At 45.8% G+C, this 57,671-nt stretch carries 54 protein-coding genes and 1 pseudogene (2 of these 55 only partly in view); 39 read left to right on the top strand and 16 right to left on the bottom strand.

Annotated features, from left to right (window positions below):
- The 10 genes from CEF13_RS25470 to CEF13_RS25425 form a co-directional block, all read left to right on the top strand.
- Window positions 1–146, top strand: partial view of a MarR family winged helix-turn-helix transcriptional regulator gene (locus CEF13_RS25470; protein WP_102715178.1) — the end only. Its footprint begins 289 nt before the window's first position; only the last 146 of its 435 coding nucleotides appear in the window; its start codon lies off the left edge, out of view; the stop codon is at window positions 144–146.
- A 36-nt stretch (window positions 147–182) separates the two neighbouring features.
- The gene (locus tag CEF13_RS25465) at window positions 183–992 is read left to right on the top strand and encodes an SDR family NAD(P)-dependent oxidoreductase (RefSeq protein WP_102715176.1); all 810 of its coding nucleotides are present in this window, start codon (window positions 183–185) and stop codon (window positions 990–992) included.
- 391 nt (window positions 993–1,383) lie between these two features.
- A complete protein-coding gene (locus CEF13_RS25460; RefSeq protein ID WP_243864769.1) occupies window positions 1,384–2,364 on the top strand; it encodes an ABC transporter permease in 981 nt (326 codons plus the stop codon).
- Between the two features lie 79 nt (window positions 2,365–2,443).
- The gene (locus CEF13_RS25455; protein ID WP_244917128.1) at window positions 2,444–3,271 is read left to right on the top strand and encodes a carbohydrate ABC transporter permease; all 828 of its coding nucleotides are present in this window, start codon (window positions 2,444–2,446) and stop codon (window positions 3,269–3,271) included.
- An 88-nt stretch (window positions 3,272–3,359) separates the two neighbouring features.
- On the top strand, window positions 3,360–4,973 hold the full coding sequence (locus CEF13_RS25450; protein ID WP_102715174.1) for an extracellular solute-binding protein: 1,614 nt from the start codon (window positions 3,360–3,362) through the stop codon (window positions 4,971–4,973).
- Window positions 4,974–5,018: 45 nt separating this feature from the next.
- Window positions 5,019–7,373, top strand: a complete 2,355-nt coding sequence (locus CEF13_RS25445) for a helix-turn-helix domain-containing protein (protein WP_102715172.1) — start codon at window positions 5,019–5,021, stop codon at window positions 7,371–7,373.
- Window positions 7,348–8,463, top strand: coding sequence for a TolB family protein (locus tag CEF13_RS25440; protein ID WP_102715170.1), 1,116 nt, complete (start codon window positions 7,348–7,350; stop codon window positions 8,461–8,463). Before CEF13_RS25445 ends, CEF13_RS25440 begins: the two co-directional genes overlap by 26 nt.
- Before the next feature lies 1 nt (window position 8,464).
- A complete protein-coding gene (locus tag CEF13_RS25435) occupies window positions 8,465–9,511 on the top strand; it encodes a glycoside hydrolase family 88/105 protein (protein WP_243864768.1) in 1,047 nt (348 codons plus the stop codon).
- A 7-nt stretch (window positions 9,512–9,518) separates the two neighbouring features.
- Entirely contained in the window at window positions 9,519–11,225 is a 1,707-nt protein-coding gene (locus CEF13_RS25430) for a hypothetical protein (protein WP_102715168.1), read from the top strand.
- A gap of 216 nt (window positions 11,226–11,441) precedes the next feature.
- Window positions 11,442–12,638: an MFS transporter gene (locus CEF13_RS25425; RefSeq protein ID WP_102715166.1), complete on the top strand. Its 1,197-nt coding sequence runs from the start codon at window positions 11,442–11,444 to the stop codon at window positions 12,636–12,638.
- Between the two features lie 49 nt (window positions 12,639–12,687).
- Here CEF13_RS25425 and CEF13_RS25420 read toward each other — a convergent pair whose 3' ends face one another.
- Entirely contained in the window at window positions 12,688–12,894 is a 207-nt protein-coding gene (locus CEF13_RS25420) for a DUF1657 domain-containing protein (protein ID WP_102715164.1), read from the bottom strand.
- 215 nt (window positions 12,895–13,109) lie between these two features.
- Here CEF13_RS25420 and CEF13_RS25415 point away from each other — a divergent pair, with 215 nt between their 5' ends.
- The 8 genes from CEF13_RS25415 (at window position 13,110) to CEF13_RS25380 (ending at window position 21,939) form a co-directional block, all read left to right on the top strand.
- Window positions 13,110–13,970, top strand: coding sequence for a DUF421 domain-containing protein (locus CEF13_RS25415; protein WP_102715162.1), 861 nt, complete (start codon window positions 13,110–13,112; stop codon window positions 13,968–13,970).
- Between the two features lie 15 nt (window positions 13,971–13,985).
- Window positions 13,986–14,468 (top strand): stage V sporulation protein AC, encoded by a 483-nt coding sequence (gene spoVAC, locus CEF13_RS25410; protein WP_102715160.1) that lies wholly within the window; start codon window positions 13,986–13,988, stop codon window positions 14,466–14,468.
- Between the two features lie 4 nt (window positions 14,469–14,472).
- Window positions 14,473–15,486 (top strand): stage V sporulation protein AD, encoded by a 1,014-nt coding sequence (gene spoVAD, locus CEF13_RS25405; RefSeq protein WP_102715158.1) that lies wholly within the window; start codon window positions 14,473–14,475, stop codon window positions 15,484–15,486.
- A 1-nt stretch (window position 15,487) separates the two neighbouring features.
- Window positions 15,488–15,838, top strand: coding sequence for a stage V sporulation protein AE (gene spoVAE / locus CEF13_RS25400; RefSeq protein ID WP_102715156.1), 351 nt, complete (start codon window positions 15,488–15,490; stop codon window positions 15,836–15,838).
- A gap of 282 nt (window positions 15,839–16,120) precedes the next feature.
- A complete protein-coding gene (locus CEF13_RS25395; protein ID WP_102715154.1) occupies window positions 16,121–17,821 on the top strand; it encodes an ATP-binding cassette domain-containing protein in 1,701 nt (566 codons plus the stop codon).
- Window positions 17,822–17,875: 54 nt separating this feature from the next.
- A complete protein-coding gene (locus tag CEF13_RS25390; protein ID WP_102715152.1) occupies window positions 17,876–19,732 on the top strand; it encodes an ABC transporter ATP-binding protein in 1,857 nt (618 codons plus the stop codon).
- Between the two features lie 12 nt (window positions 19,733–19,744).
- Window positions 19,745–20,566, top strand: a complete 822-nt coding sequence (gene pheA / locus CEF13_RS25385) for a prephenate dehydratase (protein WP_102715150.1) — start codon at window positions 19,745–19,747, stop codon at window positions 20,564–20,566.
- A gap of 185 nt (window positions 20,567–20,751) precedes the next feature.
- On the top strand, window positions 20,752–21,939 hold the full coding sequence (locus tag CEF13_RS25380) for an MFS transporter (RefSeq protein WP_243864767.1): 1,188 nt from the start codon (window positions 20,752–20,754) through the stop codon (window positions 21,937–21,939).
- A 61-nt stretch (window positions 21,940–22,000) separates the two neighbouring features.
- Here the strand turns inward: CEF13_RS25380 and CEF13_RS25375 are convergent, their stop codons facing one another.
- The 3 genes from CEF13_RS25375 to CEF13_RS25365 all read right to left on the bottom strand — a co-directional run bounded on the left by CEF13_RS25375 (window position 22,001) and on the right by CEF13_RS25365 (window position 24,097).
- On the bottom strand, window positions 22,001–22,927 hold the full coding sequence (locus CEF13_RS25375; protein WP_102715148.1) for a phosphotransferase family protein: 927 nt from the start codon (window positions 22,925–22,927) through the stop codon (window positions 22,001–22,003).
- 222 nt (window positions 22,928–23,149) lie between these two features.
- Complete coding sequence (locus CEF13_RS25370) at window positions 23,150–23,542, bottom strand: hypothetical protein (RefSeq protein ID WP_102715146.1); 393 nt, start codon at window positions 23,540–23,542, stop codon at window positions 23,150–23,152.
- A 3-nt stretch (window positions 23,543–23,545) separates the two neighbouring features.
- A complete protein-coding gene (locus tag CEF13_RS25365) occupies window positions 23,546–24,097 on the bottom strand; it encodes an NAD(P)H-dependent oxidoreductase (RefSeq protein ID WP_102715144.1) in 552 nt (183 codons plus the stop codon).
- A gap of 153 nt (window positions 24,098–24,250) precedes the next feature.
- Here CEF13_RS25365 and CEF13_RS25360 point away from each other — a divergent pair, with 153 nt between their 5' ends.
- Entirely contained in the window at window positions 24,251–24,889 is a 639-nt protein-coding gene (locus tag CEF13_RS25360; RefSeq protein ID WP_102715142.1) for an HlyD family secretion protein, read from the top strand.
- A gap of 10 nt (window positions 24,890–24,899) precedes the next feature.
- A complete protein-coding gene (locus CEF13_RS25355) occupies window positions 24,900–26,417 on the top strand; it encodes a DHA2 family efflux MFS transporter permease subunit (protein ID WP_102715140.1) in 1,518 nt (505 codons plus the stop codon).
- Between the two features lie 140 nt (window positions 26,418–26,557).
- Here CEF13_RS25355 and CEF13_RS25350 read toward each other — a convergent pair whose 3' ends face one another.
- Window positions 26,558–26,734: a DUF4083 family protein gene (locus CEF13_RS25350; RefSeq protein WP_243864786.1), complete on the bottom strand. Its 177-nt coding sequence runs from the start codon at window positions 26,732–26,734 to the stop codon at window positions 26,558–26,560.
- A gap of 164 nt (window positions 26,735–26,898) precedes the next feature.
- On the opposite strand from CEF13_RS25350, the gene CEF13_RS25345 reads away from it, so the two are divergent.
- The 5 genes from CEF13_RS25345 (at window position 26,899) to CEF13_RS25325 (ending at window position 29,750) form a co-directional block, all read left to right on the top strand.
- On the top strand, window positions 26,899–27,465 hold the full coding sequence (locus CEF13_RS25345) for a hypothetical protein (protein ID WP_102715135.1): 567 nt from the start codon (window positions 26,899–26,901) through the stop codon (window positions 27,463–27,465).
- A gap of 28 nt (window positions 27,466–27,493) precedes the next feature.
- Window positions 27,494–27,985, top strand: a complete 492-nt coding sequence (locus CEF13_RS25340; protein ID WP_102715133.1) for an SRPBCC family protein — start codon at window positions 27,494–27,496, stop codon at window positions 27,983–27,985.
- A 51-nt stretch (window positions 27,986–28,036) separates the two neighbouring features.
- On the top strand, window positions 28,037–28,270 hold the full coding sequence (locus CEF13_RS25335; RefSeq protein ID WP_102715131.1) for a helix-hairpin-helix domain-containing protein: 234 nt from the start codon (window positions 28,037–28,039) through the stop codon (window positions 28,268–28,270).
- Window positions 28,271–28,707: 437 nt separating this feature from the next.
- A complete protein-coding gene (locus CEF13_RS25330) occupies window positions 28,708–29,247 on the top strand; it encodes an RDD family protein (protein WP_102715129.1) in 540 nt (179 codons plus the stop codon).
- 35 nt (window positions 29,248–29,282) lie between these two features.
- Complete coding sequence (locus tag CEF13_RS25325; RefSeq protein WP_102715127.1) at window positions 29,283–29,750, top strand: GNAT family N-acetyltransferase; 468 nt, start codon at window positions 29,283–29,285, stop codon at window positions 29,748–29,750.
- 61 nt (window positions 29,751–29,811) lie between these two features.
- On the opposite strand, the gene CEF13_RS25320 is transcribed toward CEF13_RS25325, so the two are convergent.
- Complete coding sequence (locus CEF13_RS25320; protein WP_211297048.1) at window positions 29,812–30,660, bottom strand: helix-turn-helix domain-containing protein; 849 nt, start codon at window positions 30,658–30,660, stop codon at window positions 29,812–29,814.
- A gap of 242 nt (window positions 30,661–30,902) precedes the next feature.
- Here CEF13_RS25320 and CEF13_RS25315 point away from each other — a divergent pair, with 242 nt between their 5' ends.
- On the top strand, window positions 30,903–31,382 hold the full coding sequence (locus tag CEF13_RS25315) for a hypothetical protein (protein ID WP_102715125.1): 480 nt from the start codon (window positions 30,903–30,905) through the stop codon (window positions 31,380–31,382).
- A gap of 181 nt (window positions 31,383–31,563) precedes the next feature.
- On the opposite strand, the gene CEF13_RS25310 is transcribed toward CEF13_RS25315, so the two are convergent.
- On the bottom strand, window positions 31,564–31,860 hold the full coding sequence (locus CEF13_RS25310; RefSeq protein WP_102715123.1) for a YjzC family protein: 297 nt from the start codon (window positions 31,858–31,860) through the stop codon (window positions 31,564–31,566).
- A 182-nt stretch (window positions 31,861–32,042) separates the two neighbouring features.
- On the opposite strand from CEF13_RS25310, the gene CEF13_RS25305 reads away from it, so the two are divergent.
- A complete protein-coding gene (locus CEF13_RS25305) occupies window positions 32,043–33,035 on the top strand; it encodes a Gfo/Idh/MocA family protein (protein WP_244917127.1) in 993 nt (330 codons plus the stop codon).
- 320 nt (window positions 33,036–33,355) lie between these two features.
- On the opposite strand, the gene CEF13_RS25300 is transcribed toward CEF13_RS25305, so the two are convergent.
- On the bottom strand, window positions 33,356–33,535 hold the full coding sequence (locus CEF13_RS25300; RefSeq protein ID WP_102715121.1) for a hypothetical protein: 180 nt from the start codon (window positions 33,533–33,535) through the stop codon (window positions 33,356–33,358).
- Between the two features lie 39 nt (window positions 33,536–33,574).
- Window positions 33,575–33,925 (bottom strand): VOC family protein, encoded by a 351-nt coding sequence (locus tag CEF13_RS25295; protein WP_102715119.1) that lies wholly within the window; start codon window positions 33,923–33,925, stop codon window positions 33,575–33,577.
- Between the two features lie 378 nt (window positions 33,926–34,303).
- On the opposite strand from CEF13_RS25295, the gene CEF13_RS25290 reads away from it, so the two are divergent.
- Window positions 34,304–35,191: a copper amine oxidase N-terminal domain-containing protein gene (locus CEF13_RS25290; protein WP_102715117.1), complete on the top strand. Its 888-nt coding sequence runs from the start codon at window positions 34,304–34,306 to the stop codon at window positions 35,189–35,191.
- A 154-nt stretch (window positions 35,192–35,345) separates the two neighbouring features.
- Window positions 35,346–35,424 (top strand): annotated as a pseudogene (locus CEF13_RS29765) (DUF3934 family protein); the annotation flags it as partial.
- Between the two features lie 316 nt (window positions 35,425–35,740).
- Here CEF13_RS29765 and lplA read toward each other — a convergent pair.
- The 3 genes from lplA to CEF13_RS25270 form a co-directional block, all read right to left on the bottom strand.
- A complete protein-coding gene (gene lplA, locus CEF13_RS25280; protein WP_102715113.1) occupies window positions 35,741–36,733 on the bottom strand; it encodes a lipoate--protein ligase in 993 nt (330 codons plus the stop codon).
- A 120-nt stretch (window positions 36,734–36,853) separates the two neighbouring features.
- Window positions 36,854–37,261 (bottom strand): bactofilin family protein, encoded by a 408-nt coding sequence (locus CEF13_RS25275; protein ID WP_102715111.1) that lies wholly within the window; start codon window positions 37,259–37,261, stop codon window positions 36,854–36,856.
- Between the two features lies 1 nt (window position 37,262).
- Complete coding sequence (locus CEF13_RS25270; protein ID WP_102715109.1) at window positions 37,263–38,243, bottom strand: M23 family metallopeptidase; 981 nt, start codon at window positions 38,241–38,243, stop codon at window positions 37,263–37,265.
- Window positions 38,244–38,516: 273 nt separating this feature from the next.
- Here CEF13_RS25270 and CEF13_RS25265 point away from each other — a divergent pair, with 273 nt between their 5' ends.
- Window positions 38,517–39,074: an NUDIX hydrolase gene (locus CEF13_RS25265; RefSeq protein ID WP_102715108.1), complete on the top strand. Its 558-nt coding sequence runs from the start codon at window positions 38,517–38,519 to the stop codon at window positions 39,072–39,074.
- An 88-nt stretch (window positions 39,075–39,162) separates the two neighbouring features.
- Here CEF13_RS25265 and CEF13_RS25260 read toward each other — a convergent pair whose 3' ends face one another.
- A complete protein-coding gene (locus tag CEF13_RS25260; RefSeq protein ID WP_424991984.1) occupies window positions 39,163–40,494 on the bottom strand; it encodes an arsenic transporter in 1,332 nt (443 codons plus the stop codon).
- Between the two features lie 509 nt (window positions 40,495–41,003).
- On the opposite strand from CEF13_RS25260, the gene CEF13_RS25255 reads away from it, so the two are divergent.
- Window positions 41,004–42,395: an aldehyde dehydrogenase gene (locus CEF13_RS25255; RefSeq protein WP_102715106.1), complete on the top strand. Its 1,392-nt coding sequence runs from the start codon at window positions 41,004–41,006 to the stop codon at window positions 42,393–42,395.
- 76 nt (window positions 42,396–42,471) lie between these two features.
- On the opposite strand, the gene CEF13_RS25250 is transcribed toward CEF13_RS25255, so the two are convergent.
- Window positions 42,472–45,810, bottom strand: a complete 3,339-nt coding sequence (locus CEF13_RS25250; protein WP_102715104.1) for a DEAD/DEAH box helicase — start codon at window positions 45,808–45,810, stop codon at window positions 42,472–42,474.
- Window positions 45,811–45,959: 149 nt separating this feature from the next.
- On the opposite strand from CEF13_RS25250, the gene CEF13_RS25245 reads away from it, so the two are divergent.
- Complete coding sequence (locus CEF13_RS25245; protein ID WP_102716555.1) at window positions 45,960–46,934, top strand: aldo/keto reductase; 975 nt, start codon at window positions 45,960–45,962, stop codon at window positions 46,932–46,934.
- A gap of 45 nt (window positions 46,935–46,979) precedes the next feature.
- A complete protein-coding gene (locus CEF13_RS25240) occupies window positions 46,980–48,845 on the top strand; it encodes a DUF2264 domain-containing protein (RefSeq protein WP_102715102.1) in 1,866 nt (621 codons plus the stop codon).
- 63 nt (window positions 48,846–48,908) lie between these two features.
- On the opposite strand, the gene CEF13_RS28975 is transcribed toward CEF13_RS25240, so the two are convergent.
- Together CEF13_RS28975 and CEF13_RS25235 are read right to left on the bottom strand one after the other, a co-directional pair.
- Window positions 48,909–49,064: a hypothetical protein gene (locus CEF13_RS28975; protein WP_166742918.1), complete on the bottom strand. Its 156-nt coding sequence runs from the start codon at window positions 49,062–49,064 to the stop codon at window positions 48,909–48,911.
- 106 nt (window positions 49,065–49,170) lie between these two features.
- Window positions 49,171–50,961, bottom strand: a complete 1,791-nt coding sequence (locus tag CEF13_RS25235; RefSeq protein ID WP_102715100.1) for an ABC transporter substrate-binding protein — start codon at window positions 50,959–50,961, stop codon at window positions 49,171–49,173.
- A 124-nt stretch (window positions 50,962–51,085) separates the two neighbouring features.
- Between CEF13_RS25235 and CEF13_RS25230 the strand changes: the two genes are divergently transcribed.
- The 6 genes from CEF13_RS25230 to CEF13_RS25205 all read left to right on the top strand — a co-directional run.
- Complete coding sequence (locus CEF13_RS25230; RefSeq protein ID WP_102715098.1) at window positions 51,086–52,585, top strand: DUF4153 domain-containing protein; 1,500 nt, start codon at window positions 51,086–51,088, stop codon at window positions 52,583–52,585.
- 14 nt (window positions 52,586–52,599) lie between these two features.
- Window positions 52,600–53,538, top strand: a complete 939-nt coding sequence (locus tag CEF13_RS25225) for an alpha/beta fold hydrolase (RefSeq protein WP_244917126.1) — start codon at window positions 52,600–52,602, stop codon at window positions 53,536–53,538.
- Window positions 53,539–53,569: 31 nt separating this feature from the next.
- Complete coding sequence (locus CEF13_RS25220; protein ID WP_146022782.1) at window positions 53,570–54,430, top strand: metallophosphoesterase; 861 nt, start codon at window positions 53,570–53,572, stop codon at window positions 54,428–54,430.
- A 267-nt stretch (window positions 54,431–54,697) separates the two neighbouring features.
- Entirely contained in the window at window positions 54,698–55,846 is a 1,149-nt protein-coding gene (locus tag CEF13_RS25215; protein WP_102715096.1) for a type III polyketide synthase, read from the top strand.
- On the top strand, window positions 55,839–56,579 hold the full coding sequence (locus CEF13_RS25210; RefSeq protein WP_102716552.1) for a methyltransferase domain-containing protein: 741 nt from the start codon (window positions 55,839–55,841) through the stop codon (window positions 56,577–56,579). The genes CEF13_RS25215 and CEF13_RS25210 overlap by 8 nt, the downstream gene beginning before the upstream one ends.
- 1 nt (window position 56,580) lies before the next feature.
- Window positions 56,581–57,671 carry the 5' portion of an NAD(P)/FAD-dependent oxidoreductase gene (locus CEF13_RS25205; protein WP_102715094.1) on the top strand. 52 nt of this gene lie beyond the right edge of the window, so 1,091 of the gene's 1,143 nt are visible here — the first part of the coding sequence; it begins with the start codon at window positions 56,581–56,583; the stop codon falls past the right edge of the window.

Raw genomic sequence — 57,671 nt, 5'->3', positions numbered from 1 at the left:
AGGGCTTAGACGTGCTAAAGGAAGCCCAGCAGAGAGGGCGGGAACTGCGAGTCGAGCTGTTCCAAGTGTTAAGCGAGGAAGAGCAACAGCAATATTTAATCATTCATGAGAAGCTGCTCAAAAATCTTCGAAACCCTGAAGTATAAACAGATTTCAAAATGACATCCAAAGGGGATATTAAAATGGGAAGAGTACAAGGCAAGGTTGCGTTAATAACTGGAGGAGCTTCTGGCATTGGTTTGTCTTCAGCCACTTTATTGGCCAAAGAAGGCGCAAAAGTCGTTATTGCCGATTTCAATGTCGCTGCTGCTAAAGAAGCGGCAGCGCTGATTAATAACGAAGGCGGAGAAGCGGTTGGTGTTTTCTTGGATGCGGGGCAGGAGTCCTCGATCAAAGAAGCTGTTGATTTCACCGTTTCCCAGTACGGGACAATTACTACATTATTCAACAACGTTGGCCTAACCAATCTGCAGAAAGATCTCGATGTTGTAAATATAGATTTGGATGAGTGGGACCGCCTTATGAATGTGAATACGAAGAGTGTGCTGTTAGGCAGCCGCTTTGCTATTCCGCATATGATTAAGGCTGGGGGCGGATCGATCATTAATACAGCATCCATGTCAGCATTCGCAGGGGATTCACTTCGTTCCGCCTATGGTGCTTCCAAAGCTGCTGTCGTTAACCTGACCAGATACATTGCTGCACAATATGGCAAAGATCATATTCGCTGCAATGGTGTCGCTCCGGGACTTATCTTAACTCCAGCAGCCAAAAATAATATGCCGGCTGCCGTACTGGATATATTCCAGAAGTACAATGCGCTTCCTTATCATGGCGAGGCCGATGATATTGGGTACACGGTGCTTTTCCTAGCTTCCGACGAGTCCAAATTCATTACAGGACAAACCATTCAAGTTGAGGGCGGCCATTATATATCCAATCCAACCATTGCTGATTTCGAGCAATATATGAAGCAAGCACAAGCTAAATAAACTGTACTATCCATAAAAACGGGGCTATCCTTCAGGTCATTACAGACCTTACGGAATAGCCTGTTTTTGTATGGAGGGTAATTTAGAAATCTCCCCTCCCCGTTCAAGGCCTCACTTGCCTCCTCTAATATCCGGATTGAGCCTACTTATTTTGGGCGCAATAACTTCGTCTTTACACACTGAAAACCCCAAATCTCAAGCCATTACACGGTTTTCAGCGTACCCAGAATGGAAAAGGGATAGCGTCACAAAAATGGAAGGGTACACTTTCAGAGTGAAAGAGTAGCAGCACAAAAAGTGGAGATTTCGGCAAACGTATCGAACATGTTACTTTAGGTTAGCAAGGCATTGCTGAACTGAATTATAACTTGCATAAGAAAGGGGGATTACATTGAAACAGCATTCGCAGTCGGCGGCTCGGGCTCCAATGCCTGACATGCCGAAGACAGGAACAGGCTCGAGCTGGGTAACGTCCATGCGGAAGGAATTAACTCGGAATCGATTTCTTTATATGCTTCTAGTGCCTGTAGCCATTTATTTATTACTGTTCAAATACGCACCGATGGCTGGAGAAATCATTGCGTTCAAAAATTATCGATTGTCCGATGGGATTTGGGGAAGCTCGTGGGTAGGATTTCAACAGTTCGAGAAGCTGTTTGCAAGCCGTGAATTTTATATTGTATTAAAAAATACACTGCTGCTTAACCTTTATCATTTGCTCTTTGCTTTTCCTGCCCCAATTTTGCTCGCGATCATGCTTAATGAGGTAAGGGTCGAATGGTACAAACGGACTTTGCAAAACTTGCTGTACATTCCGCATTTTATTTCGTGGATTGTCCTTGGCAGCATCATTATTGCATTGTTATCGCCATCTACAGGAATAGTGAATTATTTACTGAAGGCGATTGGGATCGATCCGATTTATTTTATGGCCGATAAGCTGTGGTGGCCGGTGACGTTCATCGTATCCGGTATTTGGAAAGAAGCAGGATTTGGAACAATTCTTTATTTGGCAGCGATGGCATCCATTGATCCGACGTTGTATGAAGCAGCCAAAATTGACGGTGCCAATAAAATAAAACAAATCTGGCATGTTACACTGCCAGGCATTCGCAGTACAATTGCGATTCTTCTTATTTTGCAAGTCGGTAAAATGATGGATGTTGGTTTCGAACAGGTATATGCACTGCGGAATCCTGCTGTAACGAGCGTGGCCGAGGTTATCAGTACCTTCGTGTATACAAGGGGGATTGTGAACTTGCAATACAGCTACACTACCGCATTAGGTTTGTTCCAATCACTAATCGCCCTAATCCTCATCGTGTCAGTGAATCGAATTATAAAAGCGCTGGGAGAACGAGGATTATGGTAAGGGACGAAAGGAGTGATGCATTCTGAAGCTTGGAAAACAAACCGTTTCATCGATACTTTTTCGCTGGTTTAATTACATCTTGCTGGCACTGCTCGCTTACATGGCATTATTTCCGTTCATTAACGTTATTGCAGTATCATTTAGCAGCAGCAGGGCAATCAATGCTGCGGAAATCTTCATGTGGCCGGTTGAATTCAATATGGAAGCGTATGTAAAGCTGCTGAAAGACGGCCAATTAATAATAGCAATGAAGAACACCGTCGTAATTACGGTAATTGGAACGGCGTTGAATATGTTTTTTACGATCATTGCCGCATATCCACTCTCTAAAGCAAGATTGAAGGGCAGAAATTTCATGCTGATGGCTATTTTATTTACGATGCTGTTCAGCGGCGGATTGATTCCTAATTTTCTGCTTATCAATAGCATTGGACTGACAAATACGTATTGGTCACTTTGGCTTCCAGCTCTTATAAGCGCTTACAATATGTTCGTTATGAAAACATTCCTGGAAGGGCTGCCTGATGAGCTGGAAGAATCGGCTGCAATTGACGGTGCTGGTGATTTCACTGTTTTATGGCGAATTATTTTGCCGCTATCGAAACCGGTCATCGCGGCATTGACACTGTTTTATGCAGTGGGCTGGTGGAACTCCTATATGAATGTCCTAATCTATATTCGCAGTACAGATAAGGTGTCATTGATGGTGAAATTGTATCAGATGATTGATTTGGTAAGTCCAGAACTGCTGCGTGGAAGCGGGGAAGGTGTCTCGCAGATTTCGATTACGCCGGAAGGCATTCGGGCAGCAGCAGTTGTGTTCGCTATTGTGCCGATATTATGTGTGTATCCATTTCTGCAAAAGCATTTTATTAAAGGCGTGCTGCTAGGCTCCATTAAAGGTTAGCTGCCGAATGGAATGAAATGAACTGAATATCAAGTGCGCTTAACATGCGCGTTTCGATATAAAAATTAATTTTTTTAGGAGGTCAAGTATGAAGCGAAATAGAATACAAAAAGGGAAAATGCTATTTTTGTTGGTCATGATCATGGCGTTCTTGGCAACGGCGTGTTCCAACAGTGGTGGAAACAATGGCTCTGTGAAGAACACAAACGAGGCTACGAACAAGCCGACAAATGAGTCCCCAAGCGGAGAAAAGGACCCTTATGATGGATTACCGAAGAAAGTTAGTATTTCCACATTTGATAGGGGTCAAGTATCCAGCGATGAGGGCACCTATGAGGACAACCGCTGGGTGAAATGGATTCGCGAGCAATCGGGTATTGATGTATCGATCGTTCCAGTACCGCGCAACCAAGCGCAGGATACGCTTAACGTATTGATTGCATCGAAACAAGCTCCGGACCTGATATGGGAGTATGATCGAACCTATATTGGTAAATTGGTTACCCAAGGGGTTATCCAACCGATTGGGGAATATATAGAGAAATACAGCACGACTTACAAAAAATATTTGGAAGACAATCCGGATTTGCTGCCTTATATTACTTTCAATGGTGAAGTCTATGCAGCTGTGACGAAACGTGCGATTACAGGTATTGTAAATCACGGCATGTGGATAAGACAGGATTGGCTGGATGAATTGAAGCTTGAAAGGCCGACGACAGTGGAGGAGCTAGTTGCTGTTGCAAAAGCGATGAAAGAGCGTTATCCAGACAGCACGCCAATTGTTGGCCATACAACATTTGATATTTATTCTGCTCTCTATGCCGCAATGAACAATCAATGGTATGTGGAAGATGGGAAGATGGTGTATGGCGCGACGCTAGATCGTTTCGGTGAAGCGATTGCCCTAGAGAAGCAGCTGTACGATTTGGGACTGGTCGATCGTGAATATTTAACAGATAGCAACAATCAGCGTGCGACGCAGCTGTGGACAACCGGCAAGGCTGGCATTTATATGGGGCAATGGGGACTTGGTAATACTGATATTTTAACGAAAGATCTACTCATTAATGTGCCAAACGCCAAGCCTGAGCCACTGGAAGCAGTCGCTACTCCGCATGGTAAATATGGTACGTATCAGGAGGCTTCACCGCTCTTTTATGTCTCTTTCAACAAGGATATGAAAAATCCGAAGGCCGCAATGGAATATTTGGATTGGATTTTGGAGAAGGGCTGGTTCACGCTCGTGAATGGTGAGGCAGGTGTGCATCATGAAATGGTTGGTGACGTGGCGAAGCGTCTGGATCCGGATAAATTTACTAAAGAAGTGATTTTTGCAGGTGAATATGCTGTATTGCGTGATGAGAGCGGTTTTAAAGCTGAGAATTTGCTCGTTCAAGCGGCCAGTGATGATCTTTCACAGCGCGTTGCTAAGCTTGATATGGCATCGCTCGATATTGTACTGAAGAATGAGTTTCGACGTGATATTCCTTATCAACCAAGCTTCGATGAAATCAATGAAATTCGTTCAACACTGGATACCTTTATTAAGGAAACACGCGCTAATGCAGTCACACAAGGAGCGAAATATACAGGACAGTGGGCATTGGACGAAATTCGCAAGGAGTGGAAACGTCTGGGCGGTGAAAAAGCAGAAGAGATTGCACAGAAGTGGTATGAAGACAATAAATCCAGCTTTTAAACTTTAAGCGTTGGTTCTTGAAGAAGATACTGAGGAGGAACAGAAATGAAGCTCGTACAAAATCGGCGACTAACTAAAGCGGTTACAATCCTATCGACGCTGCTATTCTTCCTCGTATTTTCTTCTGCCTTTTTAACGTATTCCGTATTCAATCGACAATTGGAGGGGCAGTTAACCAGTACGAACATGGAGCTGCTCGGACAGATGGACCATAAGCTGGAATTGTCGCTTAAGCATATTGATAAATCAGCAATTCAACTGTTGAAGGCGTATGAGGTAGGGCGATTTTTCAATAATGAGCTGACCGAGCAGGAAGCGCAGAACAATTCTTTTCGCGTATCCACTCTCATTACGAATGCAATCAATAGTATCGATTATATATTCTCGATCGATCTATACGCGTACGACAAGCAGCGGCTCGTTTCAGGAAATGTGTTGACTGAACAGGACTATAAGATGGATTTCTCATGGATTCCTGAGTTTCAGCAGTATGAGGGGTATTTCAACTGGATGTCGACTCGCAAAGTACAGCTTAATCACTCGCAATATCCAGTATACCGCAATGTTATCACACTCGTACGCTCATATCCGCTTATTCATTCTCCTGGTACGCGTGAAGGTGCGATGGCTGTAAATATTAAGGAGGATCAGCTGTACGGCTTGATTCAAAATACGGCAGCTATGGATAAAGGCCAGACCTTCATTATCGATAGTGAAGGCGTCGTGGTGCTGCATGCAGACCAGACCAAGCTAGGCAAGGATATTAGCGAATTTCCGTACATTAACCAAATTTTAAATGCTCAGGGAGCGAGCGGTCATTTCTCCGAGGAGGTTGAACAGACGGCAAGCTCCGTTTTTTATGTGAAATCAGAATATACGGGCTGGAATATTGTGCGGGTTGTGCCAGAGGCACAATTTATGAAGCCGCTGTATGCCATTCGCAATGGACTGCTAATCCTTGCAATCGTATTGTTTGTGGTGGCGACAGCATCGGCAGCGATGGTAGGACGCTGGATTTTCAAGCCGGTCAATCGTTTTATACAAGTGATGACGCGGCATTTGACGATTCACTCGAAGGAAGCGGCAACACGCAAGTATACAGATGAATTCCAGTATTTTGAGTCTACGGTACAGCATATTTTGCAAGACCGGGAAGATCTGCATAAGCAGGTGCTTGAAAGCAAGCCGCTTATCAAATGGCAGCTGCTGACTGAATTGCTTTCTGAGAAACGTAAAAATATCGCGGTGCTACAGCCATATATGGACATGCTCGGCATTAGTTTGTATCCGGATCATTTTGTCGTGATGAGCATTGAATTTGACAATAAGCATGAAATTGCATCACCTCGGGATTTGCAGCTGTATGCTTATGCGCTCTGCAATGTTGCTGAGGAATTGATGAATGCAGAGAGCCGCGGAATCGCAGTGGAGCTGAGCATCGGCAAGTGTGCGGTCATTATGAGCTTTGGTGATGGCGATGAGTCGGAGCGCCTTATGATGCGGGCGATGGCCGTCGCGGATTTAATGAAGGATTTCGTTCAGGAATACTTTAACCGTACGATTACGATTGGTATTGGAGATATTGTTGAGACGGTCAACGATATTCATCACTCCTATAAGCAATCACTAGAGGCACTAAGCTATAAACTCGTAATGGGCAGCAATTCGATTATTACGAAAGAGGATGTATTCAGCGATCAATCCCCGCAATTTTATCGGTTATTCGCGATGACTGATGGGATCGTTGCTTCGGTCAAGGCATCAGATGCGGATAAAATGAAGCTGCAGGTGCACAGATGGTTCGATTCTTTCGCCGAGCATGTTGTGCCGCCGGAAATGATTATGCAGCTAATTGTGCAATGCCTGATGAAGGCGGCAACAGCAGCTGTAGAGATTGGCGTCGATCCGGAAGGGAGTTTTCCAGAGCAGTACATGGTTGAGATGCTGAACCAGTATGAGCAGTTGCACCATCTTGAGGCATTTACGATCCAATCACTTTCAAGCTTCATCGAACGGATTAAGGAAAAACGCAGCAGCAGGGAACGAAATGATGTCATTGACAACGTGATGGTTTATATTCAAAAGCATTATATGCGCAGCGACTTATCACTCAACCTGCTTGCAAGCGAGTTTCATCTGAGTGTGTCCCATCTCAGCAAGCTGTTCAAAGAACAGAAGGAATGCAATTTCATTGATTATTTGATGGAGACGCGCATGAACAAGGCCAAACAGCTGCTAAAGGATACGGAAGAGAAAATTCGCGATATTGCGGAGAGTGTGGGTTATACGAATGTGAATAGCTTTGTAAGGATTTTTAAGAAGATAACGGGATTAACACCTACGGAATTCAGAGAGCGGTCACGGGGAGAGCAAGATGAGGAAGTCAGTTCAGTCCTATAGAGGAGAGGAAGAGCGCAGCATGCTTATTCGCAAATTGAAGGACCCTTTAACGAATATGGAAATTCAGGCTGTTGGAAATCCCGGTGTGGATACCGGTCAGAACTATTTTACAGCTCAAACCTGGTTGGCAGACAGCCGCCATATTCTGCTTTGCACGGATATTGATGAGAACAAAATGGGACGTTATGTGCGCTTTGATACAGAGACTGGTGCGATGGAGACGTTGTTGGAAGACTTGAGCTGGGGATGCGGCATCATATCAGCAAATGATCTTTTCTATTATTATGTCGGATCAACCATTTATGAATATAACCTGCATACGCAGTTGTGTCGTACCGTTTGCAGCTTGGAGCCTGGGACTCAGCTGTATGGTCCGCTCTCCATCAATAACGACGGGAGAGTTCTTGGAGTTTATTGGAATCGCGGTGACGATTGGGTGATTGGGACTGTTCAGGTCGACACGGGGGCGGTCACGGAGGTAGCTGCACCGGGCTTTCAAGAGCCATATCCTATTGCGAATCATTCGATGATCAATCCTCAATATGATCACCTCGTATTTTTTGCTCATGAGGGCAATACGGAGCATATCGCAGATCGCATTTATGTCGCAGATACAACGACAAGTGAGATACGCAATGTGTTTCCCCAGCAGCGGCTGGACACGGGTGAGCATGTAGAGTATGTCGGGCATGAGATGTGGGCGGCAGACGGAGAGCATTTGTATTTTGTTAAATATCCGCAAAGCCCGCTTAAACCGACAGGAGTCTATCGGGTTGAGAAATGGGGAAAAGAGTGGGAGCTTATTAATGGCGACTACAGGTACTGGCATGTAGCACCTAGCCCAGATGGACGCTTTGCAGTTGCAGATACGTTTGAAGAGGGCATGCAAGTAAGCAAAATCGTCTTGATCGATTTGGAAACACGAGTCTCTAAGCTGCTGTGTGAGCAGCCTCTATGGCGAGATCATCCCGGACATCCGCACCCGATGTTTAGTCCTGACAGCAAAAAGCTGTCGTTTACTTTCGCAGATGAGGATCATCACTTATGGATTGGCGTAATTGACCTTGATCAAATTTCGGAGGAGGATTGATATGACGACACAAATGACAGATGCGATGAGCAGAATCTACAGCTGCATGACCGGCGATCATCGGGGCAATTGGGGCATGGATATTAATCATTGGGACTGGGTTCCTGGTGTTGGTGTCATTTCGATTCTAGATTACGGAGAGAAGACAGGGCAAGAGGAAGTCATTCATTACGTACAAACATGGGTAGAGCGGAATAAGCAGAAGGCCGACGACCAGAAAGTAATTAATGCAATGGCACCTTATGCCGTATTTCCTTCTTTGTATCGTCGTACAGGGCAGGAATGGTTGCTAGCCAAATCGCAGGAAATTGCAAAATGGATGCTGAATGAAGCGCCGCGCACTCGCGAGCGGGCATTCGAGCATACCGTTACGGAGGCTGTTGAATTCCGCGAACAGGTTTGGGCGGATACGGTGTTTATGGCGGTGCTTTTTCTAGCACGTCTGGCCAAATTGAAAGGCGACAAGCAATTGGCAGAAGAGGCTTTGGAGCAGACAATGCTGCACTTGCAGCTGCTGCAGGATACAAATACGGGGTTGTTATATCACGGCTGGAACTGTGAAGCAGGCAACCATTTGTCAGCGGTTCATTGGGCACGGGCAAATGCTTGGATCGTTATGAGCATACCTGAGATTATGACGGAAATCAGTGAATTATCTGCCATCCCAGCAGAGCTTAATGAACGCTATCGCACGCTTGCTGATGCACTTCGCTCTTGTCAGGCAGTAGATGGGCTGTGGCATACCGTGCTGGATCGCGTCGATACGTATAAAGAAACATCTGCAAGTGCCGGAATCGCATGCGGCTTTCTTAGAGGAATCGATGCGGGACTACTCGATACTTCGTTCATGGAGCCGGCTGAGCGAACACTGGCCGGAGTGCTTTCTTTAATCGATCCAGCTGGTGAAGTGGCTGGAGTATCAGGCGGAACACCAATTATGCCATCTGTGGATGCGTATAATCAAATTAAGATCTATCCGACGCTATATGGGCAAGGATTGACTCTACAGCTGTTGACACAATTCAAATTGAATACAAGCGAGGGATGAAATAAACATGGCGTACTATTCCGATAATCCTTTTAATAACAGACAAAAGCTGATTAAACAGATCGATTCACGAGAATCACAGTACAATTCGGAAAATCACCTCTTGAAGTCGCCGTTCAGCAGTCCCGGTTATCATACAACGATCAAACAAGCTGATTTTATTCACTCAACTCGCAATTCTCTCGTGTATGCACTTGGTTTGCTAGATACGGAGGAAGCGCACTATGAGCAGCGCGCCTTCGATATTATTGAGCAGGTTATTTCTCTACAGGATACGGATCGCAGCCGCAGTACGTTCGGTATCTGGTCTTGGTTTTATGAGGAGCCGCTCGATCAGATGTCGCCTCCCGATTGGAACTGGGCTGACTTTTGCGGCAAGCTTCTCGTACTGATCGTTTCAAGGCATTCTGCTAGATTGCCAGAGAAGCTGAGGCAGTCGGTACAGCAAGCAATCTACAATGCTTGTGATGCGATTATTATACGGAATGTAGGGCCCAATTACACGAATATTGCGATTATGGGCGCATTCGTTACACTCATCGCTGGTGAATTATTCGAGCGGGAGGATTATGCAAAATACGGATTTGAACGACTGGGAAAGCTGCACAACTATACACTGCCTAGACAGGCGTTTCTAGAATATAATAGTCCGACGTACACGCAGGTCGCTATTTTGGAGCTGTCCGCTATTGTAACAGAAACGAATAATGCTGAGGCGAAGCTGCTCGGGAACGACCTGCTGGATATTGCATGGAAAAGCGTAGCAGACCATTTTCATACGGGTACACGACAGTGGTCGGGTCCTCACAGCCGCTGTTACAAAACGCTGCTTACACCGCTAAGTGAAGCGTTCCTGCAATTCGCAACAGGAGGAAAGCTGGCCTTTTATCAGGAGGATGAGCTTCCTTATGATGAAGGTTGGTATAAGTGCGGTGTTGCCTGTCCAGAGCAATATATAGAACAGTTTCTTACCCCCGTTCAGCAGACGGTAAAAGAATGCTATGGGGTGAACGGCAGCGGAACTGAGAAATGGGCGACGACTTATATGACGCCGACCTATTCGCTCGGCAGCTTCAAAAAGGAGATCATGTGGAATCAGACACGGACTTTGCTTGCATATGTGGATAATGGCGGCAAGGCGACTTACCTACATCTGCGTGCTTTGCATGATGGTTATGATTACTGTTCGGCTGTTTTTCATGGGGAGCAGCGGGCGAACCACGTACTATTTGGTATGAATTTTGTTGTCAATGGCGGCGATACTCACCCGAATTTGGATATGATCGATGGATCTATCGAGGTGTCCGATTTCAGATTTCGTCTAGAAATAGGCGGTGCTTTGGAGCATGTTAGTCCGGTTGTGGAAAAGGACAGTGTAATCCTGCGAATTGGCGAGACGTTAGTGTCACTGCGCACTTGGTTTACTGCATTTGATGATCAAGCTGCTGGTACTGCATCAAGGGACTGGAGCTGGGAAGTTACTAAGGTAGATAACGTGCTTGGCATCGATCTTGTCCTTCATACTGGTGAGAAGAGGGTCATTGATTTTCAAAAGCTGAATGAAGCTGCATTTCTTTTCTCTCTTTGCATAGGAGAAGGGCTTGAGAGCTTCAAGCCGCAGATCGAATGGACAAAAGAGCTTGCAACGGTAAGTGGAAGCTGGAATAATGAGCAAATAGGGCTTGCTTTGCAGCTGAAGCCAGGTGTGCAGTGATCATCCGCTATCCTAAAACCCATCGAACTACCGATGGGTTTTTCTTATAGCCGCAGTCTATGAAAACAAAAAAAGAGAGGAAGAAACCGCATGATCACTCACCGCTGATACTGGATGTTATCGGGAAATACTACAAGAGTATTGATAACGGCTAATTCAGGCAAGATAGTGGAGCAACGATCATTCCGTATATTTGCAAATTAAGGAGCATTCATCATGTCATTACTACTTCGAAGAAGAGGCGCCATATTGCTCCTCATGCTCAACATATTTCTCGTTTTTACAGGTATAGGGCTTATTATTCCCATTATGCCCACGTATATGAATGAGCTTCATATTAACGGAAGCATTGTTGGTTTGTTGGTGGCCGCTTTTTCATTAACACAGCTTCTTTTCTCACCCGTAGCAGGCCGCTTAAGCGATTCCATTGGACGGAAAAAAATGATTGTTATAGGCATGATCATATTTGCTGTCTCGGAATTGTTATTCGGACTCGCTAGTGCGCCTATGCTTCTGTTCGCATCCAGGATGCTGGGCGGAATTGGCGCGGCATTCATTATGCCTTCCATAATGGCTTATACAGCCGATGTTACCTCCATTGAAGAACGAGCTACAGGGATGGGATATATTAATGCAGCAATCACGACCGGTTTTATTATAGGTCCAGGGATCGGAGGATTTATCGCAGAATACGGCATACGGGTGCCTTTCTATGCAGCGGCGACAGCTGGGGCTATTGCTGCCCTGATCACCTTACTTATTTTGCCTGAATCGCCAAAGACGGCAGCTCGCATTGGAAGCGAAGTTATTCCAGCCAAGAAACAAAGTATTATCGCTCAATTATTTCAGTCCTATCGAGAGCCTTATTTTTTGAGCTTGATCATTGTATTTGTCGCATCATTCGGATTAGCCAATTATGAGACGGTCTTTAGTCTATTTGTCGATCATAAATTCCAGTTTACACCTAAAGATATTGCCTTAATTATTACATTTGGCTCAATAGCCGGCGCTGTTGTGCAAGTAACCATATTCGGCTGGCTGTTAAACCGTTTTGGGGAGAAAAAGGTTATTTCTTATTGCTTGATTATTGCAGGGCTGTTCATATTAATAACCCTATTTGTTAATAAATATTGGATGATATTCGTCGTTACGTTTATTGTTTTTTTGGCAGTCGATATATTGCGTCCGGCACTGGGAACGCAGATGTCAAAGATGGCTGGGGGTCAGCAAGGCTATATCGCAGGCTTGAATTCGGCTTATACAAGTCTTGGCAATATTGTCGGACCGATTGTTGCGGGAGTTCTATTCGATCTTGATATTAATTTTCCATATATATCGGCTTTTGTCATATTAGTTCTATGCTTCCTTCTTTCGCTTCGAGGCGGAAGGGCCAGGTCAAAGTCTATTGTATAAAAAGTTAAAACAGCCATGCAGGGCTAAGCCCCGCATGGCTGTTTTATAATTAAAAGCCTTTATATTGAGGTTCTTCAGTTTCTAGCTCTTGAACCCGGCTTTCCACTTGTTGAAGCACTTGCATGGTTTGCTGTGCAGCATTTGTGAAAAGTGTTTTTGCTTCTTGGTTTTCTGTTTCTAATGCAAATTGCTCAAGACTTGCTTGCGCACCCTTCAATGAAGCGACACAGGTTTTAACTTGAGATGCAACTGTCATGTATTTCACCTCCTCCACTTATGTAGTACAAGAGGTAATTTATCACTAATCGGAAGTAAATATGCACAAACGCGATTAACTTCTCCAACAAGCAACCATATTTCCATGATCATCCCTTTTGAGGGAAACGATTATCAGGTTTAGCAGCTTGATTTTGACGCATAATCTTCATGTGCAGATTTGTTGAGAATTTCTTTTTGAAGGAGGGTGTCAATGTGCCCGAATGGCTTGAGGTTGTGTTACGAACCTTGTTCTCCGTGGTTGTTCTGTTTGGCATGACGAAACTGTTAGGGAAACGGCAAATTTCTCAACTTTCACTGTTCGAATACATTACGGGAATTACGATCGGTAGCTTAACCGCATATATTTCCTTGGAAATCGACACTAAATGGTATTTAGGTCTGATTTCCTTAATGGTGTGGGTAGCCATTTCTTTAGCTATTGAGTTTCTGCAACTGAAAAGCAAAAAAGCAAGAAATCTGATTGACGGCAGTGCAACTGTATTAATTAAAGATGGAAAAGTATTAGAAGACAATCTGAAGAAAGAACGATTAACGAATGAGGATTTAATGGAGGAGCTGCGAAGTAAAGATGTTTTTAGAGTAGCGGATGTTGAATTTGCGCTTATTGAACCGAACGGGCAAGTTAATGTATTGCTCAAGCGAGAGAATCAACCGATGACACCAAGTCATTATGGAATTAAAGTAGCACCCGAGCAAGAGCCGCAAGCCGTTATTTTAGATGGTGAAATAATGGATGAGCCTCTTGCGACGATAGGATTAAACCGGGATTGGCTAAATGTGGAGTTGGAAAAACTGGGTGTCGCCGTAGAAAATGTATATCTCGGTCAGGTCGATTCTTATAAACAATTATTCGTCGATCTATTCGATGACCAAATCATCGTGCCGACTCCTCAGAAAAAAGCTACTTTGTACACAACTTTAAAGAAATGTGAAGCAGATTTAGAGCTGTTTGGTTTAACCACCAAAAATAAACAAGCCAAACAAATGTATGAGCAATGTGCAAATCAGCTGCAAAACGTAGTTACAGACTTAAAGCCCATCTTACATCGTTAAAGGAGGTAAGTACTTATGGCAAATAACAAGAAGAAGAAATTAACACCTGTACAGCAGGAATATCAAGAGCTGGCGAAAAAAAGGGAACCGGGAAGAGCTGTTTTCAAAAATAGTGTTCGAGCCTTTATTTCTGGGGGCGCAATCTGTTTCATTGGTCAAATTATTCAAGAGATGTTCGTCCATTGGGCCGGCTTTACGGAGAAGAAAGCGGGAGACCCGACAGTTGCTGTATTAATCATCATTTCCGTCATTCTAACCAGTCTTGGCGTTTATGATAAAATCGCGCAGTGGGCCGGAGCAGGTACGGCTGTTCCCGTTACCGGTTTTGCTAATTCAATGGCCTCAGCGGCACTGGAGCATCGAAGTGAAGGTTTTGTTCTGGGCGTCGGGGGGCAAATGTTTAAGGTTGCAGGGCCTGTTATTGTTTTCGGCACGGTAGCCGCTTTTGTTGTCGGTATCCTTCATTGGATATTTAATCCTGCTGCAGTGGGAGGATAAACATATGCTGAAAGGTCATCAAAGCTGGATTTTTGAGAAACGGCCAACGCTTCTTGGAGCAGCCGCTGTCGTCGGACCGTTTGAAGGTCAAGGCCCCTTGGCTAATGATTTTAATATTATCCATGGTGATATTCAATTAGGTCAGGACAGCTGGGAGAAATCAGAAAGAGCTCTGCTGGAGGAAGCGACCAAGCTGGCTATAGAGAACGCTGGATTAACGAAAGAAAAGATAAATTTCTATCTCGGCGGCGATTTGATGAATCAGATCATCAGCACGAGTTTTGCTGCTCGGACCTTATCTATTCCGTATATTGGGATGTTCGGGGCTTGCTCTACTTCAATGGAAAGCTTAGCGCTGGCCGCCAATCTTGTTAATTCAGGTTCAGCTAAATATGTGCTTTCAAGTGCATCGAGCCACAACTCGTCTGTAGAGAAGCAGTTCCGTTATCCAACCGAGTACGGCTCCCAGAAGCCTCCCACCGCTCAATATACGGTAACGGGAGCAGGGGCCAGCGTCGTATCACAGAAAGGAAATGGACCTTACGTAACTTCTGCGACCATCGGCCGGGTTGTTGATATGGGCCTCACTGATCCTTTCAATATGGGGGCAGCCATGGCGCCTGCCGCAGTAGATACGATTCAAGCGCATCTTCGTGACCTTCAAATTGAGCCCGGCCATTATGATTTGATTGTTACTGGTGATCTGTCCAAAGTTGGTTATGAAATTGCCCGCGATTTATTCAAAAAACATAAAATTCCTATGCAGCAGACGGAATATAAGGATTGCGGCATGATGATTTATGATTATGACAAGCAGATGGTTCAATCAGGCGCAAGCGGCTGTGGCTGCTCTGCTGTCGTTACTTATGGGCATTTGTTGAAAAAAGTGCGAAATCATGAGCTCAACCGCATTCTGGTCGTTGCTACAGGAGCTTTATTGTCTCCACTGTCTTTCCAGCAAGGTGAAACCATTCCCTGCATCGCACATGCAGTTTCGATTGAAAGCGGAGGGAAGTAATATGATCTTTTTATGGGCCTTTATTATTGGCGGAGCCATTTGTTTATTCGGACAAATTTGCTTTGATGTATTTAAGCTAGATCCTGCTCATACGATGGTACTGCTTGTTGTTGCCGGAGCAGTGGCAGACGGGTTAGGCCTATATGAGCCCTTGATCGAATTCGCAGGTGCAGGAGCATCTGTGCCGATCACTAGCTTTGGCAATGCGCTCGTTCATGGCGCTTTAACAGAATTGAACAAAGACGGCTGGATTGGAATCATTACGGGTATTTTTAAAGTAACGAGTGCCGGTATATCCGCAGCCATCATTTTCTCCTTCTTGGCAAGTCTAATGATAAAGCCAAAAGGCTGATTGGACATACGAAAACAAAAAGGCGTGTCAGACTAATTCCAGTCTGCACGCCTTTTTTATATATACATATATGTATTTTTGAGTGACTTTAAGCAGAGGGTCTCGTTACCGATTACCTATACTATTACTATAAATCATGGATCATTATAAGTCTATAATTTTTACAATATTTTCTGTATTATGGGTTAGGCTGATCAGCGGAACCGAATAATCATGTCATACCATCTGGGGTGAGGAGCCATAGAAAATTATAGCAAGAGCTTCTATAATGCCGCGAAAATATTGTTTAAGATCGAGCGGCGGCCTGTCATCGTATTGGCAGCGGCGCTGCTTTTGTCTGCACCCCTTCTGCCGGCAGAGCTGTGGCTGGTCAAGCTGCTAGTAGACCGCATTGGAATTTGGAGCGCATCCGATTCAATCGCGTCTATTCTAGCCGCTGCGGCTTGGTTATCCTTATTATTGTTTATTCAAAATATTGGGCTTGGTGTTCAGATTCCTATGGCAATGACGCGCCTAAGTGAGATCGGAACGCTTGAGGAGCAGCTGCTCCTATTGCAGAAAACAGCCCGCCTTCCGTTAGCTTCGATCGAAGCGCCAAGCGTCAAGGACCTTCGTGAACGAGCTATGCAATTTTCTCTATATGATACGTATCAATCCGGCATTCAACTGCTGCAGGCTGCCGTTCAATCTGCTTTGTTGATCGCAATTATGTTCGCTTACGGACAGTTTCTCCCGGTAATCGCCGCATGTTCGGCAGCAGCGCTGTTGGCATTCGTCTCAGTCAAATCAGCGGCAAAGCTGGAGGTTCTTTCTCGGAAGCAGACCTCCAATCGCAGGCTGATTCGCCATTATGCTGAGCTCATGACCAAGCGGCAAGCTGCCAAAGAAATACGCTTGTTCGGATTAGGTCATTTGTTCGCGAAACGATGGAACTCCTTATATGAGGAACAAACGCAAGAAGCATGGCACGCTGCCCGTTCCACCGAGATTCGCAAGATCGGGCCGGAGCTGCTGCTGGCATTCGTTAGCGGGTTGCTTATTGCGTTGCTAGTGCTGCTGCCGGGAGCAAGTAAGCTAAGCGCAGGTGAATTTTCTTTATTATTTATGGCCTTAACCTTGCTGCTCTCTCAGCTGCCCGGCTTAATAGGGCAGGGAGTGTCGCTCAAGAGACAACATATGCGATGGGAAGACTTTAATGCCTATATGCTGCTCGATGAAATTTCAGATGAGATTCCTTCCATTTCTACAGGAGGTGTGGTCCTGCAAGTCCGAAATATGAGCTTCCGATATCCGCAAACCAATCACGACACACTCAAAAAAGTATGCTTCACGATTCCTCGCGGCTGCCGAGCTGCATTGGTTGGTGATAATGGCTCGGGCAAATCAACGCTAATTAAAGTGCTTACGGGCTTATATGCACCTGATGAAGGAGAACTGATTTGGAGTAATAGCGAAGGAGAGCAGCTTAGTGGAGCAGAAGCAATTGCGAATATGTCTGCAGTGTTTCAGGATTTCACTCGGTTTCAATTAACGCTGCGGGAGAACGTGGCTCTTGGAAAACGGTCGGAGATTCAGAACGATCCACTCCTGCAGTCTAAGCTGAAGCTTACTGGCAGTAAGCTTCAGCAATTAAACCAGCAGCTAGGCGGCGCTTTCGGCGGCATCGAGCCCTCTGGCGGTGAATGGCAAAAAATAGCGACCGCTCGAGCTTTGCTTCGTGAAGCAGGGTTTGTATTTTATGATGAGCCAACTGCTGCGCTTGATCCTCAAGCTGAGAAGGAAGCGTTCGATTTATTTCTGCAGGTAACGGAAGGACGATCGGCTTTGCTCGTAACTCATAGGCTGGGAGCTGCGAGGCTGGCAGACATGATTTTGGTTCTTAAGGACGGCAGACTAATTGAACAAGGTACCCATAATGAGTTGATGAGCCAGCAGGGTGAATACAGCCGAATGTTCGAGCTGCAAGCGTCTTGGTATAGGTGAAAAAATGGCATGGATAAAGCATGCCGTTATTCCTTTACTAATGGAGGTGATCGGATGTACAAAAAAACTCGTCGCCTTGCGCTGGGACGGAGTATTTTTCTATTACTATATAAAATTTGGCGCGGTATGCCTGTGTTAACATCGGTATGGCTGTGCATTCCTTTATTGGCTGGATTGTTGATCATCCCAAGCTATTCGGCTCAAAAAAATCTGGTTGACCTTTTCGTCGGAGGGATGACAGGGAAGGATTGGGCAAATATGCTGCCGCTAGCTCTTCCCGCCTTAATCATGTTTACAGGTGCAGCCATCATTCGTGCAGTGCTTTCCGCCTTACAGAGCATGACCGATTCCAGACTTCGTGATCGTGCATCGATGCATGTACAGGCTCAGATACATGAACGTGCGGTGAGTGTTTCGTTGGAGCGGATCAATGATTCCTCGTATTATGATCGACTCCAACGAGCAGAGACAGCAGCTGCTACGAATTTATTCGGATTTCTGCAAAATATAATGGCTATCATTAGTATGCTATTTGAATTATTGGGACTGCTTATTGTTGCATCGTCTTCACATATTGTAATTGGACTTCTGCTAGCAGTCGTATTTCTCGTATCCTTCGCAATTAGGCTGGAATCAGATATCGTGGTCCGAAGGCTGAACCGGGATTTGACGAGCTCTGGAAGACAGTCTGACTACTTGCGAAAATTGATTACGGAGCCTGCGACGATTAGGGATATGCGAATATCAGGATCGATCGATTATCTAATAGGCAAGTGGAGGGACGTGACAAGCAGCGCGCTCTCTCTTCGGATGAATGCGAGACGAAGAGAGATACGCCGAGGTATGCTGGTATCCGCTCTTCAGATCGCAGGGCTGTTCGGAGCCATCGTATGGATGGCGCTTCATCTGAAATCAGGAATTATAACAGCCGGAGTATTCATTATTGTATTTCAATCCATGCGGCGAGCTTATGGGATATCCTCTGCGATGGCATTTCCGATCGGTAAAATTTACATTCAAGGTGCAAGCCTATTCGATTTAGTGGAATTTTTGAGAGAGCCCTCGGAGGCGGATAGGGATGGTGCGTCGGAGCTTAGAGATCGATCTGGTGAAGGCTCATTGGAGGCTTCCCTTCTAAAACCTGGAGGTACAGGGCGAATTGCTTTTGAGAAGGTTACTTACAAATATGCAGGCAGCGATAATCCCGTATTGCAGAATATACAGCTTACGCTGAACCCGGGTGAAGTGGTTGCATTAGTCGGAGAGAATGGAGCAGGCAAAAGCACGCTTGCGCAAATTTTGCTTGGCTTAATACCGCCATCAAGCGGCCGAATTACTTGGGATGATACAGACTACAAACATCTGCAGCCGAAGGAGCTTAGAAAATCGATGTCTGCTGTATTCCAAGATTTTGTTCGTTACGAAACGACTGTGCGGGATAATGTAGCATTCGGACTCGTGGATGAGCTGCATAATGAAGAATTACTACGCCGTAATCTGCGGTTAGGAGGAGCAGATGAGCTGGAGCGTATGATAGGAGGACTAGATGCGGGGGTTGGCATGCTGATGGAAGGCGATCGAGAGTTGAGCGGCGGCCAGTGGCAGCGGCTCGCCATCGCAAGGGCAGCGATGCGTGACGCTAAGCTGCTTGTTCTCGATGAGCCGACGGCTGCTCTCGATCCGCAGCATGAGAGCGAGCTGTACCACTCTTTCCGCGAATTGGCGAAAGGACGGACGGTACTATTTGTGTCCCATCGGCTTGGCTGGGCTCGCTATGCAGATCGTATTATTGTATTGCGTAACGGACGGATAGTAGAGGACGGTTCACATGATAAGCTGCTTGCCGCTGGCAAGGAATATGCGTCGATGTTCCGCGCACAGGCGGAATGGTATAATAGTTCAAAAAAGTAAGGGGCTTTGTGTATGATTAAAGTTGCCTATTTAGGGCCTAAAGGGACATTTTCAGAGGAAGCAGCTCATCAGTTTTTTTCGGATCAAACAAGCTGGCATATGTATGATTCCATATCGGATGTATTAGAAGCCGTCAGCAACGAAGATGTCGATAAATGCATTGTGCCTATTGAGAATTCAATCGCAGGCAACATTCACATGACAGTGGATGGTTTGTTAATGTACAACCTATTTATTGAGGCGGATCTTATATTTAAAGTGTCGCTTCATTTAATGGGCAATGAGGAGTGCAGCATAGAAGAGGTTCAGACAGTAAGATCTATAGGCCCAGCCATTAATCAATGCAGACAATTCATTAAGAGACATGGATTCAAGATTGAATATACAGACAGCACCGCGAGAGCCGGAGAATTGATCAAAGCAACAAAAAACAATGAAGCAGCAGTAATTGCCTCCAGGCAGGTAGCTGAGCAATATGGGTTGAAAATACTGGATAGCGACATTCAAGACCACTCCGCGAACCATACCCGTTTTGTGGTCGTTAGCAAGAACATATCGGAAAATGTTGAGCAAAAGAAAACAATGATGTTAATAACGCCAAGCGATGAATTTCCTGGTGTACTCTCCTCCATTCTGAACGTGTTCTCGGCGCTGGCTATTAACCTTTCATGGATTGAATCCAGACCAACAGGCAAAAAATTAGGGAATTATCGTTTTTTAATCGAAACGGAGGCTGCACAAACGGATCAACGTATGGCTAAAGCTATGAAAATTTTAGAAACATTCGGACATGAAGTGCATCTACTCGGCAGTTATTCGACTACTATACTTTAAAATCCAAGCTCTTTGCGGAAATATAAAAACTCGTTGGAATTATCCAGCGTATAAATAGACTTATTGATAGGGGAGCCGCCCAAGCAAGCTGGCAATGAAAGAGCGGTTGTCAGGTCTCGCTGGGGGGTATACAATGTGAAAGGAGAAAATCAGAATAATAGTATTGCAAGGAGAGTGTAACTGGTTTGTCATCAGATGTTATTGCTTCAGCTTCGCTTTCTTTCCGCTATCGTTTAATTACTTTGCTTCTAGTTGTCGTTGTGGCGGGCATGAGCCAAGGACTACTGCTGCCGCTGTTGTCCATTATGCTGGAGAGCTCCGGTGTATCCTCGGATATGAATGGCATTAACTCGGCGGCCATGTATATTGGAATCTTCTGCACCATGTTTTTCGTGGAGAGGCCGGTCAAGCGTTTTGGTTACAAAAAAGTCATTCTAGCAGGCATCATACTAGTCACCTGTTCCAGCCTGCTCTTTCCGTTCACTCATTCGCTAGCAATCTGGTTCGTCTTGCGGCTGCTGGTCGGCGTGGGTGACAGCGCACTCCATTATTCGACTCAGCTATGGATTGTAAGCTCCAGCCCTGCAGATCGCCGCGGGAAATTTATCAGCTTGTACGGCATGTCATATGGACTTGGCTTCAGCATAGGACCGCTTGGCATTAATTTGCTGCCGCTCGGCAGGGCGGTTCCATTCTTTGTAACCTGTTCGTTTTTCGTCATCGTGCTGCTGCTCGTGCTAAGAATGAAGAATGAGATGCCTGAACAGATGGCGAAGGGAGCTGCGACTGAGAATCGGTTCGTGACTACCTACCGTGTCGCGTGGTTTGTGCTCATACCAGGCTTCCTGTACGGATTGATGGAGGCTTCCATGAACAGCAACTTCCCGCTGTACGGCTTGCGCATTCATCTGAGCCAGCATTGGATATCCCTTCTGCTATTGGCATTTGGGGTAGGCGGACTCATTCTGCAGCTGCCGCTTGGCATTTGGAGCGACCGGATTGGGCGTAAGCCGATCTTGATAACGTGCGGAATAATAGGCTCGCTTGTTTTCTTCGCGATCCCTGCCGCTGGTGACAATATCGTATTGCTGTTCGTGCTATTCGCAATAGCTGGCGGTGTGGTCGGATCATTCTATTCCTTAGGACTTGCATATGCAGCGGATATTTTGCCGCGATCCATACTGCCGGCGGCTAATGTCATTGCCTCGATCCACTTCAGCATTGGGAGCATCATGGGTCCGACGCTAGGCGGTTTCGGTATTCGTTATGTATCTGTGCACAGTATATTTCTGTTCTTGGGCGCTGCTTTCCTAGCCTTCGCGCTGCTAGGCTTCAGATTTCGTCCGAAAGGGCAAGCGGGTGCAGTGATTTAAAATTATGGCATAAGCAAAGAGGACGCCGGGGAATGCGGCGTCCTCTTTGCAATGCAGCTTGTCACTTAGTCAAAGACAAAAGTTTATCACGGAGCTCTCTGTAAGCATGATCCCAGCCCATCTTCGCGAAGTAGCGTAAGCCGTCCAGTCCTTTATAATACCGTGCGCCTATTAATCGTTCTTTGAAATTAATAATTTCTTTGCCTATTTCCTCGTAATGGAGCCGGAAAGCTTCCGCCACATCTTTGCCGGGAACCGCGGTTTCTATCGTCGCTATATCAATTAGGAAGTCGCCATAAATGCAGTTGCTGTCCATAATACCGGTAATCGATTGTCCATCCGATAGTATATTCCATTCATGGCAGTCGTGATGGACGAAATGCCGATGCGGCTCATTGTATTTGCTGAACGCAAGCAAGCGTGCATAACATTCGTTGAACACATCGCGCTCCAAGCAGGATGTGTTGAAGAGGCTGTACCAATTTTCCCAGAATGCTCCCTTATGATCCTCACCAAAGCTGGCTTTAATGTATGAATCCCATGAATGATGCAGCCCATTATATTTAGCATCCAGTGAGCCGTACCCTATTAGTGGTCCTAATTCAACCTGATTCATAGTCGTCATATTTTTCACAAGATCCGGAAGTACGGCGATTTTCTGTTCTGGCTGTAAATCTGCAAATCTGATTCCTCTAACACGTTCTGAGATACAATAATCAAAATCTTCTTCCCGTCCTATGCCGAACACCTTAGGGTAGGGAACATTTTGTAAAGAAAGCAGATTCGCAATAAATGGCTCGTTTATATAAGAGTCTTCAGCAGGAGCAAATCGGATGACATACTCTTGCTCATTCAGGTTAAAGGAATGAACGCTGCTGAAATTACCGCCTTTGACATTGGTGATTGCATCGGTTGCGCTGCCCAAATGACGGTTCATTATGGTTTGAATAGTTTCTATGGGTATAATTGCTTTTTCTTTATTTGTCATTTTCTCCCCCCCTATTTCCTTCCAATATAATGCTGGACACTGGCGAGTACAAGGGGGAGAACAATTTAAATCAATTAATAATATATAGATTCGGTTGAGTCAAGTCATACAATCCCCATATTAATTCCATGCCAAAAAGTAAGGACACCCGCTGGGTCCCCTTACTCAAACTACCTGTTCCTGGAGAGTTGATGCTATTAGTTGTTTTTTTTGCTTTTCGGTTCAATCTTTATCCTTATCCTCGTTGGATTTATGCAAATTCCGCATAGCATTCCGGTAGTCAGAGTCTTTCATTTTTGCAGAATCATCCCTACGATCCGGTTCCTTCGTTGGCTGTTCCGGTGTCATCCTCAAATTGCGAAGTCCGCTTCGGAAGCTTTGATCGTTCTTCCCGGAACGAGCGGGGATTATTGCACCTCGATTGTTGTTAGCAGAAACTTCGCTCTCACTAACCTCCTCCGAGCTCTTTGTGTCAGGAAACGCGGCTTCCACCACTGATATAATCGGTTCATCTTCTATCACTTCTTTAGGACGCTTTGAGACCGTCCGCATATTGAACACAACCAAGAGCACAATGACGATGATTGCCGCTATCCCGTACCCGATAACCAGCATTCATTATTCACCTCGCTCACCGATAAATTTAGCGGTCAGAAGGGCTACCCGCTTGCCTAATGCCCGGCCTAGAGCAAGATCTTCCTCGGAAGGCATATTCGGTGGATCTTCCGGTGAATCTTCTAAGCGGCAAGTAATTCCTACACCATAGTAAGAGCCGTAAAGCACGTTCTCGGGTACGTTGGCAGGCAAACCTGCGATGATCATCCCCTGATGAAGCATAGGAGTAATCAGATTCAGCATAGTTGTTTCTATGCCGCCATGCTCTGTTGCAATTGTTGCGAAGACAGCACCAATTTTGTCCACCAATTTACCATTTGCCCACAAATAACCTAGTTTGTCGATCCATATTTTGAGTCCAGAACTAATGCTTCCGAAATGACCGGGGCATCCCCATATGATTGCATCCATCTTATCCAGATCTTTCGGATCGGCCCGTTCCACATGATGCAGATGCACTCTTGCGCCTTGCACCCCCCGAGCACCTTGAGCAATGGAATGTGCAAGAGCTTCCGTATGGCCATCTTCGCTGTCATAAACTATATAGATGTTCATTTTTAACCCCCTACGGTGTTTGGTTATTCCATTATCCCTCCATCTGTTGCTTAATATTCTGCTTCATAATCCTTTTGAATAATAAGATGGAATGCGTGAGAACCTATTCCAAATCCCAAAAGTATTGGCATGTCCAGGAAGGAAATAACACCCATGAAAAGTTCAAATCTTGTAATAATCAATGTGATTGTTATTCTGCTGATCGTGGCAGGAGGTGGGGCAGCAATTTATTATTACAACCAATCCATCAACTACATCACCACGGACAACGCGAAAGTGGATGGCCAAGCTGTAGCTATAGCTGCTTCAGAATCGGGCGCACTTTCCAGCTGGAACGGCAGCGTAGGTCAAACTTTCCGTTCCGGACAAACCATAGGCACCGTGCGTTCCGACAGAGGTACAGTGAACATTAATACACCAGCAACAGGAACGATTGTCCAGCAGAACGTTGTCGTCAATTCCATCGTAGGAGCTGGTGTAACATTAGCTCGTGCCTATGATTTGGATAACCTTTGGGTGACCGCTAATATTAAAGAAACACAGATTAACGATATAAAAGTGAATCAATCCGTAGATGTGTATGTGGATGCCTATTCTGGAACTACACTCACTGGAAAGATCTCAGAAATTGGTCTCGCAACAGCTGGGACGTTCTCTCTTCTGCCGACCTCCAACACAACGGGCAACTACACTAAAGTAACGCAAGTTATCCCGATCAGCATTAAACTCGATGGGTACAAAGGGCTTACCCTTGCCCCCGGCATGAGCGCCACAGTCCGAATTCACAAATAGGGGGTGTACCATGGAAGAACAGCGGAGTATAGCCCCCACCATTACGGTTCTCATCTGCGGCATGTTCATCGCCATCTTGAACCAGACAATGGTCAACGTCGCAATTCCTCACATGATGAACGACTTGAATGTGTCCACTACGACGATCCAATGGCTCTCAACTGGGTTCATGTTGGCTAATGCTATCATGATCCCAATCAGCGCCTTTTTGATGGAGACAATCTCCACCCGATTATTGTTCGCAGCTGCTATGTCCTTATTTACGATAGGGTCATTAATCTGCGGAATCGGCAACATTTTCTCGATCATTCTCTTTGGACGCATCGTTCAGGCAATCGGGGCTGGCATTATGATGCCGCTTGTAACCAATATCTTTTTGCGAATTTTCCCACCGGAAAAAATGGGGAGAGCCATGGGCATGATGGGCATTGCCATGATGTTCGCTCCAGCCGTTGGTCCTACATTTGCAGGTTATATGGTGGAGCATTACTCATGGCGAATCCTTTTTTTCGTCATGGTTCCTCTTGGCGTTGTTGAAGTGTTATTAACCTTTAAATATTTGTCGAACGTACTAAAGCTGACTTATCCCAAACTAGATTGGCTGGGTGCTGTTTTTTCAACTATTGGATTCGGAGGGCTATTGTATGGACTTAGTGAAGCGGGAAGCAAGGGATGGGGAGATGTCATTGTTTTAGTAACCATCATAATTGGTCTGGTTGCATTAATCTTCTTCGTCTTTAGGCAAATTACGATAAGCTCGCCTTTGCTTAACTTAAGGGTGTTCTCGAATTTCACCTTTACAATGTCCACTCTCGTTAGTATGGTCGTGAACATGGCTATGTTCGGGGCTATGCTGCTGCTTCCGATATATATCCAGAACATACGCGGGTATACGGCTCTGGAATCCGGCTTGCTTTTGCTTCCGGGCGCTTTGCTCATGGGAATCATGTCCCCAATCTCCGGTATGTTGTTCGATCGGTTCGGCGTTCGTCCCTTAGCCCTTGTCGGACTCACGATAACGGCAATAACCACTTATCAATTTACGAAATTGACTGATTCGTCCGCCTACATGCATGTGATGCTGCTCTATGCGCTAAGAAGCTTCGGCGTATCTTTCATCATGATGACGATCATGACGGAAGGCCTGAATGCATTGTCGCCAAAGCTGAAGGGTCATGGAACCGCCGTGTCGAATACGATGCGACAAGTAGCCAGCTCATTTGGAACCGCCTTGCTCGTTACAGTCATGTCGACCCGTACGACCGAGCATCTCGTTAACTACTCGAACAATTTGACATTGAATAATGCGATTGCAACTGAAACGATTGGCAGCTTTAATGCAGGCATAACGGCAATGGCTGGACTTCCAACGGAGGTCGGTGGCGCCTATGCCATGTCGATCCTTGGAGGGCTCGCTGCCAAGGAGTCCACTATCGGAGGTATTAACGATGCGTTCTTAGTGGCGACGTACATCACCATAATCGGGATCGTATTCTCCTTGTTCTTGAACCGACCGAAGAAGCAGTGATTGGCTGATTGGCGAAACACTACTTACAAAGCTGAAACGGAGCTGTTCCTCCGAATCGATTATAGGGCGAATTATAACGGGTACCCAATTTTGGGTACCCTTAAATGTTTAGTGCAGACGCTTAAAGATGACGCGTCATTTCAAGTCGATTTAATCTTTTCTAGTATAAAGTCCAATTTATTCTCTATTCTCTCAAGCCTATTTTCTAGGTCTACGTAACTACTACCCTTCTGAGAAGAGTTATTTAGTAGTTTCTTTATAAATAGAGTAAATGATATCACAAATAAAATAATCAAACCCAAAACGACAATTAGCATAATTACACCCAAAATCCCTACGTTATTCATAGATATAGCATCCCCCTTAATAAGTAATTACCTAATTATACCACTATTACCCATTTCATATGATCTCACAGGATAAACAATGGAAGACGCGAATACATATAAGATTGATAAATTAAAGCTGGAAAGGGGCAATCATGAAAAACAAAGTACTACTCATTATTTTTTTAACAAGCATCTTAATATATCTGGGTTATGATCAATATACAGCTATTTATTCGGATAAAGGGATATTAAATCATGTTATTCAAAGAGACGGCTATTCGCTGGCTCTAAAATCCGAGCGGCTGCCTATTGAAATTTTCATTAAACCGGAATGGATTGCATTTGGTCCCGACGAACGGAAAGAACTAAAAATAAAAGTTTTTGAAACAAATCATACTAGAATTTATCTCGATCAAGTGTGGAACAGAGGGAATGATATTTATTTTAGCTTGCATACTACTTTTAAGATGAACGCAGCAGGCGGAGATTTTTTATATAACGGTATTTTTAATGAAGATGGTACATTCACTACAATAAGTTCATTTGACGATATTGTTTTGTATGATATAAATATGGATAATATCGGTGTTGGCCAAACGGGAAACGGTCCGAATGCTGACTTTTCATTCGGAATTGAGCCTCAGAATCAGAAGCTCATCCAAGAAGGGATTTATGTAAAATATTCGGGTTTTAACTTGTATGAATACGCTAAGCATTAGACTCAAATTACTTGAAGGAGGAATAAAAATGATTGCATCGCTACAAAAAACGAATGATGGTTACCTTGCTCAATTTGATCGAACATTACAGTATTCTATAGAAAGCGTATGGGCTGCCTTAACTGAAAATGATAAATTGGCCATTTGGATGCCAAATCTCCAAGTTGAGCAACTCCGAAAGGGCGGAGTAATCAAATTTGATATGAAGGATGGTACGGGGAAATATATTGATATTGAGATTACGGACTGTCAGCCGAATTCAGTCCTCGAGTTCACATGGGGAAATGATCATGTTCGCTTCGAATTAACTCCCAAGCCAGAAGGCTCTCTATTGGTGTTGAAGGAATACATCAGCTCAATAAATGATCATACATCAAAAGACTTGGCAGGATGGCATATTTGCCTCGATCTATTGTCCGCTTTGCTGGATGGCCATGTGATGGAATTTCCCAAAGATGAATGGCAGCAATGGTACGAGCAGTACGCTGTTGTTGTGAAACAATTGCAAGGGCAGGCGTAAAGTGAATTTTGGTAAGTGTATAGATCAATTATTTGGAAAGGTGATTCTAATATGGCAAAGGAAACAAGTAAGGAAGCAACCACCAATGATTTAGAAGCGGATCTTTCGGCAGGTCTATCCAAGCCGGCACAACGAGCGCTTATAAATGCTGGATACTTGCGTCTTGACCAGATCAGCAAACTCACCGAGGCCGAGGTATTGCAGCTGCATGGTATGGGACCAAAAGCGATAGATACAATCCGTCGCGCACTCGCTGCAAAAGGTCTTTCATTTGGGGATGGATAAAGAAGGATAATAGCTATTTATGTAGAATCTTTCCAGAATAATAGTAACAAGTTGAGCAGGCTTCCCGATAGCTTGCTTATTTTTTTGTTTTACGGACACTGGAGCCGTTATTGGTAAGTTTTAATGGGTTGTGGTTAGGCTTACGGACATGAGTTCAGCTATTTCCCTTGGCAGGGCTATATTTGATACTTTTCCGTACATGTAACGAATCTGATGTCCGTAAGCACTTTGAAATAGGGGTTATTGAAGCAAATAAGGTCTCCTGTGTCCGCTAACTTTACTTACCCCAGCCCTCTGCCTTCTACCTGCATGATCGATTCGTTAAGAACTGGTCTGGTCTCTGAATGAACGCGGCTAATTACGATATGGAATGAATAGAATGAGAAGGTTCCGAACGAGGGAGAAGGCTCCAGAATAACTATTAGGAGATGGAAATTATGGGGGAGCAAATAAATACACATCCCAAACGTGTATCGTTTGGGACTCGTGTCATCGCTTTTTTGTGGGATTATCTGATCATTTCAGGTTATCTCATTCTGTTGGTCTTAGTATCTTATGTAGCAAGACCGCTGCTAGCTCCCCTCTTCGAGGCAGATCCCATTTCGGCGGAGATTACGGGGTTTGTATTGATCACTCTTCCTGTATATCTTTATTTTGCTTTATGTGAGGGCTCGAAATCGCACGCGACTTGGGGAAAACGAAAAATGGGAATTAGGGTAGCAGGCATAAATGGAAAACCCATCGGATACGGGCCCGCTCTGTTCCGTTCAGTCATTAAATTTATTCCTTGGGAACTGGCTCACTTTACGATTTGGCATATGGTTATTCCTTCTTGCTATCCTGATTATGTACTTAATATATTGCTGGTAGCAGTTTACGGGCTTGTATTCTTCTATTTGATAAGCCCCATATGGAACAAAAATAATCAAACGATTTATGATGTTATCTCACGTACCGTTATACGACACAAGGGGTAAGAATATACGTCCGAAGTTGGGGAGCTGGTTGGGATATGAACAATGAAGCTGTTATTAGACCTATCCATCGAAATGAACTGGCGCAATTATTAGATTTGTACAAACATTTACACACGAATGACCCTGAGCTTTGCGTAGATGATTTAGAATCCTTATGGGAGCGAATATATAAAGATCCTAATATGCATTATTTGGTGGCTGAAAGAGAAGGCAGCTTAGTAGCATCTTGTGTTTTGGTTATCGTTCCAAACTTAACAAGAAATGCACGTCCGTATGGGTGGATTGAAAATGTGGTTACGCATCAGAATTACAGAAGAATGGGTTACGGATCAGAAGTATTGAAACGAGCATTACAAATCGCTTGGGAGCAAAATTGTTATAAGGTAATGCTTCTTACAGGCTCAGCAGAAGAAGGAACGTTATTATTTTATGAAAACATAGGGTTTAAGAAAGGTGTCAAAACGGGGTTTATAGCTGCTCCTGCTCCAGAGATGCCTTTTTAAAATAACAGACCAATTGCAGGCGGCGGTGCAAGAACATCTTGCACCGCCATCTGTTTGCATTCTATTCGGCGTTTATTTTGAAGCTCAGAATAAGGCTATTCAACAGCTGAGCGGGCAAAAAAGGGGCCAAGGCTGATAAATGGGATGGCAGCAGCCGAGCTTTATCTACCTGTTCGATGAGAATTACCAAATCAGATTGGTCGAGAAAAGGGGCTAATCCGATTAGATTTGCAGCATCGGGCACGGCGTTGCTGTTTGCTTTATGGGCCAATTGAGATAACGCAGTACCTCCTAAGAAGGGAGACAATGCTTGAATGACCTCCCAGTCTATACTTTCTTCAGCAGTTAGATCCACTAATTGTTCCAGTACATCCTCTCCCAGAAATGGAGCAAGACCGGTTACTTGCCGCATATCAATGGAGTCTTTTGACATCTGACCAACTAAACGCTCCAATGTTTTTCGTCCAATAAAAGGAGCTAATCCGTTCAATGCATGCCCGTTAACCCCGCCGTCCATTCCTTCTACCATCGTTTCCAAGGTTTCTTTAGCCAAAAAAGGCGCTAGGCTCACAATATGTTCTAACGTAATAGGCTGCTGGCTGGTTTGTTCGGAGGAAGGAGCAGTTGCGTTCGCTTCCCAAGCAAAGGAGAAATCGGCTGCTGCCTCTTCTAATATTGAAGTAGAATGAACGGGCATTAGAGCCGGTTGACCGTTCAACAGCTCATCAACCGTAATGTCTAAATGATTTGCCAGAATCGGTAGAAGTCCAATATCCGGCAGTGATTCTCCACGTTCCCATTTGGAAACAGCTTGATGGCTTACATTAAGATTGCTCGCTAATTCAGCCTGAGTAAAATCTTTATTCTTTCTTAATACGGATATAAATGCTCCAATTTTTTGCATATTCATTATTAGGCTTCCTCCTAGAAAATGGTCTGTAAAGCGCGCGATTTGCTCTCTCTAACGTAACACAGCGCATAGTCTAAGCCAATCAGTTATTGGTTGAATGGTTATCAATAGCCACTATAAATACATTCAACCGCTGGTTGAAAAAAATATTTAGGGCTCACCATCATTCGATTCAAAGCATCCTCTAGCGGGTATACAGGTTGTAAGCTCGTATAAGGGTAAGAATAAGAGGAGGGCTCACAATGACGGTAACCATTGGTATATTCCAGAATGAAGAGAAGGTTCTAGAAGCAATCAAACTCTTTCAAGCTGTTCATGCACATAATAGTCTTCGAATCGTCGTAAAAAATCAGGAATCAGCTCCAATTCTGACCGCGCAAACGGATATTCCTGTGGAGGAAATGTATGAAATACTAGATGCTCAGGGAAGAGGCGGCGTTATAGGAGTTGCTCCGATTGGAGCAGGCGGATACTCTGCAACAGGTGCAACGGGAGCAGGGCCTGCCCCCGGAGGCATTATAGTGGGCGGTTTGAAGCGGGATGACGAGCGGGCCACTAAAGGCGTAATGCGTGATATCGGCATTCCTGGCGATTATGCGAAGGAATGTGGAGAAGCTGTGGAAGCAGGGCGTTATTTGCTTATAACGGAATCCGAAGAAAACACCGAGGTTGAGGCAGAAGCATTATTTATTCAAGCTGGAGCATCAGATATATTTCATTAAATCATTATTGGCGCTAGATAAAAAGGCTGCAGCTTGAATAAGCGGGCAGCCTCTTTATCATTTCCTATAATGTATTCCTCGCCGTAACCAAACCGTCTCCCGTATGAACGCCAAATAGTCCCCCGTTACACATGAAGGGGACTATCTATCATTATATGATGATTAAACTAGCGAAATACGCTCAGGCATGCTTCCATGAGGTGCTATTCCCGGTTTTCGGGCACGCCGGAAAAGTATCGCCGTGCTTAAGCTCGATGCGTTCTCCGTCTCCGTCAACGTAATTCCCTGACTCAGTTACCTTGTCTCCCGTTTTATGCTCATGATCGGCATGTCTCCATGTTGTTGGTTTATGCGATACCGGACACGCTGGGAATTTGTCGCCTTCTTGGAGTTCTTTTTTTTCTCCGACGGCACAGATGTATTTTCCGGTTTCAGGAACCGTCTCATTTGTTTGGTGAAGATCCATATGCTTGTTCATTTTGATCATCCTTTCAATAACATACTCCCAAAACTATTTGCTGGGGTTAATATAACAGTACCCAAGAATAGAGGGGATTAAACGTTAATGACATAAAGCAGCAGCTGGAAAAACTATACTGTTTAGGATAAGTTCTTTATAATGAAGATAGGAATCATTCTATTAAAAGGAGTGGATAATGAGTGGCGCTGCAAACGATTAAGTGGGGAATTATGGGTCCAGGCTGGATTTCCTCCAAATTTACGAAGGATTTGGCTTTTGCTGAAGGTGCAGAATTGGTCGCAGTAGGTGGAAGGAGCCTAGAGAAGGCGGAACGTTTCGCGAAGGAATACAAAATTCCGCGCGCTTATGGCAGCATCGAAGAGCTGGCCGCTGATCCCGAGGTTGATATTGTTTATATCGGTACGCTGCATCCAGCGCACAAAGAGAATACGCTTACTTTATTGCGTGCGGGAAAAGCGGTCCTTTGCGAGAAGCCGTTCACGATGAATGCGGCGGAAGCGAATGAAATGATTTCGTATGCCAAAGAAAACCGAGTGTTCCTAATGGAAGCGATGTGGACGCGTTACTTGCCTCCTATTCGCAAGGTAAGAGAATGGCTCGCAGAAGGCAAGATCGGCGAAGTGCGCATGCTGAAGGCAGATTTTGGTTTCAATATGGGCTGGGCGCCAGAAAGCCGTTTGCTCGATCCTGCACTTGGCGGTGGAGCGCTGCTTGATGCCGGTATTTATCCTGTTTCATTCGCTTCCATGGTATTTGGCACACAGCCTGCCAAAATTATGAGCAGTGCTAAGATTGGCGAGACAGGCGTAGATGAGCAATTTTCCTTATTGTTTGAATATGAAGGTGGACGAACAGCAGCTCTGAATGGAGCGGTTCAGCTCGATATGGTTAACGATGCCTATATCTATGGTACAAAAGGGCATATTCATATTCCGAACTTTCTATTTGGCCAATCGGCTTCTCTTCATGCTGCGAATGAAGAGCCTGAGAGCTTTGTATGCGATCGCGAAGCTGAAGGCTATGCCTATGAAGCGGAAGAAGCGATGAACTGCTTGAGAGAAGGCAGAATGGAAAGCGAGACAATGACTCTGGAGGAAACACTTGCTATTATGACCACTTTAGACACGATTAGAAAGCAGTGGGGATTAAAGTATCCTTCTGATCAGAACTAGACATTCCGTTCAATGAATAAAGAAGGCTGTCGATGCACATCGGCAGCCTTCTGCTGATTATAGTGTTGATAGAATTACAGTAGATGTTGGATTAACGGACACAGGAGCCGTTATTTACTCCAAAACTGCCTTTTTCGGGAAGCTTGCGGACATCAGGGACGTTATTTGTGTGAAAAACATCAATTATTACCCCAGCCGAGGGAAATAGCGGATCTCATGTCCGTAACTCACCCAAATGCTACGAAAACCTACGAATAACGGCTCTCATGTCCGTAACCAACATAGAAAAGCAATATTAGTTCAATACGGCTGAAATACTCCTAAGACGAAGAGGCTGCTATAAATTGAATAACGCCAATCGTGATTAGGAGAAGTATAAAAACAATAATAAATCCGATAACAAACTTTAAAGCATTGGATGATTTCGGTTTATGCTGCAGTAGACTCTCTATTGTATCCAATCGCTCTTTAAGCTTCTGTATTTCTACTTCATGCTCCATTGTTCGAATCTCCTTTGTTCCTCATCACGGCGAGAATCATTAACAATCCTTGATGAGGATGAGATAACCTTCCGTATCTGTTACATGAAAACTGGTTGTTTTTTCATACGGACAGTAGTAAATATCATCTACCTCAGCGCCTTTTGACTTTAATAATTCGTGTGAACGATTAATATCTGGCGAAAATAAACTAAATACAGCATGTGTTGTCGGGTTCTTCTTATCGGATTCAATAAGCAGTATTCGTGCTCCATCCATTTCTAAAGCACCATGCTCATTTCTAGCGATCCCTAGCACATTCATATACCAGTCCATCGCATTCTCATAATTACTCACATGTACATAGATTTCTGTAACCAGATTAGTAACTGGATCCATTATTTTTTCCATGTTTTATCCCTCATTATTGTATTTTATTTTAAATAATTCCAATCGAGGTTCATTGATCATTTACAATCGTCTATTTCTCTTTTCATCCAGATGAATATCCAGAGCCTGTATAGCTCGAAGCGCGAGTTTTATGAACAAGTAGAGGCTGGTAATAACAAGTAAAATAATAACACCATAAAGAATGAACAAAATCATAGGCAATAACCCGGCAAACGAAAAGCCCATTGCATTAGCGATCCTATACACATCCTTTTCTATAGGACAGTCATTCCCTAATATTTATAAATTTAATAAATAGTACCACGTAATTGAAACAAAAACGAATAGCATATCGTTTAAAAATAGATGTTATAAATCAGAATAAAGGAGTGGCCTTTGATGAGATGGTTAAAAGGAGCTTTATCTTTACTTAGCATTATGGGGATGCTGGTGTCAGGAGCTACAGTAGCAGCTGCGCCGCAAACGTCATTAAAGGTATATATCGACGGAAAAAGGCAAGAGAATGTATTGCAAGTAAACGGAAGAACAATGGTACAGTTGAAAGCCTATAATGACCCGGAAAAGCTGACCTATACCTATGAAGCATCGTCAAAGTCGGTAGTCATTCAATATACCGAAAAAAATAGGATTGTTCGACTTAAAGAGGGGGCTAGTACGGCTGAAGTCAATGGGAAGAGCGTTAAGCTGGATGCACCTGCGATCATAAAGGAAGGACGAACTTATTTGCCTTTGCGTTTCCTGGCTGAAACATTAGGCGGCGCCGTTACTTATAACAAGGATACGAACCAAGTCATTGTTCGGACCCCTTCAGGGCAAGAAAACTACAAAGTGTTGATGAGCGGGGATTTGGATAAGGCGAGAGAGGCTGCGCTCCGTATTCCGAACATTTTTAATGACAAGGAGATTGCCGCAAGCGGAGAAGGCTTCACTTTTACTTATGTATTTCCGAAGGGAGAGGCTCTGCGTTATCAGATACAATATAAGCAATTAGTCAGGTATGTAGAAATCAATGGAGATGGACTTTCTATTGTGAAGTGGCAAAGGGACAATACGGGGAAGAATGGAGAGAGTGGCAAGGAGCCCGCGAAGCTGAATGAAGCTGTTTTTTATGAAGATAATTTGATGCTGGAAAAATACTCTTACGGAACAATCGACAGTAAGGGAGTGCGAACAGAGATGGGGGTTGTCGATTATAATGTCTACAAAGAGTATAAGGGAACCCTTATAGTGGCGATCGATGGTGAACAGAGGATTGACAGAAAATAGATGAATATGAGCTCTCACTAACGTAGAGCCCATAATAATGGTATAATGATAAGTATTGATAACGAGGAACAGGGATCTGAATAGATGCTGCGGCTACATTTCATGTAAACGTATAACGGGTAACTCGACATAGAAAGCATGATGGAGTGATGAGATGAGCAACGCTAAGGGCAAAGGCGGAACGGGACGAGGAACAGGCAAGAAGGGCTGGAATCGTTGGCAGGCAGGCGAGAAGAAAAAATTAGCGAAAAAAGTTTTTGGCAGAAATCAAGGTGCTAAAAGTGCCGAAGGCAAAGGTGCCGAAGGCGAGAAAAGCAGCAGCGGACCAAAAAGTGCGAATATGTCTAGAGGCAGCATCGCATTTAAAGGCGGTAACGCACCTAAAGGCAAAAATCCAGTGAAATAAGTATGGTCAATCGCCTGAAGTATAAATAATGACGGACCGAGAAGCTCACGTATAGTGAAGCATCCGGTCTTTTTTATTATATAAGGATGTATAACGACAACACCCCCGAGCAGATTTGCTCGGGGGTGTTGTCGCAGCTCGGGCTAAATGAATAATTCGAGCCATTGCTCCTTCGTAACGGGACCGAAATAGTAGGGCAAGTCAATACCGTCGAACAGCTGCTTTAGTGAGGCGGTATCATAACGAGTTCCTATAAGCTGTTCAGCAACTTCGTTGCTGTCGCCGCGACCGAAGAAATCGCCGTAGATGACGGCGCTATTGATAAGGCCGTCTTCGACCTGCAAGCGGATATCAAAGGTACCGGCGCCCTCAATCCGTTTTTTCTGCTGAACATTAAAGGCTGGCGAAAGTCCGTAGTTCCAATCCCAGCTGCGGTAACGCTCGTCCGCCAGCTTTTTCACATTAGCCCAGTCCTGCTCGCTTAGCTCATAATACGGAATTTCATCCACACCCTCGAAAATAGATGTCAGCAAATTTTGTTTAAACTGCTCTACAGTCATTGGTTCTTTTAAAAACTCTGTAATATTGGCTACACGGCTGCGAATCGATTTGGTTGATTTCGATACATATTTCTCCGCATTCACTTTGAGTGCAGACACGACATTGTCAATCTCAGAATGGAATAGCAGCGTTCCATGGCTGAACATTTTACCCTTTGTGGAAAACTGCGCATTGCCGGAAATTTTTCGTTCCCCAACCTGCAGATCATTTCGTCCTGTCATTTCGGCGTCTACACCAAGAGCTTGAAGTGCGCGAACGACGGGTTCGGTAAATTTCTTGAAGTTGTGGAAGGACTGTCCGTCATCCTTCATAATAAAGCTGAAGTTCAAATTGCCAAGGTCGTGGTAGACGGCCCCGCCTCCAGAGAGTCTGCGAACAATGTGAATCCCGTGCTGCTCCACATATTCAGCATTAATTTCTTCAACCGTGTTCTGGTTTTTGCCGATAATAATAGATGGTTCATTGACATAAAACAATAGGTAATCATCCGTGTCCGGCAGTGAACGCAATATATATTCCTCTAACGCTAAATTTAGCGCAGGATCGTTAATACCCCTATTACTAACAAAACGCATCGTTTCTCTCCTCCATTAGGTAGCTCATACAGGCATTATACGCGTATGAGGGGCTGATTTTCAAACCAACTCAAAAAATCGCCTAGAGAGACTCCAAGCGAAAGCTTCTTGTAATATCTATTAAGGCGATACCGCTGCCTCAGCCCCATTTTTTTTAGAAGCAGCAGGGGTGAGCTCTTTACTTTCCATTGTACTATTTCCATGAAATACGCCGCCAGCTTCAATGAGAAGATTACCTACCGACATATTGCCTATGAGTGATCCTGTCGAGCGGATGGTTAATGTCCCCTTCACGCTAACGTTACCGGTTAGTTTGCCAGCTAGAATAAGATCCCGAGTGACAATATTAGAAGAGGCGGAACCATTCTCTCCAATGGTAACCACGCCGCTCGATTCAATATCGCCTATGACGTGACCATCGACACGAATGCTGGCCTCGGATTTCATTTTCCCTTCGAAGGATGAGCCTTCTCCCACCAGTGTGTCCGTTGTGTCTGGATTAAGTTTCACAGCTTTGCCTTTAAACATGTTAAGGCTCCTCTCTATCCCCTTTAATATAGGGCTCGGGATCGACATTTTCACCATTTACGAATACCTCGTAATGCAGATGAGGTCCGGTACTCCGTCCTGTATTTCCGAGCTGGCCTATGATTTGGCCTTTTACAACTTTATCGCCAACCTCGACGTTCCTTGCATTCATATGCATATATCTAGTGCTGATACCGCGTCCATGGTCAATCATGACGTTGTTGCCGTGAATGCGGTCTCGCTCTGAGCGGGTAACCGTTCCGTCAGCGGCCGCATAGATGGGGTCTCCGACAGCACCCCCAATATCGAGACCGGCATGATAAGTAGCCCGCCTTGTAAACGGATCTTTGCGAACACCAAACAGAGAAGTTACCTTGCGAGAATCGGTCGGCCAAATAGTAGGGGTAATGCGCAGCATTTGCTGAACCTTCATGACCTCTTTCTTTGTTTCCTCCAGCTGCGGGATGAGTTCATCCATCTGATGGGTAATGTCTGAATAGTGCTGGCTTGTCTCCTTAGCGAATGAAGCGGAGCCAGCGACTGGAAGCGGTAGCTCCTCACCGCCCTGACCGCCCTCCTCCGTTATGAGTTTGGAGGCTGCTGCAGTGGAGCTATACGTCTCAATTCCAGCCAACTGCTTGAGCTGCAGTTCAAGCTCATTGATTTGGGCCATCTTTTGTTCCATTGCTTGAGCCTGCTCGGATAATTGAACAAGATCAGTTTGTAAGAGATTAATATTTTCTTCTTTAACATTCAATTGAAGCTGGTACTGCGCTGCTGATGAAGTCAACTGGTTTTGCAGCTTGCTTGTAATTAAAGCATTTCTTGAAAATAAGAGAAAGAATAAGAGTGCAAGTATGCCGAGAAGCAGAATAACGACCGGCACTAGTATAAGAATGAGTCTGGATATACGATATTGCATGACGGACTGATTCGCATCCGGGATAATGACGAGTGTGAATCGTTTTGAGAGCCACTTCATGACGTTCCTCCTAAAGGGAATAAGCGCTTACCGACAACACTTATTCGACGTACCCCTACAAAAGTCCTTTAAATCCCATAGTTTTCTGGAATTATTTCGCATTATAGGTGAATAGGCATGCATTTTTGTCGAATGGAGTCGATTAATATATGGCTACACAAAAAACCAACCTCAGCGGAAATAAAAGAGGTTGGTTTTGGTATTAGCTATGCAGCCGATTAATTTGCCTATATAATTTTAATTAGTCGTGAGTTTAATGCAGAGGTGAAGAGAATGACAGCGAAATTTTGTATGGAATGCGGTCATGAGCTGGAAACTCGTGATATTGATGGTACAACGAGAAGTGCATGCACCAGCTGCAGCTTTGTCCATTGGGGCAGCTATAGTATTGGAGTAGGAGCACTTGTTCTCAAGGAGGATAAGCTGCTGCTCGTGCGCAGAGCGCAAGAGCCCGGCAAAGGGAAATGGACGAATCCAGGCGGATATATTGAGCAGCATGAGCCTATTCAACAAACAATTGAAAGAGAAGTAATGGAAGAGAGCGGTGTAGAAGCAATCGTAAAGAGCGTCGTGGCGCTGCGCGATCAGCCTAGAAGCATACACAATGTCTACATTGCTTTCGAAATGGAGTACATTGGCGGAGAACCGACACCGGATAATGTGGAGGTTGATGCAGCAGGCTTCTTCAGTTTGCAAGAAATGGAAACAATGAATGTGGCTGATTTTACGCGCTGGCTCGTTGATGTTGCGTTCCGCCAACGCGTGCAAGGCTTGACGATCGATACGAATCCCATCATTCCGCTCCATGGATACGGGCTGTTTCGGGTTTAAATACCCGTACATTTTCATCTTTCTCACATAAAATACAAAGTGCATATTCTCTTTTCAGGGACCTTCTCCATGGAGGTCTTTTTTTTTGTTAAAATAACCACGAAACCCAATAAGACAAAATGATTAAAGTGAAGATGACCGTGATTGGAATGACAAAGGAGGTCACCTTTAAATATTGGCCCCAGCTGATTTTAACACCGCCTTTTCGAATGATGTGCATCCACATCAAGGTTGCGAGCGTTCCGATGGGCAATAGCAACGAGCCAATGTCGCTGCCGATTACACTTGCCAGATAAGCTATTTTCAGCGTAAGCGGATCAAGGCCCATGCTCATTAAGGTTAGTGTTCCGACCATAAGTGCGGGATGATTATTAAAGAGATTAGATAGTACGCTTAGAAGGGTACCCATGAGAACACTTGCATTCAGAAGACTTCCTGAGACGATAGGCTGCAGGAGCTGAATTAGCCATTCTGTTAAACCGATATTGTTCAAGCCATAAATGATGACGTACATACTAAAAGCAAATAGTAGTATATACCATGGCGTTTTCTTAATCATATCGGTTGGAGGGATTTTTAAAAATATCCAGCGCCATGCCAGAAGAAGAGAAGAACCGATAACGGCCATTAGAGAAACTGGAAAGTGAATATAGGAAGCTGCAAATAAGCTAAGGCGTACGCTTAATACAAAAATAAGAATGTTGCGCATAAACGCCGTACGGTTCTCTGTGGTTACGATCTCCTTCAGCGGATGGCTGCCCGGCAAGAGATTCCATCTAGCCGCTGGAGGCAATTTTTTGGGCAAAACACGATAAAAGGTTGCAAATAGAAGAAGCGACAGCAGGGCAAGCCCAAGTGAAGCAGGGATGAACATCATAGCAGTATGCATATACAGATCCATATGAACAATTTTTAGTGCTATTAAATTAACAATATTGCTGACCCCGATTGGGGCGCTGGAGGCGGTGGCAATTAACGCTCCGGATAGAAGATAGGGGATCTTCTGATGGTTTTTGAGTCCCATGTTCTGCAGCAGAATCAGCAGGATGGGAGTCGTAATTAAGATGCTGCCGTCATTATTTACAAACAGGGTCATAAGAAAACAGAATAGATTCGTTAGCCAAAACAATCGAATTCCTGAGCCTTTGGCTTTTCTAGTTAGAAGCTCGGCAGCCCAGTAGAAGAAACCAAAGCTTTCTAACACAATTGCCATAACTATAGTTGCTATAATCGTTACTGCCGCTCCGCTAATTGTTTCCGTTATTTGACCGAGGTCAGCGAGTGATACGCTTCCGCATAGAATAACAATAATAGCTCCGACAGTAGCTGGAATAGCTTCATTGACATTGGGCTTCCAGAAAATGAATCCAATCGTCAGAAAAAAAGTGCAGATGGTCATTAAAACTGTTAAATCATGCATAATTCAGCCTCTTTTCAAGGATAGAAGTTATCTCTTTCTAACTAGCATCTCTCCTTTTGGAATATTGGATTTAGGATAATCTAGCTTATCATTCTATTGATTTACATAGAAGATCTCCTCCTTCTTTTGATAGTGTAAGAATTGGTTTGTACTGTATATATACGTGCAAGACAGATTGTTCGTACTGGTCAATATCCCTATCTCTATTAAAATCTGCTAGTATCGCTTCATGATGGACGTCATGGAAGGATAGATATATAGAGAGGGGAGGAGCCTGCTGCCCAGCTGTAATTGACGCATGAATAGCACGGCAGTATGATTATTCAATTGAATGTTTAAATGTTTAAACCAATTAAAAATGGATATATAAGAGGTTTAAGGAGGCGGAATGATGGGGCAACAGGCAGCGTTATTATTCCACAACGCTTACCGATTCCGTCGAACGATTGATGCGAGTATTAGCTGCGTTAGAACGTGATTGCTTATAGACAAGAGGGGAGGATGTCCGTATGGAAGCCTGGACAAACGAGCGTGCAGAGCAGATTATTGACCGGCATAAGCAATTTTATGCGAGCGGTCAGACAAGGGGCGTCAGCTTTCGGCTACAGCAATTGAAAAAGTTGCAGGAAGCTATCAAGCGTTATGAGCAGCAGCTCATGACTGCCTTGTATCAGGATTTGCGGAAAAGTGAATTTGAGTCGTATGCAACAGAAATAGGTCTCGTACTAGGAAGTATTCGTCATATGATGAAGCATCTTAAGCGCTGGATGAGGCCGCTTCGGGTGAAATCGCCTATTCATGTATTCCCTTCTAGAAGCTATATAAGGAAAGAAGCCTATGGAACGGTACTCATTATCGGTCCTTTTAATTATCCGGTACAGCTTGTGCTAGAACCGCTTATTGGAGCCATTGCAGCTGGCAATTGCGCGGTAATCAAGCCCTCGGAGAGCTGCCCGAATGTGTCTGCTGTTATCAGGCAAATGATTGGAGATATATTCGAGGAGTCCTATATTGAAGTTATCGAAGGCGAGAAGGAAGCGACCACCTATCTCATTAATGCCCCATTTGACTATATTTTCTTTACTGGCAGCGTAGCCGTCGGGAAAATCGTCATGGAGGCTGCCGCCAAAAATCTGGTGCCTGTGACGCTGGAGCTTGGCGGCAAGAGTCCGGTTATTGTAGATCAAACGGCTAATCTGGACATTGCAGCCAAACGTATTATTTGGGGTAAGCTTCTGAATGCTGGCCAAACCTGCATAGCACCAGATTATTTGCTCGTGCATGAGGATATTAAAGCCGCGCTTATGTTAAGGATGAAGGAAGCAATTGATAGCTTCTACGGATACGATGCCAGCAAAAGCAACGATTACGGACGGATTGTAAATAAGCGGCAATTCAGTCGGCTTCAATCCATACTGGAGCAAGACCGAGCGAAAATTTCGGCAGGCGGAGCCTCAAAAATAGATGATTTATTTATCGAACCGACGCTCATAGATAACGTATCCTGGGAAGATGCCTCCATGTCAGAGGAAATATTCGGCCCTATTCTGCCTATCATGTCGTATAAAGAATTAAACCATGCGATACAAATGATAAATAATCGTCCAAAGCCGCTGGCGCTGTATATTTTTACTGAAAACAAGGCTGCCGAGAAGGAAGTGCTTGAACGTGTTTCTTTCGGAGGAGGCTGTGTGAATGATACGCTCTCGCATGTCGCAAGCGTGCACCTGCCATTTGGCGGGGTGGGCAGTTCGGGGATAGGCGCGTATCATGGCAAGAGCAGCTTTGACGTTTTTTCCCATCAGAAAAGCATCGTCAAACGAAGCACAAAGCTTGACTTGGGTTTTGCGTATCCGCCTTACACAGCCGATATGAAATGGCTGAAGAAATGGATGAAGTAAATAGATAAATGAAAGAAAGAGGCTGTTTCACAAGATTTACCTTGTGAGACAGCCTCTTGTTATGGAAGCATAAGTATTACTGAAGCATTAGAATTTCACGGATCTCCTGCTCGGATAGAGCGGAAAGCTTATCCTGGCCGGGCTGAATGATTTCGTCGATTAGATTTTTCTTGCGCTGTTGAAGCTCGTACATCTTGTCCTCGACGGTCCCCTGTGCAACCATGCGAATAATTTGTACGACATTTTTTTGTCCAATGCGATGCGCACGGTCAGCTGCCTGCTGCTCAACAGCAGGATTCCACCAAAGGTCATACAATATAACCGTGTCTGCTCCGGTCAAGTTAAGCCCGGTGCCTCCGGCCTTAAGGGAGAGAAGAAACAGATCCCTTTCGCCATTGTTGAATCGATTACACAGCTCAACCCGTTCGGAAGAGGGCGTTTGTCCGTCCAAATAGAAATAGGGGACGCCTTGAAGGCCAAGCTCACGGCCGATCAAGCCAAGCATTTCTGTGAACTGCGAGAAGACAAGCAGACGTTTGCCTGCATTTTGGCATTCCTCAATAATGTCGAGGAGCTGTTCGAATTTGGCTGAGCTGCCCTTATAATCTTCGACGAAAAGAGCAGGGTGACAGCATAGCTGGCGCAGCCTCGTAATGCCTGCTAATATTTTAATCCGGTTTTTATGAAAACTCTCTTCATTCAGATGCTTGACCGTTTCCTGCTGCAGCTTAGCTAGAAATCCAACATACAGCTTTTTCTGTTCCGGCAGCAGCTCGGATGCTTGAATCGATTCGATCTTCTCTGGCAGCTCCTTCAGCACATCGCTCTTCAGCCTGCGCAGCAGAAACGGTCGAACGCGCTTAGCAACCGTTTCACGGGAAAGCTCGTTAAAGGCTTGGCGGCTTGGGAACAGCTCGGGGAATACAGCGCCAAATATCGACCATAGCTCCTCAAGCGTGTTTTCCACGGGCGTACCCGTAAGCGCGAAACGATACTGAGCCTCAATGGCTTTAACGGCTTGTGCCGTTTGAGTAGTGTGATTTTTGAAAAACTGTGCTTCATCGAGAATGAGCGTATGGAAGGATTGCTTCGCATATTGCTCAATGTCTCTTCGGAGCAGCGGGTAGGATGTAATAACGACGTCGGCTCCGTTGGCATTTCTCAGTAAGCCGAGTCGCTCGGATTTACTTCCGTCAGCAATCACGGCTTTTATTTCCGGCGCAAATTTCTTCAGTTCATTCAGCCAGTTGTAGACGAGCGATGCTGGCGAGACGATAAGTGCCGGCTGCTGCCGCTCCCTGATTTCAGGCAGGACGGAGACAAGGAAAGCGATCGCTTGCACCGTTTTCCCGAGCCCCATATCGTCTGCAAGAATGCCGCCAAAATGATAATGAGCAAGTGTTTTCAACCACTGATAGCCATACTTTTGGTAATCGCGCAGCACGGGAGCTAAGCTCTCCGGGACAGGGAAATCCAGATTGTCCGGATTGCGCATATTCTCAAGCAATCGGCGGAAAGCCTTGCCGAGCTTCACTGATTTTCCTTGCTGATCCCTGTCCATCAGATGCAATGCACGGACTGCAGGAATACGGAATGTTGTGCCTTGCAGATCCCCATTTCGAAGGCCAACCTCGTTAATAAAAGTAATGATTTCTTGAAAAGCTGCGCCCTCAAGCGGAAGCAGTGAACCATCCGGCAGCCGGTGGTATTTGCGCTGAATCTCCAGCGACTTCAGCAGCTTGCGAATTTCTGAATCGGGAATACCGTCCATTTCAAATTTGAATTCAAGCCAATCGGTTCGTTCATCCCTGTCGACCATTATGGTTGGAGGGGCATGCTTCGTTACAATTCGTACTTTGACAGCAGATGTGGCATATACCTTAAGCAGCTTCTCCAATTGTGGAACAACATGGTGAAGAAACTCGAATTCCGCTTCCTCATCCTCCATGAAATAGCCGCTCTCTGTTTTGGCGAAAGGGCTTCGCTCCATCAGCTCAAGAATGGCTCTTTCCTGCTCGCCGTCGCGCATTAGAATACGGTCAGTGCCGCGCTTCTGATCGCTGCCTTCCAACGGATTTATGACAATATCGCCATACTGAAACTCCAATCCCGCAACGAGCCGGTCTCTGACACGGTCGAGATAGAGCTTCGCTTGAAGCTTAGTTTGCAGGATGCGATTAGAGATTGTTTCTGCAATAACGACGCTGCCCAGCTTCATCAAGCCGGGAATAACTCTTTCCATAAAGGGCTCCATCTGTTCCGGCGCAATATGAATGCTTGGCTTGCGTGAAGTGTCGAGCAGCTGCTTCAGCTCAGCGAGGCGTTTGCTTTGATGTTGCTGCAGACGAATAAGCTTGCCCTCGTTAAGGACGAGCCCATAGTCTTCCATGATCGTCATTTGCTCCAGCCCTTGTATATTCAATTGATAGCCATCGCTTTCCGCTTGATCAAATGAGAAATGAAGCGGTATCGTTTCTTCCGAAAGCCGAATACCTTCAAATGTTTGATTGCCATAAGCAAGCTGAGCGGAAGGCGCCGCTGTCAGCAAAGGGAGAAGTGAATTCCAAGAGAAGGAAGGCACAAGCAGCATCCGATCATCGCTCGCCGGAGCTTCCTTAAAGAAGGATCGTGTCATTGCATCCCTGTACATCATCTCATTGCGGTAAATGTGAATAAGCTGCCTTAAGACGGCGTCATTCTTTGGCTGAAAGTAATGAATGGCTGGATCATAGGTGAAATGCTTCGAGAACGTAAACGCTTGACTGCGATCAACACTTGCAAGAAATTCCCTGATTCTCTGCACGATGTACAGCCGCTTCGGCCCAACCTTGAGCTCGATACCGAACATATGCTTATGATAACCGTAAGAGTACAGCCGGCATGTAATTTCTATATCAAGCAGTGCTCTTGTATCTGTGATGAATCGGTTGCCGCTGGAACGAGCGGCTTTGCTGCTGAACAGACCGAGAATGTCGCGAGCAAGACGTGTATCCGTGCTGGCTGAAGCAGCCTTACCGGCAAATCTAGGAGTGAGAAGCCCTTCATCATCCTCATCATCAGACGGTCTATCCTCTGGGTGCAAGAGCGAGGGGTAGGCGCGAGGCGGCTTGTCCTCCCCCGCTCCTTGCTCAGCAATTTGGAGAAGAGCGGCTGCGACATGATTGCAATATTTATCGTAGGAACTGAACGCAAGACAGCTGCACACCGCATCTATGTCTCCAATAGGGTCTATGTCTATCGTCACGTCGTATCGCCTTGTTCCTTGAACAATCGCTTCATAGCTGGAAGTGCCGGAAGGATTGGGATTGGAAACGGTGATCATCACCTTTCCGTCTCTATAATAGGCTTCACCACGTTCATAGAAGCTATCGCCGCATAATAATTTAATAATCCGCTTAGATAATTGAAAGCTCATAGCAGGGGTCCTTTCCAGAAACAGCAGCATTTGTTCCGATTTTTAGATTTGTATTCATCATAACAGAATTTAAAGGATAGGGGATAATGGGAAGCGAAGCTATAATATATATAGGAAATCCTATCTCAAGTGAACAGGAGCTGATCATTTTGCAATTTCGCCGTCTTGGCAATAGTGGATTAAAAGTATCTGTATTAGGGCTTGGCACGAATTCATTCGGTAAACGGGCCGATGCTGAAGCGTCCAAGGAAATCATTGATTTCGCAATCGATAAGGGGATCAATTTCATCGATACGGCTAATATTTACGCGGGCACACAATCGGAGAAGATCATTGGACAAGCACTTGAGGGAAAGCGCCATCATGTCGTGCTGGCAACCAAAGCGGGATTAATGAAAGGCGCAGGTGTAAATGAGAGAGGCTCGTCACGCTATCATTTGATGTCTGAGCTGGAGGACAGCTTGAAGCGTCTGCGTACCGACTATATCGATCTTTATCAAATCCATACATTTGATCCGGAAACGCCGCTTGAGGAGACGCTGCGAACTCTGGAGGACATGGTGCGTTCAGGCAAGGTGCGCTATATCGGCGCTTCTAATTATTTGGCTTGGGAGCTTATGAAAGCTATGGGGATCAGTGATCGATTAGGGCTAAATCGCTTTGTTTCTACACAAGTGAGCTATTCCCTCGCGGATCGGACACCTGAGAAGGAGCTTGTCCCCATGTGTCTCGACCAAGGTATTGGCATTATCCCGTACTTTCCGCTAGCGGGAGGCATATTATCGGGCAAATACAGCTCGGACGAAAGGGCACCAGAAGGCTCTCGCGCTCAGACAGACCCGAACTTCAAGAGATTTCTTACCGATCAGACGATCGAACTCAGTGAACAATTGGGCAAGCTCTCCAGTGAACTTGGCTGTACGCCAAGCGTGCTTTCATTATCCTGGCTCATGCATCAGCCGGTTGTGTCTACGGTTATCGTAGGTGCGACTAAGGTGGGGCAGCTGGAAGAGAATCTGAAAAGCACAGCATTGAAGATTGACAGTGATGTGTTGTCCGAGCTGGATGCCATAAGCCAGGACTTTCGCAATGGTGATCCATTCGCCTTCTATCGCTTGCCGTAAATGATGAGCAGACGCAAATAAGTTATCTGGCCGGAGGTTTATATCATGCATAGAATAGAGCTTCCAATAGTAAGCAATCCGATCCGCTCACGGGAGGATGTGCAGCAGGCTGTCCGTCAATTGGTCGAGCCATTAAAGCGCCATTATAGTAAAGGCTTTGCTCGTGTGCAGCTTGGCAATACAGGAGCTTCCTACGAAGCCGAGGTAGCTGGCTTCGAGGGCTTCTCCCGTGTGCTGTGGGGAATGGCTCCGCTTGTGGCAGGCGGCGGTGAAAGCGATATGTGGGATGATATGGTGCAAGGGATTAGAAACGGGACTGATCCATCGCATGAGGAATATTGGGGCATTATTCATGATTATGATCAGCGTATCGTCGAGATGGCTGCCTTCGGGCTGTCGCTCGCCATTGCCCCTGATAAGCTGTGGGGCGCGCTAAGCCCGCAGGAGCAGCAGCATTTTGTTGATTGGCTGAGCCAGATCAACAGATGCAAGGCTTATGATTGCAATTGGCTGTTTTTTGCTGTCATGGTGAACCTCGGATTGAAGGCAGTTGGCGCACCCTATGATGAAGCAGTCATGGAGGGCAACCTGGATCGAATGGATGCTTTCTATTTATCGGACGGCTGGTATGCCGATGGCGTAAAGACGCATAGCGATTACTATGTTCCCTTCGCTATTCATTACTATAGCCTATTCTATGCGAAGCTGATGGAGAGAGAGGATCCCGTTCGTTCCAAGCTGTATAAGGGCAGAGCCGCCAAATTCGCGAAGGACTTTATCTATTGGTTTGCCGAGGATGGCTCAGCGCTGCCCTATGGAAGAAGCCTTTCATACCGTTTCTCTCAGTCGGCTTTCTGGAGCGCGATGATTTATGCAGAGGTAGACACAATGCCTGTGGGCGAGCTGAAGGGCCTTGTTCTTCGTAATCTGCGTTGGTGGTTTAAGCAGCCGATATTTCAGACCGACGGCACGTTAACGATCGGCTATGCCTATCCGAATTTAGTGATGGCGGAAAATTACAACTCGCCGGTTTCGCCTTACTGGGCGCTGAAATCATTTCTGCCGCTCGCTTTGCCTGATGAGCATCCGTTCTGGCAGGCTGAGGAATTGCCGTTGCCGCAGCTGGAGCGATTGTCTGTTCAGCAGGCGCCGCATCTGGTCATATGCCGGCAGCCAGAGAAGAGCCATCTTGTTGCTTTCAACAGCGGCCATTTTTCATCGAATGAGCATACCCATACTTCAGCCAAGTATGAGAAGTTTGCCTACTCGAACTTCTTCGGCTTTAGCGTTCCGAGAGCGGAATGGGGGCTGGGGCAGGGGGCATTCGATTCGATGCTGGCGCTGAGCGAAGGCGATAATCTGTATCGTGTGAAACGAAAGAGCGAGGAATATACGATAGATGGTTCGACTATTTATACACGCTGGAAGCCTTGGGGCGATGTTGAGGTGAAAACGTGGATCGTTGCAGGAGCCCCATGGCATATTCGCGTGCACCGCATTCAGACAAGCAGAGTGCTTGATGCGGCGGACGGCGGCTTTGCACTAGGGCTGGAGAATCTAGATAAGCTTCCGAGACATGGAATTCACTCGGTTGACGAGAAAAGTGCATTTGCAGCGTACGCGTGGGGGGCAAGCGGTATTCGTCTGCTCTACGGAGCAGGCCAAGCTGAGCTCATTTATCCGAATGCTAATACTAATCTCATGAATACGCGCACGATCATTCCGACTGTGAAGCTGAGTATGCAGCCTGGGGTGCATTGGATGGCTACAGCAGTATTCGGCGAGCCGGGCAGCGATACCTGTGAGCAGCAATGGGCAGATGAGCCCGTGGCGAGCATAGAGGATGAACTGCTTATCATCGCATTTAAAAGGAGCGGCAAGGTTTTATTCATACATAATCTAACTCAATAAGCATCAGGAGAAGGCTGCCGACCATTGGACGGGCAGCCTAGCTTAATGTATAGATCTATTTGTTTATCTGTTGCCGTTATCATTGATTTGTTTCTTGTTATCTGCACCTGACTCTTCCGCATCATCAACGATGAAGCCTGTTCGTTCATGCACGGTTGTATCTTCATAAGCTGTTTTTGGATCACCATCGGTTTCTATTACTATTTTATTATTTGGCATCAGTATTCACTCCCTCTTGTGTAAGGTGTAGCTTTTCCACTGGAAATTATTTTATCCAAGCTGAGAATATTATTTCATAAGCCCATCAAGGCTCATTCGCATACAGCTATGTGAACCAAATATCTTTGAATCTCACCCAGCCTAATGATTCCAGCGATATTCCTCTGACAGAAGGATGGAAAGCGGTTTTCAAATGCTTGCGATAGAGGAACAGCAGGCTGTGTCTTTCTTTGAGCTGATTTTCAATCTCTTTGAAAATAGCGGCGCGCAGCTTTGGCTCAGGCTCGGATAAAATAAGACGAATGCTGCGCTCCAGCATATGATGGATTTCCGGCAGCGCGTGCTGCTGCATGCTCTTATACAGGTCAATGAGGCGAAGCTCGCGATGCTCATCCAGCATGATGGCGAAGAGAAGCAGATCAGCGGACATACGGTCTGTGCCTTTGAACGCCTCAGCTGGAATGAGATTGATTTCAAGTGGAATGCCGGATAAGGCGCATACCTGCTGAATCATTTCGGCATCGGCCTCATACTGCGGAATTGTAGCGAGAACAAGGGTTTCACCGCGATAGCCTGAGGCTGCCAGCTCATTCTTGATGTCGGAAAAATTCTGGCTGGAAGCCTTGTTTGGGCGCACCTTTTCCTCTTCCTCCGGCCAGAAGCTGTCAACGGCCTCAATCACATCCCCCGACAATAGCTGCAAAAGCTCCCTTCGTTCAATGGCGTGATCGATTGCCGCACGAATGGCTGGATTCGCAAGCAAGCCATCCTTCTGCTCGTTAACGGTTATAAATTTACAAGTCATCCCTGACTGGCGTACCTGCTGCCACCGATCTGCTGCCATGTCCGTTAATCGCGCATTGTGCATAATTTGGAAGGGTTGCAGCTCCGTGCTGCCCTCGCGCTCCGAACCCTCGGTTACGGTCCATACCTCAACCCGATCAAGAAACGCTCTTCCTTGAAAATAAGACGCAAAAGCCTCTAATATCCAAACTCCCTGTTCTTGGCCGATCAGTCGGAACGGTCCTGTGCCCACAGGCTGCACAGCAAACCGATCGCCTGCAGCTTCACAAACATCCTGAGGAATGATGGAAGCCCGATTAGTCGTCAGGAAGGCCAGAAAGGCTTCGTTAGGCTCGGCCAGCTCAATTCTGATGGTCGTATCATCAGGTGTATCCATTGAAAGGATGTCGGTATATGCCCAGCTATACAGCCCTTGCGGTGCAAGCAGCCTAAGGCGTTCAAGCGAAAACTTCACATCGGAGGAATCCAGCTCCCGCCCGTGATGAAAGAGCACTCCTTTTCGCAAATAGAAGTTCCAGCGTTTCCTTGTCTCATCGACTTCCCAAGCATGGGCCAGCTGTGGCAGTATTTGCTCGCCCTTCGGATCGATGCGGACAAGCCCGTCAAACAGCTGGTTGACCAAATGGGATTCGCCGGTGAAATGAATGGCTGCAGGATCTAAGGAGTAGATCGTTTGCGGCAGCGGGAAGCGAAGAATATCAGTTCGCCGTTTACCTTGCACCTCGGAATGGAAGCCGAACTGACCGGAAAGCCATTCTTGAAATTGATCCTTCAGCTTCGTCGATTCATCGATTCCGCCAAGCAGCTCAAGCGCTGAGCGCAAATCCTGCTTTTGCACCATTTCCTGTGCTTCCAGCAGTGCAATCTGCTCCTTGCTGACAAGGAAAGAGAGGCTGGAGCGATTGCCGCGTCCTCTTTTTGGTTCCCAGGCCAACCATTCTTCCTGCTGCATCCGCTTTAAGAGAATTACCATATTTCGATGTGTGCATTCAAGCAAATCGGCAAGCTCCTGAGTGGTAACCTCGAAAGGAGTATGCTCGTTTATACTAGCAAATGCGCGTCTAATCGCTAAATAATGACGTCTAATTTTCATGCAAAACACCCCTGAATGAAAATGTGAAATTTTCCAATTATAACTTACACTTTTTGTTCTTGTTTTATAGGTTACAATAAAAGGAGGAAATTAACAAATCGAGTATGAAGATGGAGTGAGTGAAGTGAGAGATCCGGCACCATGGCAGAAAAGGTACGAAAGAATGCTCGTTCTGGCCCTTTTGTTCGGTGTAATGAGTCAGTATTTGTTTGTTGGGGCAGATGCGGGTATATCCGCCTTATTGTTTGTTCTCGGATTTTACGGGCTGTTTTTCTATTCCATCCAGGGGAGAATGGGCGGATTTGAGAAATGGCAGGGACGAGTAAGCTCAGGCTGGCTGTTGTTCATTCCGATTTTTATGCTTACTTTAACGTATGCCTTGTATGCAAACAGCTTGTTCCGCGTATTGAATGTTTTTGCGATATTTGCTCTCATTGTGGCACAAACAGCGCTTTTGACACGCAGCAGCGTGAAGCCATGGTATAGAGGTGCGTTTTATACAGAAATGATGTTTCTAAGCCTAATAAAGCCCTTTGCGTTTATTGCAGTGCCGTTTAGCGTCTTTAATCGTCGGCTGAAGGAAACGAAAAGAGGGGACGCCACAAGAAGCACGCTTAACAAGGTTCTGCTAGGGCTTGTTATCGCGGCTCCAATCCTTATTGTTGTCTTATCCCTCTTGGCGTCAGCGGATGAGATATTTTTTTCATGGATGATTGAAATACCGCATTTGCTAGGACGATTTTCCTTGGGAGATGGCATATTCCGAGCCATAGTAGCTGCTTTTTTCGCTATGTATACATTTTGCTACATATGGGGCCTGCTGTTTCACAAGTCGACAGATAGCTTCAACGCATCTCTGGCTGGGCAAGCAAACGTACCACCGCGAAACGAAAGGATTGAGTTTGATCCTATAACAGCTGGAACACTGCTCATCAGCATCAATATCGTCTATGTGTTGTTCGTCGTCATTCAATTTTCCTATTTATTCGGAGCGGCAAATGGTCTGCTGCCAGAGGGTGCAGCGTATGCCGAATATGCGCGCAGAGGGTTTGCGGAATTAATTATGGTCTCACTGATCAACATCGGCTTGCTTATGTGCGGACTTCATTTGATCCGGCGTTCGAGCAAGCTGGCAGAATCCATTCGCAAGCTGTCGCTAACGGTGCTGATAGGCTGTACCATTGTGATGCTAGTGTCTGCTTACTGCCGCCTTTCGTTATATGAAGAGGCATATGGCTTTACACAAACAAGGCTTCTCGTTCATGGGTTTATGTTGTTTCTGGGCGTGCTGCTCGTTATTGCGATGCTTCGAATTTGGAAAGAACAATTTTCAATGGGGAAAGCATATATATGTGTGACCATTATTGCTTTTGTAGTGATGAATTATATGAATGTAGATGCCCGTATTGCCTCTTATAATAGTAATCGCTTCGAGCGAACGGGGAAAATAGACGTGGCTTATATGGGCACGCTATCCACCGACGCGGCACCAGCTCTCTTAAAGCTTCAGGCTCGCCATCCAAATCTAGATGGCTTGAATAAGGTCATTAGCAGATTGGAGAAGGAAGCTCGCGCGGATTACAAATGGCAATCATGGAATTTATCGAAGCAAAGAGTGAGGTAAAGGGGAGGAGCCTTATGTTGAAAATCCCGCTTCTAGAGCGCAGTCTTCGAATGACCGCGTCACTTGTCGCATTTCCTTTGTCACTCGGTCAGATGCTTATAAGCAGCATGGAAGAGACGCATAACAAACCAACAGGCTGGCTTGCTCATATTGGCCTTCGCAAGCTGCATGTTTCAGTGACGGGGCAGGGATCGCCTACTATTATATTAGAATCAGGTATGGGCGGCTGCTCATTGGATTGGTCGCTTGTTATTCCAAGCCTGTCGGAGGATGCGACGGTTATCGCCTACGACCGCGCAGGCTTCGGGTGGAGTACGCAGGGGATGGAGCGGCCAACCTGCGGTGACTATGTGGATAACCTTCGAAAGCTGCTGAGCACAATTGGTGCAGCGCCGCCTTATGTACTCGTCGGACATTCCTACGGGGGGATGATCATGAGGTTGTTTGCTTCTCGCTATCCTGGGGAAGTTTCGGGATTAGTGCTCGTGGATTCCACGCATGAAAGCAGATATTTGCCGGAACAAACAACAATTGAACGTAATAAGCAGCGGCTTGCTTACCACAATCAGTTGAAGCTTGGCTATATGCTTTCGCCGCTTGGCTTGCCGCGACTACTCAAAAAACATATTGGCTCCAAGCGACTCCCAGAGCCATGGAACAAGTCTGTTCGTACACTTGGCTATCGAGTTAATGCTTATAAGGCTGCATATTCAGAGCTGTTGTGCACAGAGGAAAGCGCGCTGCAGTTAAAGAATGCGGAGCCATTGAGGAGAGACCTGCCTGTTATTGTACTGAGTGCAGGAGAGCAGGATGCGGCCTGGCAGCGAGATCAACGGAAACTGAGCAATTTGACCAATAATACGAAGCATATTATAGTCAAAGACAGTTGGCATTCTATTCAAATTCATAAGCCTGAAGCAGTCATTAGTGCCATTAAAGGTTTATTGCATTAGAGAAGCTTGAGGAGTTAGGAGTAAAATGGGTATGCGTGTAACGAAGAAACGATTGTTTTATATCATTCCTATGCTAATCATTGTCCTCGTCGCATTTCTTTATTATGAGAATAATGCGATTAGCATTACTAGATTTCAGGCAAGCTCGTCTAAGCTTCCAGAGGCCTTTGATGGCTATAGAATCGTGCAGCTAACAGATCTGCACAGCAAATTATTTGGCCGTAACCAAGAGAGGCTTGTCAGCAAGGTGAAGAAGCTAAGGCCAGATATTATAGTCGTGACGGGTGACTTGGTAGACAGCAGGAGATACGATGCAGAGGTTAGCCTTACTCTAATGAGGGAAATAGCGAAGCTTGCTCCCGTCTATTATGTAACAGGGAACCATGAACGCAGCTCAGGTAAATATATGGAGCTGGAGAAAGGGCTGAATTCTCTCGGTATTCATGTCATGCGCAATAAGAGTGAGATGATCAAGCTTGGGCAGGGCGAGATTCGATTAGCAGGCGTTGATGATCCCACCTTCAATACAGAGGCTGATGGAGATGTTGATAAGATAAGCGGGTTTATCGATACAGCGATGCAAGAAACGGCCGGTGCGGATGCTTATACGGTTCTGCTATCGCATCGCCCAGAGTTATTTGCAGTGTATATGCAGAAAGGCATAGATATTACATTCTCAGGCCATGCGCATGGGGGACAGGTTAGGCTGCCTTTTGTTGGCGGGCTTGTTGCGCCAGGCCAAGGCTTCTTGCCCAAATACGATGCAGGCAAATTTGTAGATGGCCAGTCGACTTTGATCGTTAGCCGTGGACTCGGTAACAGCATCATTCCACAGCGGCTGTTTAACCGACCAGAGGTCGTACTCGTAGAGCTCATGCATGCAAATGAATAGAACGCAAAAAGAGACCCACAGCATTCGGTGCTGTGGGTCTTCATTATATATATTACAAAAGGGGGTTGTTTTCATTATAGGCGGTTTACATTAAAACGAGATGAAAATTAGATTTCAAGTTTATTACAAATGAATGGACAGACTGTAATACTTCGTTTATAGGAACAGTCCGATAGGATAAATTCGTCATAATGGAAGGAACAGGGGAGTATATATGTTTATAGTCATAAACTTGTCCGATTAGTGAGAGAGGATGGAGGTCTAAATATGAATCCTATGAATGCGTGTGTTGCGATATTAGGAATAGGCACGGCGGTGCCTAATAACCGAATAAATCAAGCGGATACAGCACGAAGATTAGTAGACGGATTAAGCGATAAACCAGATTCGGCGCGCTGGGCGAGGAGGATTTTTAAGCAATGCGGGGTTGAAACTCGTTATACCTGCGAGCCGAATCTGCTGGCAGAGGCAGCAGATTGCCGCTATTTGCCGAAGGCCTCAGACCTTGATGCTCCCTCGACAGCGGAGAGAATGGGCTTATATAAGAAAGAATCCATTCCTTTGTCATTGCTTGCGGCAAGACAAGCTTTAGCTGATTCAGAAGTGAATGCCTCAGACATCACGCATCTCATAACGGTTAGCTGCACCGGGCAGTTTCTTCCCGGAATAGATGCAGCTTTGGTAAAGGCATTAGAATTGTCCCCAAGAGTAACTCGGATTCCGCTTCAATTTCTTGGTTGTGCAGCTGGTTTAAAGGCGGTAGGTTTTGCCCGGCAAATCGTATCCGCTAATAATTCCGCAAATGTGTTGATTGTTTGTGTGGAGCTATGCACCTTGCATATTCAGCCCTCGGGCGATCGGGAAGCGCTGTTCGCTGCTTCTTTCTTTGGTGACGGAGCATCGGCCTGCGTTGTTGGCTCCGCTGGTTCTCAGCACAAGGACATATTCCAGCTCGGGGGGGATCATTCTGTTCTCTTGCCGGATTGTGCCGATGCTATGGTGTGGGAAGTCGGCAATCATGGCTTCGACCTTTATTTGTCTCCTGACATTCCTAAGCTGATTGGAGCGACAATCCCAGATGAGGTGGAACGGCTGTGCGGGAAGCGTATACCCGATTTATGGGCTATCCACCCTGGCGGCAAGGGCATCATTGATACGCTGCAGCATAAATTCCAGCTTACTGATGAACAAACGGCGCCAAGCCTTGGCATACTCCGCGATTATGGCAATATGTCTTCGGCTACCATTCTTTTTGTATTAAATCGCATGCGAACCAGACTTAGAGAAAGCGGATCGGAGAGCGCCGAGGGCATCGCGTTGGCATTCGGACCAGGCCTTACCGCCGAACTGATTGAGTTTGCTTATATTCCCGCCGTTTCGAAACAAGAGCAGCAATCAGATGAAGTTTATGTCTAGAGGACTGGAAAAACGGGCAGAGGCTCCTGAACTCATGGATGATTTGACCAGTGGTGGTACGGAGCTTCGCGAAGCTTTGCGGAAGCTCCGGCTGCTAAACCTGATTTTCGCAGCCGCGAAGCCAACCTTATATGGCGTGCAAAGGCTGTGGATGGAGTCGGGGAAGCCGCGGAGCTTGTCGATTGTGGATGTGGGAGCAGGCTCAGGCGATGTGAATAGACGGCTGCTTCAATGGGCAGACAAGCAAGGCATTGCAATGAGTGTTATGCTGGTGGATTTGACCGAGGAAGCTTGTGAGGAGGCAAGACTGTTTTTCCGCAATGAGCCGCGCGTACAGGTCATTCGGGGAGATCTATTCAAGCTGGAGGATGGATGTGCGGATATGGTTACAGGCACGCAGTTCTTGCATCATTTCGCAACGGAGGAGCTTCCTGCCGTTGTGCACAGCATGCTGAGAATATCGCGGCTGGGTGCTGTTATTAATGATATTCATCGCCACTGGCTGCCATGGACAGCGGTTTGGGTGGCGACCCGCTTTATTTCCACCAATCGATATATCCGCAATGACGGCCCGCTGTCTGTCGCCAAAGGGTTTCGTGCAAAAGACTGGGAGCAGCTTAGGAGTAGGCTGGGAAAGCGAAATAGTGAAATGCATGCTGCTTGGCGGCCTTTATTCCGATACACCGTTGTAATTAGTAAGGCAGCCGCAAAAACAATCGACGGGGTTGAATAGCATGACACATATGGTGGATGCAGCTGTGCTTGGAGCAGGACTGGCTGGCAGCAGCTTGGCTAAAGCTTTAGCCGATAAAGGTTGGGAGACCGCCCTGCTCGATCGGCAGAGATTTCCAAGACATAAAGTATGCGGTGAGTTTCTATCGCCTGAGTCGCAGAGCACGCTGCAAGCTTTTGGATTATTGGAGACGGTGAAGGTGCTGAATCCAAGCATTATTGATGGCATAAGATTAATATTTGCAAACGGAGCAGCTATGGAACTGCCGCTGCCCAGCTCTGCGCTTGGGATCAGTCGCTATTCGCTCGATTCAGCGCTTCATGGAGCCGCACAGCAATCGGGTGTTCAACTGCAAACAGGTACAACGGTCACTGCTGTGCATCCCATAATTGGGGGGTATCTCATCGAGACCAAGCAGGGCGGTGAAATCAGTACGCTGCAAGCCAGAACGGTGATAGCGGCTTGGGGGGCGAATCAGCGCTCAGGTCTGCCGGGCCATCGACAAGAGAGATTGGCGAAGCCGTCATACTTGGGGGTGAAATCCCATTTCCATGGTGTATGGATGGAACGGATGATTGAGCTTTATTTCTTCCCGGGCGGATATATGGGGATTTGTATGGTAGAAGATGGATTAGTGAATGTGTCTGCCCTGCTGAACCGTGATGCTTTCACCGACAAGGGGAAATCGACTCTAGCTATATTGGATGCAGCTATGAAGAGAAATAAGAGGCTTTATGAGAAGCTAAGGGGTGCAATACCTGTAGAAGGAACACAGGCAGCTGTGGCGCCTGTCCAGCTCCATCGCAAATTGCAGGCGTGGGATACGATACCGTTGACTGGAGATGCGGTCACGATGATTCCCCCACTATGCGGTGACGGCATGTCGATGGCGCTGCGATCGGCAGCTTTATGCGCGCCGCTTGCGGATCGCTTCTTGCAGGGAAACCTTTCTAGCTTAGACTGGCAGCAATCTTATACGCGTTCTTTGCATAGGGAATTTCAAGGGCCGCTTAGATGGGGCGGCTTTCTGCAGCGGCTATTCGACCAGCCTCTAGTGTCCGGCCTGCTGCCAAGCGCGGCGCGGCTTGCGCC

It is taken from the genome of Paenibacillus castaneae (genome assembly GCF_002884445.1).
In the GTDB taxonomy this organism is placed as follows: domain Bacteria; phylum Bacillota; class Bacilli; order Paenibacillales; family Paenibacillaceae; genus Pristimantibacillus; species Pristimantibacillus castaneae.
The sequence above is the reverse complement of the archived record's forward strand: the minus strand, read 5'-3'. Positions and strand labels throughout refer to the sequence as shown.

Bases quoted from the DNA above. Each gene is read 5' to 3' on its own strand.
- CEF13_RS25435 (WP_243864768.1), top strand. From the start codon at position 8,465: ATGACGACACAAATGACAGATGCGATGAGCAGAATCTACAGCTGCATG.
- pheA (WP_102715150.1), top strand. From the start codon at position 19,745: ATGATTAAAGTTGCCTATTTAGGGCCTAAAGGGACATTTTCAGAGGAA.
- CEF13_RS25235 (WP_102715100.1), bottom strand. From the start codon at position 50,961: ATGAAAATTAGACGTCATTATTTAGCGATTAGACGCGCATTTGCTAGT.
- CEF13_RS25220 (WP_146022782.1), top strand. From the start codon at position 53,570: ATGCGTGTAACGAAGAAACGATTGTTTTATATCATTCCTATGCTAATC.
- CEF13_RS25250 (WP_102715104.1), bottom strand. From the start codon at position 45,810: ATGAGCTTTCAATTATCTAAGCGGATTATTAAATTATTATGCGGCGAT.
- CEF13_RS25450 (WP_102715174.1), top strand. From the start codon at position 3,360: ATGAAGCGAAATAGAATACAAAAAGGGAAAATGCTATTTTTGTTGGTC.
- CEF13_RS25320 (WP_211297048.1), bottom strand. From the start codon at position 30,660: ATGAATATGCAAAAAATTGGAGCATTTATATCCGTATTAAGAAAGAAT.
- spoVAE (WP_102715156.1), top strand. From the start codon at position 15,488: ATGATCTTTTTATGGGCCTTTATTATTGGCGGAGCCATTTGTTTATTC.
- CEF13_RS25445 (WP_102715172.1), top strand. From the start codon at position 5,019: ATGAAGCTCGTACAAAATCGGCGACTAACTAAAGCGGTTACAATCCTA.
- CEF13_RS25295 (WP_102715119.1), bottom strand. From the start codon at position 33,925: ATGGAAAAAATAATGGATCCAGTTACTAATCTGGTTACAGAAATCTAT.
- CEF13_RS25225 (WP_244917126.1), top strand. From the start codon at position 52,600: ATGTTGAAAATCCCGCTTCTAGAGCGCAGTCTTCGAATGACCGCGTCA.
- CEF13_RS25310 (WP_102715123.1), bottom strand. From the start codon at position 31,860: ATGAACAAGCATATGGATCTTCACCAAACAAATGAGACGGTTCCTGAA.
- CEF13_RS25330 (WP_102715129.1), top strand. From the start codon at position 28,708: ATGGGGGAGCAAATAAATACACATCCCAAACGTGTATCGTTTGGGACT.
- CEF13_RS25375 (WP_102715148.1), bottom strand. From the start codon at position 22,927: ATGACAAATAAAGAAAAAGCAATTATACCCATAGAAACTATTCAAACC.
- spoVAC (WP_102715160.1), top strand. From the start codon at position 13,986: ATGGCAAATAACAAGAAGAAGAAATTAACACCTGTACAGCAGGAATAT.
- CEF13_RS25440 (WP_102715170.1), top strand. From the start codon at position 7,348: ATGAGGAAGTCAGTTCAGTCCTATAGAGGAGAGGAAGAGCGCAGCATG.
- CEF13_RS25365 (WP_102715144.1), bottom strand. From the start codon at position 24,097: ATGAACATCTATATAGTTTATGACAGCGAAGATGGCCATACGGAAGCT.
- CEF13_RS25215 (WP_102715096.1), top strand. From the start codon at position 54,698: ATGAATCCTATGAATGCGTGTGTTGCGATATTAGGAATAGGCACGGCG.
- CEF13_RS25210 (WP_102716552.1), top strand. From the start codon at position 55,839: ATGTCTAGAGGACTGGAAAAACGGGCAGAGGCTCCTGAACTCATGGAT.
- CEF13_RS25270 (WP_102715109.1), bottom strand. From the start codon at position 38,243: ATGAAGTGGCTCTCAAAACGATTCACACTCGTCATTATCCCGGATGCG.
- CEF13_RS25355 (WP_102715140.1), top strand. From the start codon at position 24,900: ATGGAAGAACAGCGGAGTATAGCCCCCACCATTACGGTTCTCATCTGC.
- CEF13_RS25345 (WP_102715135.1), top strand. From the start codon at position 26,899: ATGAAAAACAAAGTACTACTCATTATTTTTTTAACAAGCATCTTAATA.
- CEF13_RS25315 (WP_102715125.1), top strand. From the start codon at position 30,903: ATGACGGTAACCATTGGTATATTCCAGAATGAAGAGAAGGTTCTAGAA.
- CEF13_RS25335 (WP_102715131.1), top strand. From the start codon at position 28,037: ATGGCAAAGGAAACAAGTAAGGAAGCAACCACCAATGATTTAGAAGCG.
- CEF13_RS25260 (WP_424991984.1), bottom strand. From the start codon at position 40,494: ATGCATGATTTAACAGTTTTAATGACCATCTGCACTTTTTTTCTGACG.
- CEF13_RS25420 (WP_102715164.1), bottom strand. From the start codon at position 12,894: ATGACAGTTGCATCTCAAGTTAAAACCTGTGTCGCTTCATTGAAGGGT.
- CEF13_RS25465 (WP_102715176.1), top strand. From the start codon at position 183: ATGGGAAGAGTACAAGGCAAGGTTGCGTTAATAACTGGAGGAGCTTCT.
- CEF13_RS25300 (WP_102715121.1), bottom strand. From the start codon at position 33,535: ATGGAGCATGAAGTAGAAATACAGAAGCTTAAAGAGCGATTGGATACA.
- CEF13_RS25325 (WP_102715127.1), top strand. From the start codon at position 29,283: ATGAACAATGAAGCTGTTATTAGACCTATCCATCGAAATGAACTGGCG.
- CEF13_RS25370 (WP_102715146.1), bottom strand. From the start codon at position 23,542: ATGCTGGTTATCGGGTACGGGATAGCGGCAATCATCGTCATTGTGCTC.
- spoVAD (WP_102715158.1), top strand. From the start codon at position 14,473: ATGCTGAAAGGTCATCAAAGCTGGATTTTTGAGAAACGGCCAACGCTT.
- CEF13_RS25290 (WP_102715117.1), top strand. From the start codon at position 34,304: ATGAGATGGTTAAAAGGAGCTTTATCTTTACTTAGCATTATGGGGATG.
- CEF13_RS28975 (WP_166742918.1), bottom strand. From the start codon at position 49,064: ATGCCAAATAATAAAATAGTAATAGAAACCGATGGTGATCCAAAAACA.
- CEF13_RS25265 (WP_102715108.1), top strand. From the start codon at position 38,517: ATGACAGCGAAATTTTGTATGGAATGCGGTCATGAGCTGGAAACTCGT.
- CEF13_RS25430 (WP_102715168.1), top strand. From the start codon at position 9,519: ATGGCGTACTATTCCGATAATCCTTTTAATAACAGACAAAAGCTGATT.
- CEF13_RS25350 (WP_243864786.1), bottom strand. From the start codon at position 26,734: ATGCTAATTGTCGTTTTGGGTTTGATTATTTTATTTGTGATATCATTT.
- CEF13_RS25425 (WP_102715166.1), top strand. From the start codon at position 11,442: ATGTCATTACTACTTCGAAGAAGAGGCGCCATATTGCTCCTCATGCTC.
- CEF13_RS25360 (WP_102715142.1), top strand. From the start codon at position 24,251: ATGAAAAGTTCAAATCTTGTAATAATCAATGTGATTGTTATTCTGCTG.
- CEF13_RS25255 (WP_102715106.1), top strand. From the start codon at position 41,004: ATGGAAGCCTGGACAAACGAGCGTGCAGAGCAGATTATTGACCGGCAT.
- CEF13_RS25340 (WP_102715133.1), top strand. From the start codon at position 27,494: ATGATTGCATCGCTACAAAAAACGAATGATGGTTACCTTGCTCAATTT.
- CEF13_RS25275 (WP_102715111.1), bottom strand. From the start codon at position 37,261: ATGTTTAAAGGCAAAGCTGTGAAACTTAATCCAGACACAACGGACACA.
- lplA (WP_102715113.1), bottom strand. From the start codon at position 36,733: ATGCGTTTTGTTAGTAATAGGGGTATTAACGATCCTGCGCTAAATTTA.
- CEF13_RS25240 (WP_102715102.1), top strand. From the start codon at position 46,980: ATGCATAGAATAGAGCTTCCAATAGTAAGCAATCCGATCCGCTCACGG.
- CEF13_RS25390 (WP_102715152.1), top strand. From the start codon at position 17,876: ATGTACAAAAAAACTCGTCGCCTTGCGCTGGGACGGAGTATTTTTCTA.